The sequence below is a fragment of the Alteromonas sp. KUL150 genome (assembly GCF_009811475.1).
Taxonomy (GTDB): domain Bacteria; phylum Pseudomonadota; class Gammaproteobacteria; order Enterobacterales; family Alteromonadaceae; genus Alteromonas; species Alteromonas gracilis.
On sequence record NZ_BLIJ01000055.1, the window covers coordinates 1 to 57,671 of the forward strand.

The window sequence follows — 57,671 nt, forward strand, 5'->3', positions numbered from 1 at the left end:
ACTGGTATAAGATATTATTTTTGTGCGCGAGACACGTATTCGCCAGAGCGCGTATCTACACGGATAACTTCACCTGTTTGAACAAACAGAGGAACACGTACCACCGCACCGGTAGTAAGCGTTGCTGGCTTACCGCCTGTGCCCGCTGTATCACCTTTTAGGCCAGGATCGGTTTCTGTGATTTCTAGCTCAACAAAGTTTGGCGGCGTTACTGTGATAGGTGACCCATTCCACAGCGTGATAGTACAAACGTCGTTTTCTACTAGCCACTTCTTATTCTCACCTACCGCTTTTTCATCCGCTGCGATTTGTTCGAATGTATCGTTGTTCATAAAGTGGTAGAATTCGCCGTCGGTGTAAAGGTAGGCAAGCTCCGTATCCATTACGTCAGCGCCTTCTACCGATTCACCTGAGCGGAAAGTTTTTTCTAAAACTTTACCTGAAATAAGCTTGCGGATTTTAACGCGGTTAAACGCTTGGCCCTTACCCGGCTTTACGTATTCGTTTTCTAAAATGTTGCAAGGTTCGCCGTCCAGCATGATTTTCAGGCCGCCTTTGAACTCGTTAGTGCTGTAATAAGCCATAATTCCTCTGTCTAAACATAAGGTACAAAAAGTTTCGTGGAACAAATAATACCTAAAAAAGCGATTTCTGTAGAGCATAACTGGCAAAAAGAATTAGCCCTTAGCTTTACCGACCCAGTAAAGCTATTACAACACTTAGGTTTAGACCCAGAAAAATATGCCCAGCACATCAAAGCTCGTCGACTTTTTCCTATGCGTGTTCCGCGTCACTTCGCTGATTTAATGGAAAAAGGAAACCCTAGCGACCCTTTGTTTTTGCAAGTGATGCCGCTAAACGACGAGTTCTTGACCTCGCCAGGCTACAGCGAAGATCCGCTAGAAGAGCATGACACTGCGGGTAAGGGTATTTTGCACAAATATGATTCTCGCGTGTTGTTAATGGTTCGAACTGGATGCGCTGTGAACTGCCGTTACTGTTTCCGCCGCCACTTCCCTTACGCCGACAATGCAGTAAGTAAGCACCAATGGGTTGAGGTTCTCGATTACCTTCGCAGCAACAGTAATATCAACGAAGTAATCTTTTCTGGTGGCGATCCGCTTATGGCAAAAGATGAGCACTTGGCATGGCTAGCCAACGAAATAGCGACAATCAACCACATAAAACGCTTGCGTATTCACAGCCGTTTACCTGTAGTGCTACCAGAAAGAATTAGCGAGGAATTCATTAAATGGTTTACCGCGCTACCACTGCAAAAAGTGTTAGTGCTGCATGCAAACCATGCCAATGAAATGTCAGATTCACTCAAAAAGGGCTTGAATACACTGCGGAAAAACGGGGTAACGTTACTTAATCAATCTGTATTATTGAAAGGGGTCAACGACTCTGGCGACGCGATTAGTGATTTAAGCGAAGCGCTTTTTGATGCAGGCGTGTTGCCATACTACCTTCACGTGCTCGACAAGGTGCAAGGCGCGAGTCACTTCTATGTAAGCGATGACGATGGCCGCAATATTATGGAAGAAGCGATAAAGCGTCTGCCGGGTTTCTTAGTGCCAAAACTGGTAAGAGAAATTGGCGGTCAACCCGGCAAAACGCCTATCGACTTACATTTGCATCCGTAACTTACGCGTAGGTATCGATGTTGGCGCCTAACGCGGGGTTTGAAGATGACGCTTTTGGTACGTCAGCGGCTGATTCCAGCAGCTGAAGCGACGCTTTACCCTCTTGCTCTTGCTGGCTTTTTGCCAACTTAAGAGAGGCCAACTCAAGTGACGCACCGGACGCTCCAGAGGCACTAGTACCTTGTAGATCCATACCATTTTCCTTTGTTGCTTGTAGCAAAGTAAAAAAATGGGCAAAATTGCCCACCCTTACGACATGTTGGGTATTTAGCAATCAGTGGCGTTAGTAAACCTTAACTGGCTTTATTAACTACCGCTGCAAATACAACAACACTTTTTAGGTTATCGACCTTAAAAGATTAAACTTTAACCATTATTTACCGTAAGGCATTATCATGGCTTTAACTAAGGTCATGGGTAGCGTTCAGCTACAGCGAACGTACTTCAAGATGTACACTTACGACACAAAGAAACAAAAGGCGTAACCATGCAACAAAGCCAAGAGATGCAGGCTGTCCATCAACAACTTCAGGAAACACTTCAAACGCTACACCGCAAAGCCGTTGATGCCGACCAAATTTTAGATAATTTGCAGCGCGATCAAAAAGGCAAATTTGCAGCTGTGTTTGCGGATGACAGCGGGTTTACCACGTCAGCTAAACGCTTCGGTCCTTATGTACAAGAAATCGCGAATGACTGGCAATCGATCAAAGAACTCAATGACGATGAAGCTAAACAGGCATTAGCGCCACTCGTGAAAAAAATAGAGCTAGCTCTGGTGACTATCGCTCAATTTCAACAGTCGCTTTCAAAGAACTAAACATAGCACATCAAAAAAAAAGAAAGCCCGCTTTAACAGCGGGCTTTTTTTCAAATATTCATCATTTTATACCATTAATCCGCATAGATAATTTATCGTTGATAAAGGGGCAGCAAATTAATTCTGCGCTTTATTTCTTCTACCTCTTTAAGATAAGCAATGCTGTCTACCCTTTCATACTGTTCTATGAAAGCTTGCTTACTCAACCCTTCTGGAAACCCCTCAATAGCAGGAATTATTTCTAATTCGCTTTGAATCCGCGCCATCGCATTTTGCACATCGACAGCGGTGCTAATCTCGGTTGCCACCTGCGCAAACTCATTACCTGACATATCTGCTGCCAAATCAACAAAACTATAACCTGACCCGCCATTGCCGCGGTCCATAAGCTCTTTGAACTCCCCAATAGCTAACGACATACCTTCTTCAGACAGAAGTTCTAACGCCGCTGAAATAATAAAGTGTCGGGCTAAGTCATTACGGTTGTGAAGTACTGCGCCTCTGCGCGGCTTTAACGCTTTTTCAGCGTTGGGCTGTATATCTCCCACCAAGGTTCCAACGCGATGATGCCCTACGTAAACAGCAAGCGCTAAAATAACCGCTTTGTTGTGTAGTACCGCATCTTGAGGTGTTTCACTTTGCTCTCGCGCTCTCGCCATTCCCTCACGTAAATATTCAATAAGAGAGACAGGTTCGGTTGAGAGCGCGATTTCTCTTCCAGAAAGATAGCGCAAATAGTAGGCGGACAAGCGCTGAAGTTCGCTTTCCTCGTCAACTGACATATTCGATGCCACTACGTTTAACTCGGTCAACAGAGCATCTAATCGCCCCACATCTAGGGTAAGCTCACCGCTTTTCATAGTAACCCTTTCAACACGCGATAACGCGATTGTAGCGATTTCCGAATCGGTATAAGAATTAACGGTACGTTCAAGGAAGCGAAGTAGATAGCGACCCGGTATTGTCAAATCGCCGATTTTTACCTGTTCAATACGCAAACTGTTGCCCGGCAGTACGAGCGCCGAGGCATTCACAAAATAGCCCGTATCCTGAATGGCGTAGGTTAGGTTAATAGTCCCTCCGATAGGGCTAATATTTACCACACCTTTAAAGTCAGGCAACGCACGCTGTAGAACGCCGACTAGACTCTCGACCTGAGTTTCAGTTAGCGTTACCTGATGGCCTTCCTCGCGCCGCGAAAACGCCCGCTGAAGCTGACCTAATAATTCGTTCACACTGTCAGCGCCATCAAGTTGCGTCGTCGCAGTTGATGCCACCAGCGGCGCCTTTTGAACCGCCATAATGGCAACCGCTGTTGCACCCGCGAGAAGCAGGAGGAGAATAACGGCAATGATAATAAAAAGCCATTTTACGCTACGCAAAATCATGATACTGCTGCTTTACCCGTGAAATTATTTAGATAAGCCCTAGTCAAGGCACTGTTTATACTATGTTATCTATTCGCCCGCCACTACGACGTGAGCTTAAGTGGCCTGACAAGTCATAGAGCTTGGTTAGCAATGCGTTAGCGGCCAAATTCCCTTTTTACCCATTCATTTAAGCTAGTGTATTTAACGGTAGCGCTTGTAAAGTCGTGGTGCTTTGATAAAGCAGTTGGGACTACCACACAAGCTAAGCCCGCAGAGACTGCCGCATTCATCCCCGTCTGCGTATCTTCAATAGCAACGCACTCGCTTGGCGACTTGTTTAATTTAGCCATAGCGAGTTCATAGCAGTCAGGAGCAGGTTTGCTATTTTCTACATCTTCCACAGCGACCACACAAGATACATAGCCGCCTAACTCATATTGCGACAGCGTCTTTTCGACAGACTTCTTGCTTCCTCCTGTTACGATGCCGATGGTATAGCCATTTTTGAAGCACGTACTAAGGGTTTCTTTAGCAAAAGGCATGAGGGGAAATGCTTGCCTATCTAAGTAGTCGCTAATACTCTTGTGCTTTTTATCAGCTAACACGGCAGGCGCAACGTCGAGTTGAAAGTGCTCCACCAAATCAACTGCGTTTTGCTTAACAGGGATACCTGCCATTACTTCGCAATAAAAATCTTCACTAAGTTCCACTCTATACTCATGCAAAATGTCCTTCCACAGGTCGTAATGTACGGTCTCCGAATCAATAAGTGTACCGTCGTGATCAAAAAGAAGCGTTGTGGTTTCGTTACCAACTGCCCGATGTAGTGATGATGAAGTAACTGGGTACAATGTCAAAATAATCCTCCTTGCTAATGAATTTGCGCTATTTTCGAAACCTTATTTGAGGGGAAGCAGGTACTGGGCCAATTGGAAATTTGATGGCTTCAAGCTACCCTGAATTCATAGTGCGTTTTCTTCTCGTCTCGCCATCGTTTCGCTGTGATACACTATTCACACTTCAATATTATCAATATCTTAAAGTGGAGCTATCAAAGTGCTTTACCACATCTTGGGTTTTGCGAGTGCTGCGCTATTTTTACTTACGTGGTTAGGGCTGTGGTCACAAATAAAAGCCATTGCACGAAGCCAAATTGTGGTCGATAATGACGCTAATCACAGTCTTTCCCTTAACCAATTTGGTTCTAGCTACTTCGCGTTTTTTTCAATTTTCTTGTTTGGTATCTCTGTTGAGCCTTTCAACCACTATCTCGTGTGGACGCGTTTTGGTGCGCTTATCCTTACACTCATCATTATTTGGAAAATTTGGGAGCACAGGCGTACACGCATTTGTGCCGCTGTTACCGCGCTTGCATTGTTTGCACTTATTGGCGGTACACTATCAATCGCATTTCGCCCCTTTCCGGCGTTGGCACAATTAGGAGCGAATACCCTGATGCTTGCGGTCACCGTTGTTCTGTTTCAAGGCTCACTGCATCAATGGTTGGTTTTACAACGACGACAAAAAGTAGGCTCGCTGTCACTCTCGCTTTTCAAGAATATTCTTATTAAAGACGTTAGCACTTTGTTGTTTGGTCTAACAATGCCACTGAGCCAAAGCTGGCCGCTACTTATCTTAAATGGAACAAGTGTTATTATGCGCGGAAGTATCTTATTGAAGATGTACAAATTAAAACGCCAAGCACTCCCTTTATCAGGATAGTGTCTTGGCGTTTCACTTTTGCTTTATTGCTAGCTAGGCTTTATCTGCAAGTTACGGAAGGCATATGCTAGAGCGGCTTATTACAGCACCACTTCTGCCATATTTCCTTTGCTTTCCAGCCAAATTTTTCGGTCACCAGAACGCTTCTTGGCAAGCAGCATATCCATCAACTCCATCATTTCTTCTGCATCTTCAATGGTAAGCTGAACGAGACGGCGCGTGTTAGGGTCCATTGTCGTTTCACGAAGCTGTAACGGGTTCATCTCGCCCAAGCCTTTAAAACGCTGCACGTTCACTTTACCGCGCTTTTTCTCAGCTTCAATACGATCCAAGATGCCCTGTTTTTCACCTTCATCTAGCGCGTAGTAAACGTCTTTGCCCACGTCTATTCTAAATAGTGGCGGCATAGCAACATACACGTGCCCTGCATCAACCAAAGTTCTAAAATGACGTACAAAAAGCGCACAAAGCAAGGTCGCAATGTGTAGCCCATCGGAGTCAGCATCCGCTAGTATACAAATTTTACCGTAGCGTAAACCCGACAAATCGGTTGAGTCAGGGTCAATGCCCAATGCCACCGAAATGTCGTGAATCTCCTGAGATGCCAATACCTGAGAGGAGTCGACTTCCCAGCTGTTCAATATTTTTCCACGCAGCGGCATAATTGCCTGAAACTCTCTGTCACGAGCCTGTTTGGCCGAGCCACCCGCCGAGTCCCCTTCCACTAAGAAAAGTTCAGAGTAAGAGATGTCTTGCGAAGAGCAATCGGTAAGCTTTCCGGGTAAAGCTGGGCCTTGCGTTACTTTTTTGCGGGCTACTTTTTTGGTTTGGCGCAGACGTCGTTGTGCATTGTTGATACACATATCAGCAAGCGCTTCAGCAATTTCTGTGTGCTGGTTTAGCCAAAGGCTGAAGGCGTCTTTCACCACACCCGATACAAACGCGCTGGCTTGGCGCGAAGATAGGCGTTCTTTGGTTTGCCCGGCAAACTGTGGGTCCTGCATTTTGGTTGATAGAATGTAGGCGCAGCGATCCCAGATGTCGTCGGGAGATAACTTAACACCACGGGGCATGAGGTTTCTGAATTCACAAAACTCCCGCATTGATTCTAATAATCCCTGTCGAAGACCATTAACGTGCGTACCGCCTTGCGCAGTGGGGATAAGGTTCACATAGCTTTCTGTCACCAAATCGCCGCCCTCGGGCAACCACATTACCGCCCAATCTGCCGCTTCTGTGTTACCGCTAAACGTGCCGACAAAAGGTGCATCAGACGGCAGTGTCTCAAACTCTTCTACCGCTTGGTATAAATAGTCTTTTAACCCGTCTTCGTAATACCACTCTTGGCTTTCTTTCGAAATTTTATTGTCAAAACGAATACGAAGACCAGGGCTAAGAACCGCTTTTGCACGTAAATTATGAATTAAGCGGCTAACAGAGAACTTGGCTGAGTCGAAATACTGGGGATCGGGCCAAAAGTGAACCCGGGTTCCCGTATTTCGCTTGCCACAGGTATCAATAACCTGCAAATCTTCTACTTTATCGCCGCTTTCAAACGCAATTTGATATACATTACTATCGCGTCTGATAGTCACTTCAACGCGCGTTGAAAGCGCATTTACAACCGAGATACCCACCCCGTGCAAACCACCAGAAAACGCATAGTTTTTATTTGAAAACTTACCACCTGCATGAAGCTTACAGAGAATAAGCTCTACGCCCGATATTCCCTCTTCAGGGTGGATATCTACAGGCATACCGCGACCGTCATCAATAACTTCTAACGATTGGTCTTCATGCAAAATAACTTTAATGTTAGACGCATGTCCGGCTAACGCTTCATCCACACTGTTATCGATGACTTCCTGACCTAAATGATTCGGTCGGGTGGTGTCGGTATACATACCAGGGCGGCGCTTTACGGGGTCAAGGCCGTTTAAAACCTCGATAGCATCTGAATTGTATTGATTTGACATAGTTATGGTTATTATTTAAGCCAGCGACGAAAAGGAAGTAAACAGCACTGGTATTAACCACAGTACTGCACTGTGTTTGTTTGATGTTAGCAGGGCTCGATGAGCCTGGCAATGCGCTTAGTTTAGCAAAAATTGAGCGATAGCAGGTAAGTGATTTTCGTAGCCTACAAAGCTGTGGTCACCGCCTTGCTCAATGACAAGCTGGCTTTGCGCATACTTTTCTTCAGCAAGACGATAATCAAGAGTTTCATCCTCTGTTTGAAGCAATACTTTGTAGCGCTCTGGCGCGCTCAGTGACGAGGCTTCCAACGCTTTTATCACGTCCATATCACTCGCGACGATTTCAAATTTTTCTTTACTGTATGGGTTTTCATGTTCGCCAATAAAGCTTTGCAGTAATTCATAAGGACGAACAGCCGGGTTTATCAATACCGCTTTGCCACCAAACTTCTCTAACAAAAATGTAGAGAGGTAACCGCCCATGGAACTGCCTATCAGTTTAAGCCCATCTTCTAAGAGGGCGGGAGTACTTTCAATAAGCGCAAGAAGTTGGCTTTCAACCTTGCTTGGAAAGTTAGATAGCTCTGGAATATGCAATGTGACATCAGAATGATGCTTTTCGAAATAAGCTTTCGTGGCCTGCGCTTTAATTGATTTTGGGGAACTCAAAAAGCCGTGAAGGTATAAAATATGCTGCATTGTTGTCTCTTATTTTTCAACCCGTTTAACCGTAACATTCACTGCACCATCATCGCAAAGCTCTATCACCTGATAACCCGGTGCCTCGTCGCTTACACCAAATTCTACCTGCATCTTCCACTGCCAACATGTAGAGGGACTGCCGTAAGAAGGGATATTGTCTGAACCTATTGTTTGGCGTAACGGCGAATGTACATGGCCATGAATTAACGCTTTAATTTGTGAATATTGCTCAGATAGTGCCACAACTTTAGACGCATTATCCAAATAGTGCTTATCCATCCAACTATTTGACGGAAGCACATGGTGATGCAATGCAACAAGATGGTTATTCCTAGGGGCACTCACTAACGCTTGTTCAAGCGCACAAACGTCCTCACTTTTTAATTCTCCTGCCGCTGTATAAATATCACTTGATGAGCGAGTATCCAGGCCGTGAATATGCCAGCGCTGGCAAACTATCGGTTTATCGCTTTTAAGCGTCCGCTCACTCAACACCGCTTCAAAATGTGGATTGTTGTCGTGATTACCCGCCAGTACATACCATTCTATATCTGCATCCACTAAGTAGTGGTCCATTAGCGCAGCAAAGTGCCGATAGCTTTCTAAAGAGTTGTCACCGCTAATGTCGCCAGTAACGAGCATGATTACTTTACGCTCGTTATCTCGTAGAGGCTGACTGACATTCCCATCATCCATACTTCGTTTGATATAAGGACTTACCGCATTTTGAAGCACACGCGCTAGCGAGTGATACGGTGCAATGCCTGCATAACCTGCTTTTTCTTTATCTTTAAGTAAGTGGCAATCACTTAACTGTAAAAGGGTAATCACGCTTCAGAAGTAACGTTTGATGCATGCTGCAAACAAAAATTTAGCCATTCTGCCAAGAAGATATTAACCATGTGCTTTTCGTTGCGCTGACGCATTTTTAAATTTGGATAATCATAAGATGGCTCGAGTGCACCTGTATTTTGGCTGTTTATAACCTCAGCCATACGCGCATCGTGATATAAGCGCACCGTCATGCTGGGCGTTAGGTATGACGGCATATCTTTGGTGGTCTGCTTAATGCTTATCGTACTGGTATAACGAGCAGAATCGACAATGCGAATTTCATAAGACAGACCAACCCCTACCGAAAATTCGTAGCTCAAATCTTCCGTATCGCAGTCAGGCAGAATCCTCAGAACATACGAGTAATTCAGTTCGCAAAGCGCCTGCATAGACGGAAGATTAGGTACATACTTTCGTTGATTGCGTTGAGTCACGATGTCTGCCATTGCTCCAGTAGTTGAGTTTTGTGCATGAAAAACCATTGTAGCGCAATTATTGCCGCCGCGTTGTCAATATGGCCATTTTCCAACCATTCAAGGGCGGTATTCTCTTTAACCCGATGCACCTTAATATCTTCAGACTCGGTATCCAAGCCATGGATACCGTGCGCTTTCGCCGCGTTCGTTTTCGCTATAAAAATATGTAATCTTTCTGTCGTGCCACCAGGACTGGATAAATAGCTGAGCGCTTTAGTGAGGTTATCAAGCTCAATGCCTGCTTCTTCCATTGACTCTCTATGGCACACATTTTCGGGCGTTTCCCCTTCATCTATCATGCCTGCGATAATTTCTATCAGCCAAGGACTTGAAGATGTGGCCAACGCCCCAATCCTTACCTGCTCGATCAGTACGAACTCTTGGAGAATGGGATCGTAAGGTAGTACCCCCACTGCATGACCGCGCTCAAAAATTTCGCGGGTGACGGTGTCGCTCCATTCTCCATTGAAGCACTTGTGTTTAAATTGATATTGATTCATCGTAAAGAAACCACGATACACTGGCTTAATATCGGTGATTTCTACATCATTTGAGGTAAATGAAAGGAATTCCTTGCTCATTTGCTGACACTTATGGTTCAAATAGATTTATCATACATAGTACATTTACACACCAACCATGTATATGCGTTGTAAATGCAATATTTAGGTGTGATCGAATAGCAGAAAAGTCATATTACAAGTCGTCTATTACTATAATAATTGCGTGGGTAGATCACATATTCTGTTACAGTTAAACGAATACTGTTACGAGTTTGTACTTTCGGTTTGTGGTTGAATTTTCATACACTTGGTTTTAATTAGTCGTCTTAACGAAAACACGACGACGCAACTTGAACACAACAGGAAGACGTAAGCATGAAACGAACACTTCTGTCGCTGGTTATCGGAGTATCGATGACAACTAGTGCCTTGGCCGATGACCTAATGCGGGTATATCAACAAGCACTGGCGAACGATCCATTGGTAAACCAAGCGAAAGCGCAACGTGATGCTGCGTTTGAAGGAATTAGTCTTAGCCGTGCAAGCCTGCTCCCCCAAATTTCAGGCTCGGTGGGTTATACCCATGCCGAATCTGAGCGTTTTCAACAGCTAGGTCCAGATACAATTTTCACTACCGACACCACGGTAGACACTAAGGACTATGGCATTTCGCTATCTATGTCACTATACGACCATGCAAACTGGCTAAACTTAGACCGTGCTGAGAAGGTTGCGGAGCAAAGTGACGCTCAGCTTGCCGCAAGCATGCAGGACGTTATTGTAAGAACAGTAACGGCATATTTTGACGTGCTTCGCGCTCGCGATAACGTAGAGTTTGTTGGCTCTGAGAAACGTGCTATCGAGCGTCAATTAGAACAAACTCGTCAGCGCTTTGAAGTTGGTTTAACCGCGATTACTGACGTACACGAAGCACAGGCTAATTTTGATAGAACTGTGGCGCAGGAAATACAGGCTAAAAACGAACTTGAATTTGCTCTTGAGGCACTGCGGGTTATTACTGGTAAGTACCACGATAACTTATATGGCCTTAACAAAGAGAATTTCTCAGCAACCATGCCGGTGCCTGAAACCGTAGAAAGCTGGTTAGAAACCGCTGAAGATAAAAATTTAGCGTTACTTGTTGACCGTTTAGCCATGGACATTGCGAAAGAAGACATTGCAATTGCGCGTTCAGGGCACTTGCCGACGCTGTCTTTATCGGGTAGATACGGTCGCTCAAAAGACGAAGTTGAAGGGGAATTTATTAACGATGCGGGTCAGAGCGCGCCTGTCGCATATGACACGCCTTATCTAGACAGCCAGTCGATAGGTGTTACGCTGAACGTGCCAATTTATCAAGGCGGCAGCGTAAGTGCTCAAACGCAGCGGGCCAAATATAATTACGTTGCGCAAAGCCAAGCTACCGAGCAAACCTATCGTCAAACAGTACAATCTGTTCGCAGCTCGTTTAATAATGTGAAAGCGTCTATCTCAACTATTCGCGCTTTAGAACAATCTGTGGTTTCCGCTGATAGTGCACTTAAAGCCACAGAAGCAGGCTTTGATGTAGGCACACGCACTATTGTTGACGTATTGGACAGCACCCGTAACTTGTTTGACGCACGCCGTAACCTTGCGGGCGCTCGCTACGACTTTATTCAGTCAGTGATTACGCTTAAGCAAGCGGCAGGTACATTGACAGGTGAAGATGTGGCGATGGTTAACCGCGGTCTTAAACCGGTACAAACCGATAGCAATGGATAAAAAATTAGGGTACTAACAAAGCCTTAATGACGATGTAAAGGGTAGCGATGGGCTGCCCTTTTTTATGCGCGTTAATTTCTTAGTCAAATTAGGCTCTTGGTCAAATTAGTCTCTGAGTCAAATTGACTCTTAAACAAAAGCGTTATTTTAGCGATGTGAACTTTTGTAGAGCACCCAACAGCTCGCGGTATTCATGGCAAAGTGCCTGAGCGTTTTGTTTGCTTAAAATGGGTGTAGATAAACGGGTAGACACAGCGCGTAATTTTGCTTGCAATAAACGTAATTCATCATCCATGATTGTGCCCCTTATTTTCACCTACGTTTTTAATGACTATTTTTTATTACATGCACAGGTAACGGTTTTAAAATGCGCGTGTTGCCCCAACATTTATGTCGCATTAAATGTGCAAACTGCAACTTTAGTATAACGCCAAACGGGCTTACAGCAAGCCCGTTGGTTTAGTGATTTTTCCTTGAGTGATAAATAAAAATGCAAGCCTCTGAACTTCAAAATAAATTTGAACGGATCCGCGCCAATAAATGGTTCGAAGCCTTTGTTATAAGCGTTATTGTAATTTCCGCCCTGCTTGTAGGTGCAAAAACCTATGAACTTCCCTCGGCAATGGCTTCGGTAACCTTGTTTCTAGATTGGTTTATCAGCGCTTTCTTTTTAACTGAACTCACCATTCGCTTTTTAGCCGAAAAGCGTAAGCGCTACTTTTTCAAAAGCTTTTGGAACTGGTTTGATACGCTAATCGTTATTATAAGTTTGATACCCGCAGATGATACGGAGCTTGCGTTGATAGCACGCTTAGTGCGTGTCTTCCGTGTGCTGCGTATGATTTCAATCATCCCAGAGCTACGGATTTTATTGGTTTCACTGGTTAAAGCATTGCCTCAGCTAGGCTATGTGATGCTGTTAATGTTTATTATCTTCTACATATACGCCGCAGTGGGCAGCACGCTATTTGAGAACATTAACCCAGTGCTGTGGGGAGACATTACCATCTCGATGCTTACACTCTTTAGGATCATGACCTTCGAAGATTGGACAGATGTTATGTATGAAACCCAAGAAGTATATTCGCTGAGTTGGATTTTCTATCTCACGTTTATCTTCTTCACGGCGTTCGCCTTTCTAAACATGGTGATTGGCATTGTGGTAAACGTAATGGAAAGAGAAAATGAAAAAGCGCGGGCAGAAAAAGAAGCGGCATTGCTAGAAGAGCAAATTGCCCAAGGGCATGTAGAGCCAACACTGCACGATGTAATGAAAGAGCTGCGCGAGCTTAAAATGCAATTGTCGGCGCAGCATTCAAAGCGCGATTAGTTAAGGGCTCTGCGAAAACGGGCGCACTGTAGCATGTCAATCTATACTGCCTTAGCCTTCCTTAAAGAGACAAGCAACACGTGACATCACATTTAACAAAGGCCACGAATGTGGCCTTTGTTTTTTTACGAGTAATGTGAAGAGGAAACCAACCGCTTCGCTCTTCTAAAAGCTTTTAAAGCCCGTGTTGCTGTTTAATATTCTCCGCTCTTTGCTTTGCTGCTTCGGATGAAAATTCTCTGCTTGCTAGACGACGCTTCGCTAATGCCTTTTTATCGAGCGCAAGTAACAAGTCTACATGGTTCAAATAAACCTCATCGCTTGCGATAGGACCTGCGGAAACTTGCTCATAAAGCGCTAACGCTGCCTCTTTATCACCTTTAGCAATATAGATTTGCGCCAATGTATCTACAGCATCTGCGTTTTCACGCTGTAATGACACGGCTTTTTTCGCGAGCTCCTCAGCCCGTTTTAATTCGCCATCTTCAAAAGCTAAATACGCTAAGTTATTCAATACCACAAAGTTGTCCGGTGTTTTGGACAACACCTGTTCATAGGTATCTATGGCCGCCTTTCGGTCTGAGCGAATTTGACGCTCAGCCAGCAGCATGGCGCTTTGCACATCATTATTGTGAGCACCAACATGTTTCTCTAAAAAGCTAAACGCCTGCTCTTTCTTACCAGACATTTCCAGTGCAGCCACTAAAAGCAGCGCATTGTCTGAATTTGCCGTTGCGTCATAGGCCGCTTTAGCGTGTTCTACTGCTTGCTCTGGCGCTTTCTCGATAAGATGCAAACGCGCAATAATGCCTCTCACAAATGGCAATGCTTTTACATCATCGGTCGTGCTATTGATAATATCCCAAGCTGGTTTTGCCTGACCTAGACGACTATGGAAATACGCTTTCAACAGCGTTAATTGTGCATCGGGTCGCTTCGCAAGCACTTTATCGGTAAGGGCTAAGCCTTGCTTAAATTGCTTCTGTGAATCAACAATTAATAGTTTACCTAGAACCGCGTTTTTGTCTTGTGGGTAAAAGGACAGCCAGCGGTCAAAAAAGGCCGTTGCCTCTTTTACATTATTCGTCGCTATAAGCGTTTGGCCTTTTAAGTTCCAAAAAACCTGAGGTGACGATTCGTCACCCTCTACATCCGCTAACAGTGACACTGTGTTATCAAGCTGACCGTTTATCGAGTACATTCTTGCCAGTAGCAGCCTTAACTTAAGATTGCTCTTGTTCTTGCTAAATTGTGTTTGCGTGTGGGCGATAACCGCTTTGCCATCCCCCACTTCCGCTGCCAATGCAAACCATAACGCCAATGCCTGAACATCTGCGGGGTTCTTATCAATAAAAGCGCGAATAAACGCAATAGCATTTTCTTTTTTCCCCTCGGCTACAAGAAGATTAGCGCGTGAGTACGTCACCTCGTTACCCGCGTCGCTTAAACCACTTGCTTTATCGAGGTACTGGGCAGCCTCTTGATAAGCGCCCTCTGCAGTAGCAATGTTACCGAGATAGATAAGCGGGGCCGCCGTCTCTGGCGACTGCTCATGCCATTCTTTTGCGGCAACCTTTGCTTTATCTAGCTGATTCGTTGCAATATAAGCCCGCAGCAAGGTCGCTTGTGATGTCACTGACTCTGGTGCTTTCTCTACAGCCTCTTCAAGGTTCACCAAGCCGTCAATATCGTTCAGTGATAATTGAAGCACGCCAAGACGAGATAAATCTTCAGCAGTAGCGCTGACTGCTTCAGACTTTTCTACCATTTGTTTAGCGCCCACCACATTACCGTCTTTCAGCAACTGGTAGCTGGCTTTTGAGAACAATGCAGCGTCAATACCCTGCTCACCTTCTACCCGAGCCAAAACTTCTAGCGCTTCGTCATTCTCACCAAGCTGAAGCATACTATCTGCCAGCATGCGAAGGCCGGGGTGGTTATCTGGTAAACTTGATGCAACCATGGTCAAGTGTCGCTGAGCAGCCTCGAAGTCTTGAATTTGATAAGCACTAAAACCGGCCACTAGGCGAACAACTTGATCGCTTCTACCGTTTTGTACAGCAATCTCTAAATGTTCTAATGCTTTAGCATAATTTTCATTAGCCGACTCGATAATGCCTTTAAAAGTGTTAAGCAATGGGTGGTTTTCGTTAAGGATCAGCAAGTCATTTACAATAGGCGCTGCTTTTTCTAAATCTCTAATCTCTATTAACAACGCGGCATAGGCGAACTTGCTGGTCACGTCATCTGGAAACTGACTAACATAAACACCGTAAACTTCGGCTGCTTTTTCAGGCTCACCGTTTTGAAGATATATCTTGGCGAGCTGCTGAAGCACATCTTTATTTGTTGGCGCTTGTTCGCGCAAGGCCTCAGTGGCAGCTAAGGCGCCTTCCATATCGTTATCTAAAACGAAGACGTAGCTATCAATAAGCCCTTTGTATACTGAGCTGGTATCCAAGGTAGACAAATCGGCAAGGAGTGTCTGCGCTTCCTCTGTTTTACCTAGCTGCATTAGCGCCTGAAGCTTATAAAACCCCACTTCCGCTGACTCCACCGCTGTCATGCCTTCTGCTCGGTAGTCCACCTCAGAAAGGGCGTTCTCTGCCCCCGACTGTTGATACGCGACAGAAAGAAGCGGAATGACCTGACTCACTGGGTGCCCCAGGTCCATTGCCTTGTTAAGCTCTTTCTCTGCCGCAGCAAAATTATTTTGCTGCAAATACAGCTTACCTAGTTCGAAGCGCGGCTCGGCAGCATTAGGCACTTTTTGAATGGCGTTTTTGTATTCAACGACCGCCGCGTCAAGTTGCTGTTGAGAGGCGTAATTTCTTGCGTCAGCCAGATGGCTCTCCATAGACTTTTCACTACAGCCTGACAAAAGTGCACTGGATAGCATTACTGCTAACGTTGTGCGTTTAATTAATTTATTTGTTTTATACTTTGTCATTGTAATTCCTTGCCCTTCCTCAAATTTTTATTGTCACACCGCTGCACTATTGTAAAAAAGGTCCATCACACTGCTTATTATTTCATCTAATTTGTGCAATTTCGTGGCAACCTGTCCATTATTCGAATATAATACGGGTTTTTGCAACACTGCTGGCAAGCATATCGCGAAATACGCTAAAAATACGCTTCTTAAACTCGCCTGAATGGCCAGTTCATCGCTGTATAGCGTCTTGCGATAATAAACCGCTAAATTTGGTTTAGTCGTATGCCGCACCCTCCTTACTTAATGCACCAGGACCCTTAATGACAACAACTGTCGACATGACATTTAAAGACCTCAATTTACCAGAACCTATCTTACAAGCCCTCGAAAAAGTTGGCTATGAGAAACCGTCACCTATTCAAGCAGAGAGTATACCTCTTCTTCTTAAAGGTCACGATTTACTCGGTCAGGCACAGACAGGGACAGGAAAAACCGCTGCGTTTGCCCTGCCCATGTTGGCAAATATCGATCCTGAGCAAAGTAAGCCGCAATTACTGGTATTGGCCCCAACTCGTGAACTAGCTATTCAGGTTGCAGAGGCGTTTCAGGTTTATGCGAGCTTTAGTCAAAAAATTAGAGTACTTCCAGTATACGGCGGCCAGTCGTACGATAATCAAATTCGTCAGCTAAAACGTGGCGTACAAGTGGTTGTTGGTACACCGGGACGTATTATTGACCATATTAAGCGCAAAACATTAGACTTAAGCGAGCTTAAGTATCTTGTGCTTGACGAAGCTGACGAAATGCTTCGCATGGGTTTTATTGATGACGTAGAGCTTATTCTTAGCCATGCGCCAGAAGAACGCCAAACCGCGTTGTTCTCTGCAACCATGCCTGGCCCAATCAAGAAAATTACCCAGCGTTACTTGAAAGATCCTAAGCACGTAAAAATTGCGTCTAAGGTAAGTACTGCAAGCACTATTCGCCAGCGCTACTGTCAAATCGCGCCACATCACAAACTTGAAGCGTTGACTCGCATCATGGAAGTGGAAGTGTTTGACGGTATGATTATTTTCGTGCGTACGAAAACCGCTACAGTTGAACTGGCAGATAAACTGTCAGCCCGTGGTTACGATGTAGAGCCGCTAAACGGTGATATTCCTCAGGCTGCTCGCGAGCGCACGGTTGAAAAGCTTAAGCAGGGTAATATCGATATTCTTGTTGCTACTGACGTAGTAGCTCGTGGTCTTGACGTTGAGCGTGTGAGCCACGTTATTAACTATGATATCCCGTATGATAGTGAGTCTTACGTTCACCGCATCGGTCGTACTGGTCGTGCTGGACGTCAAGGTGACGCCATCTTATTTATCTCTCATCGCGAAAAGCGCCTGTTGTTCTCTATTGAGAAAACCACTAAGCAGCCTATTGAAGCAATGCCAATTCCTTCAATTAGCGAAATCAACGAAACACGCTTAAGTCGCTTCAAGCAATCGGTTACCGAAGCAACACAAGACGATAGCATTGAATCGTTAATGCCTATCGTTGAGATGATTAAAGCAGAAAACGAAGCGTCTCCTGAAGTGTTAATGGCTGCTTTGCTTAAAATTGCGCAAGGCGACGAACCGTTAATTCTTAAAGAAACTGATCGCCCAGACATCAACAGCAAGCCTCCTCGCGATAGCCGCGAAAGAGGCAGCCGTGATGGTCGTGATGGTCGCGAGAGAAAGCCGAAAGTACCACGCGGAAACCGCAAGCCAGAAGAAGGTATGCAGCGCTTCCGCATCGAAGTAGGCCATGTTCACGGTGCTAAGCCAGGTAACATTGTTGGCGCGATTGCGAATGAAGCGAATATCAACTCTAAGCACATTGGTGCTATCGAGATTTATGATAATTTCAGTACTGTAGACCTTCCAGACGGTATGCCTAAAGAAACACGCGATACCCTTTCGGGCACGCGAGTGGCAGGTCAGCGTCTAAATATCCGCGAATGGTCTGACACGCCTCCACCTAAACGTGAAGGACGTGGCGAACGCCCAAGTCGTGCAGATAAAGCACCTCGTGGTAATCGTGAAGATCGCGGCAGCCGTGAGCGCAAGCGTAAGAACTAAATAGCAAAACTATAAGCCTTTATATAACCATTAGTAATATAAAGGCTGTTTTCGTTGTTTTCTAAATAAAAAGAATTGGCGCAAAATAGTGTCAGTTCTTTTTTTGTATTTGAAGCTTATAAAACCTTTATGGATTATTTTCCGTTATTTCTAGACGCTAGAAAGCTCAATGTGCTTATTGTTGGGGCAGGCGAAGTCGCGGCCCGCAAGCTTGAGCTGATCATGAAGACCCCTGCCACTGTTACTGTGATTGCACCTTGGGTATGCGACACCGTTAAACTGATCGCCCAAAACGAGAAAGTAACCCTTATTGAGCGTGAATTTGAAGATAATGACCTTACTAGCAAGGACATGATTTTCATAGCAACCGATAAACCTGAAGTAAATCAGCACATTCACGACCTTGCTCGTGCGAACAAAGTTTTAGTAAATGTGGTAGATAATACGCCACTCTGCCAGTTTATTACGCCTTCCATTGTTGACCGCTCTCCCATTGTAATTGCGATGAGCAGTGGCGGTGTGGCACCTGTGCTATTGCGCTATTTGCGCCAGAAGCTTGAGACCGTTTTACCAGCAAACTTAAGTAGACTCGGCTCTTTCTCAGAGAAGTTTCGCGACAAAGTAAAACAAGCGCTTAACGGTGTGACTGCGCGCCGCTATTTCTGGGAAGATGTTCTCGACGGTGACATCGCCGAAATGATAGAAAAAGGGCAAGATAAAAAAGCAGATGAAGCCTTCGAGTTAGCATTGCAGGCAGCAGCTGAAGACAAGAAAGTAGAAGGTCAGGTATATCTGGTAGGTGCAGGCCCGGGTGACCCCGACCTCCTGACATTTCGCGCATTGCGACTTATGCAAAAGGCTGATGTTGTCGTGTACGACCGTTTAGTATCACCGCAGATTCTTGAACTTGTGCGTCGTGATGCGGAAAAAATCTATGTGGGTAAAGCCAAAAGTAATCACACCCTCCCGCAAGACGACATTAACCAGTTGATGGTTGATGAGGCCAAAAAAGGCAACCGCGTCGTTCGTTTAAAGGGCGGCGACCCGTTCATATTTGGTCGTGGTGGCGAAGAAATTCAAACCCTTATTAAACATGGCATTGAGTTTCAAGTTGTGCCAGGGATTACCGCCGCAAGCGGCGCATCGAGCTATGCGGGTATTCCGCTTACCCATAGAGACCATGCACAATCTGTGGTGTTCGCCACTGGCCACTTAAGAAATGGCACCATTGATCTTAACTGGCCTGCCCTTGCGCAAAAAAACCAAACGGCGGTGTTTTACATGGGCCTGACCGGGCTTCCCATCATCTGCGAAAAAATGATAGAGCACGGTCTAGATGCCACAACACCAATTGCGCTGGTACAGTCAGCAACCACTGAAAAGCAGCAAGTGCTGACGGGTACTCTGCAAAACATTGTCGCCAAGCAAGAAGAAGCGCAGCTTCAACCACCTACACTCATCATAGTGGGCAGCGTTGTAAGCCTACACAACGAACTCAACTGGTTTCAAGAATAAGCAGGTTGGCGCGTTACCTATACGGTTCCCTTGTTTTTTGCGCTCAGCAACGCATACTCAGTAGTACGAAAGTAATATCGAGTAGGCGTACGCACTGTGGTTTACAAAAACACGCAATCTGGTTCATGCAGCGCTAGAGTGAGTTTAAAAATAAAGTCCTGTTTGCTGATAGCTGGGCTTTTGATTTCTCCTTTGTCACAGAGCAAACAACTTAAATTCGTTAAAAAGCAAACCGAGACGGGCGTCGCGTTAAGTTATGAGTGGCTAGATGGAGACAATACTCTTCAATCTATCGCTTTCGAGATACCGTCTGAGGCGTTAAACGAAGCGCCTACTCAACAACCCAACTACAAGCCAAAGATAGCCCAGCGCTACGTCACAGTTGCCCTTATGGAAGAGGCGAAAAAAATAAACCCTAAAGAGGCTCGCGTAAAAATTTTGCCAAAGCGTGAGTCAATTAATATCGAAGTAAGAGGCGCTAATGAAGAGCTGGTCGAGAAAATACTGAGCGATTTAAAAGCTGTTCAGCAACGAGAATATAACGAATACCTACACGCCCATTATTTTACACGATTTACTACCCTTTTTAATCAACAAGCCATCAAGCCAGACCATGCGAGGTATGCAGTTGAGTCGGTCAAACCTTTGGTAGCTGCGTCTCAGGCGTTCTATGAAAAACTCGAATCTCAGTCAGACTCCAGAGCATATTTTTCACTGCTTCTTGGATGGATACAGAGCATTCCCTATGACACCTTAGAAGATAGGGTTGTCAGCAATGGTTCTGGTTATGCGCCGCCAGTTAGCGTACTTATGCAAAACCTGGGGGACTGCGACAGCAAAGCGGTGCTTACCTCGGCTATGGTTAGAGCGTTTTTGCCCTCTACAAAAATGATAATGGTTTTTCTACCTAATCATGCGTTGCTTGGTATTGCAATAACCCCAATGGTTGACGATAGAACTATTGAGTACGACGGCGACACTTATGTTTTGTATGACCCCACTGGACCTGCTCTCATTCCTTTTGGCCAAGTGTCTGAAGATACTGAACGCCATATTGTTACAGGCCGCTATCAAGTGGAAATTATGGAGTAAGCTGGCTAATTATCTCTCTTGCATTCAAGCAAACCGTAAATGAATCAGTTTATTCTCAGATAAAAAAGCGCCTATAAATACAGGCGCTTTCCTTTTTAAAAACCGAAAGAGCAAAGTGAAAATAAGCTTACAAATTCTCTTCGGCAAAACTCGCAAGTCGACTTCTTACCACTCCGTCTAGATTAATGGTGGCACTGCCTGAGAAGTCTTTAAACTTCTCAACTAAGTAGGTTAAGCCCGAGGTCACCGCACTTAAATAGTTACTGTCTATTTGTGCCAGGTTACCGCCTACAATGAGCTTAGTTCCTTCACCACAACGCGTAATAATAGTTTTGAGCTGTGATGCGGTTAAGTTTTGCGACTCATCCAAAATCACAATAGCATTTTGGATGCTTCGACCACGCATAAAGTTGACCGATTTGTACTGAATGTTGGCTTTTTCCATGATGTAGTTCATAGAGCCTTTGGTATTTTCATCGTGCTTGTGTAGCACCTCTAAAGAATCAGTAATCGCTGCCAGCCAAGGCAACATTTTTTCTTCTTCCGTACCCGGTAAGAAGCCGATGGACTCGGCAATTTCCGGCGTACTTCGCGTCACAATGATTTTGTCATACATGTTGCGCTCAACAACCATTTCAAGGGCTGCCGCTAACGCAAGTAGCGTTTTACCACTACCGGCAGGGCCTGTGAGAATAACCATATCAATGTGTGGGTCTAGCAGTGCATGGAGTGCCATGGCCTGCCCGATATTTTTGGGTGTAATGCCCCAAGCATGACGCCCCATTAAACGCTCATAGCCTAAATCGAGTACTTCTAAATGGTCGTTGGTGATCTCTTCTACAAGCCCCGCAAATTGCTTAGTTTCATCAAGCAAAAACTCGTTGATATACGCTTCTGGCAACATAGACTTGGGGATAGTATGAATGGTGTCGCGACCTTCAGTGCGGCTGTCTACACTTTTCACACTTTCCCAGAAATTACCTTCAAAAGTATGGAAGCCACGGGATAGATACTTGATATCGGTTATAAGTTGGTCCGTGCGATAATCTTCAACATGAGCAAGGCCCGCCCCTTTCGCCTTAAGGCGCATGTTTAAGTCTTTAGTCACCAATACCACTTTTTGCGGCGCGAATGTCTTTTGCAGGTGCAGCGCTACGTTAATAATGCGGTTGTCGTTCTCATTGCTAGTGAAGACCTGCTGGGCCTCAACCATATTGAGATCGGCAAATATAGATAGGCTACCTGTAGGTGCCGTTTGACCCGCTCCCAACCCTTCCATCGAAACACCGGCAAGCATATCTTCTGGTGTTGCGTCATGGAGTAAATCCTCCATTGCTCGAATAGATACCCGTGCATCACGCGCCACGTCTTTTTTACTGTCTTTGATATAGTCGAGCTCTTCCAATACAGTCATTGGAATAACAACATCATGTTCTTTAAAAGAGAGAAAAGCGTGAGGTTCGTGCAGCAGGATATTGGTATCGAGGACGTAAATCTTAGTATCGGTAGAATTTTTTCTTGGCATCCTTTACTCCGGTAAATAAAGCCAGGTTAGGCGTATTGTTCATTTGTGAACGCACTAACAAGCTACAGTTACGGTTGTAGGAGAATGCCGCTCGAAACAGGACTTCTTCCCCTACTCGCGTCGACTGAGAAGCAGTACTTCACTTTCTGCCTCAAAGGTTCGTTTGTTAAACTCGCGAACCCTTAATTCCACCATAATCCAGTTTTTAAGATTTAGCACTGTTTTTTCTTTTTTATTTTTCGTTAGAGCAAGTGAGATGCGAAGAACAGTCCCATCACGTTATATGAGATAGCACAGCGCTCCAGTTCTGAATGAAAGATGAAACTGGCATACTTGGTTCGTAACAAATGCTCACACTTTAACTACAGTTAGCGCAGTTTTAGCTGCGTTTTTAATACCCAAATAGGCTAAGGTGTATTTGATGAAGCGGTGAATTAAGCACGGGTGCTAACCCAATGCCACAACACCTCAATAAAGTGGATGCGTTTAAATTAATAACACTCAGGGAAAGGTCAGCTATGAATTGGCTTAACATCACAAAAATAAAAACGGCCATAAGCATATCGTTAGCACTACTGGCGTGCTTTAACGTTGAAATAGCATGGGCGAATAGCCAAGGACACAATGATTCTTCCTCTTCTAACATTCTAATCAACGTTGAGAAAAGCACGGCTGACACGTCTGAAAAATGGGTAGTTACTTACACATTGACTACGCCAGCCAAAACGCTGGCTTTTGTTAGAAACCCGGATACATCAAGAACAACACGTTGGTTCGCGCAAGATAGCGACATAGAAATCGTCTTTGATGACGCCAAACACCAAGAACTTGTGCGCTCTAAGTCAGGCAAGTCCCTCTCTACCGTGTCATTTTTAATGACGCCCACCTATAAACATTTGGGTAAAGATTACGCACCATTTTCTCCATTTTCTGATGGTGGAAATGCCTTTCACTCTGGGCGATTGTTTGCATGTGCTAATGCCTGTTCTGAAGAAGATAATAAATGGCAGCTGACACTCAATGTTCCCAGTGATGAACACATTGTGTTGAATGGCAAAGTAACGAAAAACAGCGTGTCGTGGACAGATAACAATGACGGAAGAGTTGTGTATGTGGGTAGGCAACAGCCAATTATTACCGATGATGTGGTTGCCCTAATTGACCCCGGGCTTCCTAAAAGTATTAAAGTTTCGCTAGAAGAAGACATACCCAACATGATGGCGTTTTTCTCCCATTCTCTTAATCCGCTTAAGGGCGAAAAGCCTATGTTACTTGCCTCTTACGCAAACATAGATGCTCACTCCACACAAGGCGGCACACTACCTAACCAGATATTTATGCATTGGAACAGACAAGACTTAAATGAGCAGGCCAATAACAGCAGCTTTGTTAACCAAACACTTTGGTTCTTTGCTCACGAAGTCGCACATTTTTATCAGCCTGGCAGTACCGAAGGTGTATCAGAAAACAAGGAGCAGTCTTGGCTGCACGAGGGTAGCGCCGACTACTTTGCGGCAATCGCCATGAACTTCCTCTACGAAGACGCCAATAGCTATGTTGAAAGCCGAATGACCCGCGCTTTCGAGAGCTGTACTGAAGGGCTGGCGCAGACTACGCTGGCTCATGCTTATAAAAACGGACAGTTCAATCTCTATTATTCTTGCGGAATGATAATGCACCGCGCCATTGATAGCGTGGTGCAGCAAAAGACGCTAGGTGAGGAGTCGCTTTTCACCGTATGGAAACGACTGCAAAAAGCGGTGCATAGTGGCATGCCGCCTGGCACAGCGACGTTCTTAACCCTGCTAGAACCGTACAATGCACCTGAACTTATAAAAGCCATCAACAATGCAACGAGCGATGATGCTTTAAAAGCCATTCAAGGGATTGAAACTTTGTACCAATTTCCTGAGTAGGCTACTTAATGAAGTAGCCTATTGCTTTATATTCGCCATCAACTTCCACCATAGAAAGGGTCTCTACTTTCATAGTGGTTTTTGAATCAAAGTCAGTGGTGAAAGACAAAATCAGATAGTTTCCTTTAGGCAATCCCGGCAGTGAAGTTGGCGCTTGTGCTAACGCAATTTCCCTCGATTTGGCTGCTTCCAAAGGCTCCCTGACTCCGTGCCTTAGCATTGCGAAGTTGTATAAGCTTTTGACTGTCTACTTTCATATCCATCTCGCGCTTCCTCCTGTTAGCTGCGCTTCACATAAGTTAAAAACGTAACGCGATTGACAGTAAGAAATATCCATGGTCAGTAATACGACAGTTTTACGCCAACCCTGTGACAAAGCAAGCCTGATGCGCACGTTAACGTTCTTTTTCTACCAGCATTTTCGTTGTGAAGTAATGAAGACCCTCTAGTGCTAATCGTCTTGTTTATGCAGAGGCATCGGTACCCAATTACGCCTCCCACCTGCAACTGTAAATCAAATGAGCTAGTATTAATGACTTATCACAACGCAATGCGTACAATACCGCCCCCCGAAATATAGGTTGGTAATTTATGAGTTCAGATAGTCAATTTTCAGTTGGTCAACGCTGGTTAAGTAATACAGAAATAGAACTGGGGTTAGGAGTCGTGATTGGTAGCGATTTCCGTTCGGTTGAAGTGCTATATCCAGCAACGGGCGAAGCGCGAAAATACACCAAGCAAGATGCGCCGCTAACACGACTGATATTTGAAATTGGCGAAACGGTAAAAAGCCAGGACGGCTGGGAAATGACCATTACCGAAAAAGAAGAAAGTCAGGGGTTATTCGTTTATCACGGGCTTCGCGAAGACACGAAAGCGCAAGCACGTTTACCTGAGACGATGTTAGACAGCCACATTCGCTTAAACCAACCTGAAAAGCGTTTGTTCAGTCAGCAACTAGACAATCCAAAATGGTTTGACTTGCGTGAGCGCGCGCTTGATCACCAATATGATTACCTTCGCTCTAGCACTATCGGCCTTGCCGGTGCACGTATCTCCTTAATTCCCCACCAGCTTCACATCGCCGCAGAAGTAGGCGGTAGGCACGCGCCTCGTGTATTGCTTGCCGATGAAGTAGGCCTAGGTAAAACCATTGAAGCCGCACTGATCATTCATCAGCAACTTAAGACCGGCCGTGCAAGTCGAGTACTTATATTGGTTCCTGACTCACTAGTGCATCAATGGTTAGTGGAAATGCTCCGTCGCGTAAATCTTCCTTTCGCTATTTATGATGAAGATCGCTGTGAAGCAATTGAGGAAAGTGAAGCTTCTGATGATGGCGAGGTAAATCCTTTTGAAAACGACCAGCTTGTGCTTTGTAGTATCGACTTCTTAAGCAAAAATAAAAAGCGTCAGCAGCAAATTCAAGCTGCAACGTGGGATTTAATGGTGGTTGATGAAGCCCACCACCTTGCTTGGTCTAGCGAAGCGCCATCTGAAGAGTATCAGTGTGTAGAAGCGCTTGCTAACCAGACACCTGGTGTGCTGTTACTGACCGCGACGCCTGATCAGCTTGGCCACGAAAGCCACTTTGCTCGCTTGCGCTTATTAGACCCAGCGCGTTTTCACAGCTACGACGCTTTCTTAGAAGAAGAGTCAAAATACAGCCAATTAGCCGACGCAGTAGCGCCTTTACTCTCTGACGCCGAACCCAATGATAAACAACGCAGTAAACTCAATGAATTCGCACCAGATGTAATGGCGCATGCTGGCGATCTAAGCACATCAGAAAGCCGTCATGCGTTACTACATCAACTGATCGATTGCCATGGTACAGGGCGGATGCTGTTTAGAAACCGCCGAGCCAATATTGAAGGGTTTCCGATACGTAAATTAAACGCCTATGAGCTTGCTTTACCCGACGTTTATTCAGACGCGGTTAGTGGCGGTGACCTAACCTATTCACTATACCCAGAACGCATGGCAAGCGTAGTGAACAGCTGGACTAAACTCGACCCTCGCGTTGAATGGCTGCTTGATTTCATGCAAAGCGTTAAGCCAGAAAAAATTCTGCTTATTTGCGCCAGCGCTCGCACTGCACAAGAGCTTGGCGAGGTAATTCGCACCCAAACCGGTATTCGCCATAGCGTATTTCACGAAGGCATGAGCATTGTTGAGCGCGATAAAGCAGCGCATTACTTCGCGGATGAAGAAGACGGTGCACAAATTTTATTATGTAGCGAGATTGGCAGTGAAGGCCGTAATTTCCAGTTTGCTCATCACTTGGTGTTATTTGATTTACCAATAACGCCAGATTTACTTGAACAGCGAATTGGTCGTCTTGATCGCATTGGCCAAACACAAACGGTACAAATCCACGTGCCGTATTTAGCAAAAACCGCACAGCACGTATTACTAGACTGGTATCACGAAGGGCTTAATGCCTTTGAGAAGACCTGCCCTACCGGTTCTGGCGTATTTGATGATGTTAAACCTCTGCTAATTGGCGCGTGTTTACATCCTGACGATATGAGTGCGCGAGATGAGCTGGTGAGCATGAGTATTACGCTAAATAGTCAACTCGTCGCCCAGCTTGAAGCCGGACGGGACCGTCTTCTAGAGCTAAATGCCTCTGGCGAGGGACGTGTAGAGCAACTGCTTGAGGACATTATTGCATTAGATACAGAGCAAGATCTCTCCCGTTTTATGGGCCGTGTATTTGATGCTATTGGCGTACAGCAAGACGAAAAAGGTAACGACTGTTTTATTCTTATGCCAACGGAGTCTATGGTAAGCCAGCTCCCAGGCTTAGATCCAGAAGGCATGACAGTCACCTACAAACGCCGCATTGCCACCACCCTAGAAAACGTTCAGTTTTTAAGCTGGGACCACCCGCTTGTTCATACTGCCATAGATGTCGTACTTACTGATGTACATGGAAAAAGCAGTATGGGCTTTATTGCAGAGCCGTCTCTGCCTAAAGGCGCCTATTGGATAGAAGCGTTATTCGTACTTCAGGCACAAGCCCCCAAAGCATTGCAGCTTGGTCGTTTCTTGCCACAAACGCCAGTGCGCGTATGTTTAGATGCGCAAGGAAATCCTTCAGATCTAAGCTTTGATGTTAAGCGTAAAATTGGTCGCAAAATCTCGGCGCAGCTTTTAAAAGCACTGCAACAGCCCCTAGAATTAGCTATTGAGAAAGCGCGAAAGCTTGCACATCAGCAGGCAAATCAAAAGCAACATGATGCGCTTAACAACATGCACAACACACTAAACGAAGAAATACAGCGATTGCGCGACCTTCAAAAACGTAATCCTGCTGTTCGTGACAGTGAAATTGAATTTATTGAAACGCAAATGAATGCGCTGGATAAAGTTATTCAAGAAGCAGATGTTGAGCTAGACGCGCTGCGCATAGTCGTTAATAACCCATAATATAACGCGTCGCGCTAAACGCCTTAGTGACGCGTCAAGTAATGAGAAAATAATGGCAAACCCGAGCTTTGTTTATAACCCACCTATGACGCCTTATCTTGATATTTTGTATCAGGATGAGGATATGGTGGTAATGCATAAACCGAGTGGACTTTTGAGCGTGCCGGGTAAAGCGTTAGAGCATCGCGATTCGCTTATTAGTCGAGTAAACCGTGTATACCCTACCGCAACTGTGGTCCACAGGCTGGACATGGCGACCTCGGGTATACTGGTATTGGCGCTTACTAAAGAGAGCCATCGTCACATTTCAAAGCAGTTCGAATTAAGGCAAACCAAAAAGCGCTATTTTGCTCGTGTCCACGGCCATATTGAAGCCGATACAGGTGACGTTGATCTGCCGCTTATTTGCGATTGGCCTAATAGGCCAAAGCAAATGGTCGACTTTGAGCGCGGCAAAAAAGCGATGACCCGTTTTGAGGCGGTAGAGCGAACTGTGGATGAAAATGGCTGCCCTTACTCTTTGGTGGCGCTTTATCCTATCACAGGGCGCTCACATCAATTACGAGTACATATGCTTGCCTTAGGGCATCCAATTTTGGGAGACAGGCTTTATGCTCACGACGAGGCACTTGCTATGGCGCCTCGTTTGCAGCTTCATGCGGAAAGCTTAAGTTTCTGTCACCCTACACAGGGCCAATGGCTTCATTTTCAAACACCAATTCCCTTTAGTCAGCATCGTCCCAGTTCGCTTTCAGTTGAAACACAATAGGCTCGTTGTTTGTGAAACACCAAACCGACAACCTAGTTCATTATATTCGGCCCCCTATAGTTTTCATTTTATTTGCCGATAAACTATAGAATTGTAATATCTCGTTGTTTCACAGTATCGAAGATATCATCGTTGAGAGAATGAAAAGGCATAGCACGCTTATATGAACAGGAAATCCATCACCTTATATTTTTTTGTCATGGTGTCTATGTTCCCTGTGATAGCTTACGGCGACTTTTTCAATGATGTGAGCAATGCTTATCTTCCAGGGGAAGTTAAATCAATAATGGTCGGTGAGGCAGAGGCCCCCGTTATTGAGGTAGAGGCAAAAACCCCTTTATCTCTTGGTACTGCGATTATCTTTACCGAGCCTTTTCCCTCAAGCCTTACACTCGCAGAGGGCAACAGCCTTGCCGACTTGCTCGCTGAAAAAGGATGGCACGTAGTAATTAGCCCCGTAAACTTGCCTCTAGCCCCTACGCCTTCAGCAGATGAGGCAGCCGCTAGCACACCAGAAGATGATGCAGCACAAAACAATCAAGCTGACGAAGCAATACATCCAAGAAGTAATCAACTTACTCAATACCTTAATTTCGAAACAGCTACGTCTGCACTAACCTTGCAGGTCAACGCATTGAATAATTATTTACAGAACCGCTCTGGCTATCGCATGGTGATTGCGCAAGGCATGCTTGCCGCGACCTATTTCTCGGCGGCAGAGCTACAACCTAATTTACATCCTGACACCTTCATCGCAATCTCACCATTTTGGCCTGAAGATACGACGAATAACCTGCTTATTAATACCATGGCAAAAGCGGAATATCCGGTTTTAGATTTATCACTTAGCGCGTTTAACGATTGGGAAGCAAGTACAACATTGAAAAGGAAAATAAGAGCAAAAAATGAACTTAAAATACACTACAGACAAATAACGATCCCCAGCAGTTTTTTAGCCTTTAGTATAAAGGAAACTCAAAAAAACCCGCAAATTCAGATAATTGCAAATAACACCATTGGTTGGACACGTCATTTGGGCTGGTAATTCTCTCGTCTTCAGCCTAGTCTAAATATTCACCCAAAACAGACACCTAGGTTAATAAGGCAAATTATCAATTAGCTTAGCGAGTGAAAATTGCGAATTGGACTATACTTTAATTTAGTAAACAAAGGCGGTTGAGTTACTTGTGAGTGTTCAGGAATTTGTAGATAACAAAGCGAAACAGCTATGTTTCTATTTGAGAGCATTTTGGCAAGATGAGCTTCCTATTGAGGAGTTGGAGCTATTTTTTTGGGATAGCATGGAGGAATGGGGTCAAATTGAATTTACGTTAACCCAGCCCTACACTCAAAAGGAACGCGTTTTTTGGCATTTACTGCATCAAGTACATTATTGGAATGAAGATAAGCTTAGACAAGATCGTTTTCTTGTTGACGAGCTTACAAACTGCGTCAATTTCTTGGAAGGTTTAGGGCACTGTCCACTTGACTGTGTGGGTGTTCGTCCTTAACACCGTTCCCGTTGTGGTTTTTCTCAAACCCACAAGATACGTTGCTCTCTACTCATATACCGCTCCCTTTAGCCTGTTATCGCTACGTGTTATTAGGCAAGTATTGTTGCTAAACAATGTGGTTCATGGCTCAATACGCTTTTGAGTTACTTCCCAGGGCTGAAGTTTTGCTAACCGCTTTAAAGACTTTCAATGACAAGCGCTATCTGAATATTTTTCTGTTTGGTATTTCCAGTGGCTTTCCATGGATAATGATTAGCTCAGTACTTTCAGCCTGGTTAAAAGATGAGGGGCTCTCTCGTTCCACCATAGGACTCTTTGGAATTATTTTTGCCACTTACTCTTTTAATTTCTTATGGTCTCCCCTAGTCGACAAGGTTAAGCCGCCTCTTTTAGGTCAACGCAAAGGCTGGATTTTCGCGATGCAGTTATGCATTGTGCTTTTGTGCCTAGGTATGTCTCAACTAACTGCAACTTACGATTTGTACTATGTCGCGTTTGTAGGCTTACTGATCGCTATTGCGTCTGCTACGCAGGACATCGCCATTGACGGCTTCCGTATCGATTGCATAGATAAAGACGACAAGGATGGGTTGTCTGCAGCGTCTTCGATGGCAACGGCTGGGTGGTGGACTGGCTATGGCGGGCTTGGCGCAATTCCATTTTTTCTTGCCGATTTAACCGCCTGGTCTTGGCCTGATATCTACCTGCTGTTAGCGGCAATTATGGCGTTATTAATGTGCGCAACCCTAATAGCCAATGAACCTCTCATTGACAGGGAAGCCTTGCTTCAAAAAATCACTCACAAGACGAATAGCTCTCCCGTTGTTTACTGGGTTAGAACTACACTTGTCACCCCATTTTCGGAATTTTTTACTCGTAATGGCGTTAAGCTCGCAGCATCTTTTTTACTTTTTATTTTTCTATTCAAAATCGGCGAGGCCTTTCTTGGTCGAATGAGTATCGTTTTTTATAAAGAAATTGGCTTCTCTAACAGCGATATCGCGACATATTCAAAACTCCTCAACTGGTGGGTAACGATTATTTTTTCTCTATTAGGTGGCCTTGTTAATATTCGCTATGGCATATACCGAGGGCTCATGACTGCCGGTGTGGCAATGGCGGCGTCAAACCTTCTCTTTGCGCTTATTGCGCAAACAGGTCCCTCTACTTCTCTACTAGCGGTAACTGTAATCGTTGACGGCTTTACGGGCGCGTGGAGCACGGTTGCGATGGTCGCTTTTATATCGCTGTTATGTAACCGGGCTTTTAGCGCTACACAATATGCACTAATGGCATCGCTGAGCGTTGCAGGGCGAACGTTGGTTGCCTCTAGCAGTGGTGTAGTCGTAGACAGTTTGCACGGTGACTGGAGCTTATTTTTTGTTCTAACTACCGCAATGGTAGTCCCAAGCCTCTGCTTTTTGTACGCTATTCGTCACCATATCAACCGGGTTGAAAGAGGATAATTTAATCTTATTGCCTTGCAAGTTCACGAGTGTTATCTACATTTAAAATAAAGGTGTAGTTTTAAAACTAGCTACCAAGGAAGAATATTGAGTGCAGCCAAGGTTGACCATGTAAAGAGCAAACCATTAGTGAAAGTCCTGAAGTTTACTTTACTAAAAGTAAACTTCATCGCAGGGCTTATTGCGCTGATAACCGTTATCTTTTTGATAAGTCTCGTTAACCAAGAGGAGCGCATCGTAGCGAGCCTAACAAAAGGGCACGCTATTGAAGCTGACATTCTTGCTGCTGAGCAGCACATCAACCGCTACAATCTCCGTCACTTCGCTGACTCCCCTACTGCAACGGCATCGTTTAATAATCTTAAACTACCGATAAGCGTAGCCCATCAGAACTTACGTCTTTTCTTTGAGACCGAACTGGGTATCTCCGAAGCAGGCCGTATCTTGGATGAGGATACCTTTTCAACAATATCCCGTAATTTAGGTAATGAACCAAGCGAGCAAAAGGCTGTCGATGTACTCAATCTGGTACACACTCTCGTGAAGAGCCCGCCGAATATAGCAGCACGTTACGACACAAGTGAATTGACCCTACTTCCTCTGATGACGCTCATCCAAGACCGCGAAAGCGCTAACTTCAATGAATTACAAGGCCTTTACAGTCGCTTCTATCTTACCCTCATCGTCGGCGTTCTAGCGCTGTCATTATGGTACTTTGTGGCTTGGTTAATCTACAAAAGACATACACGTAGTGGTAGCCATAAGTTTAGTAAGTCAAAGTTAAGGGTGACCCCAATAAACGATGATTCCGAGATGCAAAATAAAGCATTTTTGCAGCTTATTAGCCATGAGTTTCGCGCACCGATAAGCGCAATAATAAGTGCACTTGAGCTTATTCCGAACATGGAGTCTAAGCGTTCGCATTTAATTCAGCAGGCAGAGCAGTCCAGCTATCGACTACTTAACCTTACGAATAATCTAACTGAGGTTCTTGCGACTAAAGCCGACGATAACCTTCAATTAACCAAAATTGACTTAATAAGCCTGCTTGATGAATGTATTTCACCTTTTTCAGTCCAAGTAAAAGACAAGAAAATCGAATTTAATATGCACTGCAGTCACAGTGTGCCCCAGTATGTAAATACGGATCCTATTGCTATTTCTAAGGTGATAACCAACATACTTGATAACGCAGTGAAGTTTACGACCAATGGGCTAATTGATGTTGCCATTACAACCCAAGTGAAAAAACGAGAAATATTCCTAGTCGTCGTTATAAGCGATACGGGAATAGGCATTGATGATGTCATTCAGAAACGCATGTTTGAGAGGTTCTATCGCGGCGAACATGCCAACGTTCGGCGTTATCCTGGCGCAGGTATTGGGCTATCTATTGCAAGCAAATGCATCGCTAAACTTGGTGGGGATATAGAAGTTTCAAGCACAGTAGGCGTAGGTTCCGAGTTTAAGATTTTTATCCCCCTTAACCCTGTCGAAATTAAACAGCCAGCAGTGGAAAACACGTCTAACGCCAAGTTTGCGGTAGTTGATGATCTCGAAATCTCACGGCTACATTTACAATCTATTATTACCTCTGAGGGTTTTACGGCACGTACTTTTTCATCGGGTGCAAACCTTTTAAACCTTCACGATGAAATATTGCAGTTCTCCGGAATTATTGTCGACCTTTATATGCCTGGGATGAATGGCCTTGAACTGGTAAGAACGTTACGGGCGATATATAGAGAAAGGGTTCCGCCCATAATCGTATTATCAGCCACACCGGATATTGCAAATATCATCGCTACTAGCGAACTCCCAGTCTACCAAGGCTTTGTAAAACCAATCGACCGAAACAGGTTTGTCGATGCGCTTCGTCATCTAACCACAAATAGCAAAAATGCAGTGCCCGATGATAAAAAGGCTCGAATATTAGTTGTTGAAGATGAGCCTATAAATGCTGAATTGGTCGAATACATGCTTCAATGTATGGGGCACGAAGTGACTGTAAGTTACACGGGCGATGATGCTATTAGCAGAGCCAATGAGTCCGCCTTTGACTGTGTTTTACTCGATATTAACCTGCCAGACATTAGCGGTTTGGAGGTTGCGAAAATACTGAAGGAAGGCCGTCCTGACCTTCCTGTCATCGCATTAACAGCAAATGCACATCGCGACGATAAAGAAGCCTCTTTACGTTCGGGTATTCGTTACCATCTTGTAAAACCCATAACCTTTCAAGAGCTTAAAAATACGCTTCGCTTGGCACTTTAACAAAGCTGAGCCGGTTTTACTCGTAAATACAGTATTGGTTTCGGCCGCTTTCTTTTGCTTTATAAAGCGCTTGGTCTGAACATTCTAACCAGGCCATCGCACTTTTAAAGTCTGCAGAGAATTGAGCAAGGCCAAGACTAACAGTGAAACTTATCGACTCTCCTTCGTGCTCAACCGTTAAACGCTGTGCCAGTTGGCGAATTCGCTCTGCAACAGCTCTTGCATCTTCTACAGTGGAATCATTCAATATGATTGCAAACTCTTCCCCGCCATATCGTCCTGCTAAATCGGTTTCCCTTACACAACGCTTTATTAGCGCTGCAAGCATTTGAATGACTTTATCACCGGCTTGATGACCGTAAGTATCGTTAATGCGCTTAAAGTGATCGATATCCAACATAAGCGCTGTACTTGGTTTACCTCTACGAACACACAGCTTATACATCTCGTCAAAGCGTTCTTGCCAATAGCGACGGTTAAAAAGCCCGGTGAGGCCATCGACGCGACTCGCTGTTTTCATCTCTTCGTTAAGGTGCTCCATACCCAACTTGCCTAACGCTTGCTCAGTTACATCGTATACAAGCATACAAAAGCGTTCAACTCGGCCATTATTTTCTACAATAGGAAAAATGGTTACGTTTTGGTACATAAACTCAGCGGCGCATGTAACGGGGCGATTACAGGTAAACTTGAATAAGAAAGGGCGCTGCTCCCATATGATGAAGACAGGGCTTTTCAAATTGAAGACCGGGTCGATTTTCGTTCTCAGCCATGCCTCATCTATCTCAGAAAAATGAGAAAAAATGCTGCCGCCAATGACTGTCTGTGCTTTTTTAGCGCTGTGGTTTTCTAAAAACTTGTTCCACACTTGTACTGTAAAATTACGGTCAAGTACCGCAATTCCGACCTCTATGGAATCAAGTAATTCCAGGGGCACCTGAGAAGCCGTACCTTCCGTGTTCTGGGTCAACGTTCTTGTTGAAGCATTCATAGACTCTCCTTACCACCGTTAGTGTCCATTTCATCACTTAATAAGCGTTCGTAAACGTGATTCATGGCATCTCCGGGAAATAGCAGCAGTAAATCAAACGAGATATCTCTTGCTTTAATAGCATAGCCAATCTCTATGGCCATTAGCTTACCCCACCGATGCACATTATCACTCAACAACGCTGACAAACCTTGATGTTGACCAAGCAACACTGGGTGAGTGTGACTGAATGCTACGCTTAATTGTTCAGACAGGCCGTTCAAGCAGGCACCTATAAGGATATTAGACACGTCCATAAGCGCTTCTAACGCTAACTTGTCAGACGACGCTGACGGCGGGTATTTTAGTAGGTCAACGATATTTTGAGAGTTGGTGTCATTGAAGATCACCAGTGCTTCACCACTTATGCCCTCGCTGATAAATCCCTTAGAAACCGCTGACACGCTTTCGTTTCGATTTATCTCAGCCACCGCCATAGAGAGTTCGTTACTCTCTATGAGGTTTACATTCGGGATAGGTAAATCAATGAATTCCCCCAGTAGCTCAGCGAGGTTTTCCCCTGCTCGCCCCATAGCGATGTTCACCATTTCCCGACATGCGTCTAATTTATCTTCGTTGCTTGTCGGTTCATCTCGTGTATGAGGCGCATCATTTTTTTGCACTGTGTTTAAACGAGCACCTGACGAATGACCTTCACCACTGTAGATACCGTAAGACGATAATATTTGGCTCAGCTTTTCGTTGTCGATGGGCTTTCTGATAAAATCTAATGCACCAAGCGCCAGCATTTTTTCTCGTGCTTGTGCCTGCACATCACCCGACACAACGATTACCAAACACGGTAAGTCGAACTTACGGATAGCTTCCATTGTTTGATAGCCATCCATAACCGGCATATTGAGATCTAAAAAAACTACATCTCCTTTGCCTTCTCGAATAAGCGTTAGCGCCTGTTCGCCATTTTCAGCAAAAGAAACATCTACATCCCAATTATCAGGCAAACTACGCGCCATTTGACGCCTTGCGAAACCCGAGTCGTCGCAAATCAATATTGGAGTACTCATGGTAACTCCTTAAACTGCGACGGGGGCTTTGATGTGTGGATGTGACTGGTAGTTTTTAAGCGTGAAGTCGTCAAAAGAAAACCCAAAGATGTCTTTAACTTCCGGGTTTATTTCCATTGTGGGACGCGCAAACGGCTCGCGGCTAAGCTGCAGCTCCACCTGTTCAAGGTGATTTGAGTACAAGTGCGCATCACCCAGTGTATGTATGAAATCACCCGGCTCCAGATCGCAAACTTGGGCAATCATCATGGTGAGAAGTGCATAACTTGCAATATTAAATGGCACGCCCAAGAAAATGTCGCCGCTGCGTTGATACAGCTGGCAGCTTAGCTTTCCGTCAAGCACGTAGAACTGGAACAGCGTGTGACAAGGGGGCAAAGCCTGTTTACCCATTGCCGCATTTTCTTTTGGAGAATAATTGGTGTCTGGCAAAACCGCTGGATTCCACCCGCTCACGATAAGACGTCGAGAGTCAGGGTTGGTTTTGATTTGCTCTACCACTTCTGCGATTTGATCTACCGATGTGCCATCGCCCCGATCCCAACTGCGCCACTGGTGGCCATAAATAGGGCCAAGTTCACCCTCATCAGTTGCCCACTCATCCCATATTTTCACGCCGTGTTCTTTTAAATAGGCGATATTAGTCTCGCCTTTTAGAAACCAAAGCAGCTCATGAATAATTGATTTAAGGTGGCACTTCTTCGTGGTCACCAACGGAAAACCTTCTTGGAGGTTAAATCGCATCTGATAGCCAAATACACTTAACGTACCCGTACCAGTTCGATCTTCCTTTTTCACACCCGTATCACGTACATGGCGCATTAATGCGAGATATTCTTTCATCGTTATTCTTATACTTATTTACTGTTCAACACGGCCTTTTCCACGCGTATATGCGCGTACTAATAATCCTATTCCTAAAGCAATCATAGGTAAACAAAGAAGTTGTCCTTGGCTTAGGCCCATTTGATATAAGCCAATATGAGCGTCGGGTTCTCTGAAAAACTCAACGATAAAACGGAAACTTCCGTAGCCTAATAAGAATAAACCACTGACTGCCCCTACTGGGCGCTTTTTAGCAGAATAAAGCCATAGAATAATAAAGAGTAAAACCCCCTCTAGCGCAAACTCGTAGAGCTGAGAGGGATGGCGAGGCACATTACCCGCATTCGGAAATATAACCGCCCATGGCACATCGGTACTGCGCCCCCAAAGCTCTGCGTTAAGGAAGTTTCCAATTCGCCCTGCACCTAACCCAATCGGTACAAGTGGCGCAACAAAGTCCCCTAATCTCAGGAAAGTCGTGTTCATACACTTCGCTCGCCAAAACAGCGCCGCCAATACTCCAAGTAATCCACCGTGGAATGACATACCGCCAGCCCAAATCTTAAAAAGATACAGCGGGTCGTCGAGGAACATGCCAAACTGATAAAAGAATACGTAACCGATACGGCCACCTAAAATAACGCCGACAAAGCTCCAGAAAAGTAAATCGCTTAGCTGCTCGCGACTCCAATTCGTTTGTGACAGGCGCTTTTGTGCCAATAGATAGGCGGCGATAAACCCCACAAGGTACATTAGACCGTACCAACGAACACTTAACGGGCCCATACTGAAGATAACGGGGTCGATACTGGGGAATACCAGATAACTGCTCTGTTCCATTACTTTATTCAATTCCTAAAATCATTCTAATACTTACGAGAACCAGCAAGCATGCCAACATCGCTTTCAATATGCGAACGTTCACGCGCTGTCCAAGCTTCGCGCCAATATTTGCGGTGAACATCGAGGTAGCAACAATACCAGCTGTGGCAGGTAAATAAACATAACCCAAACTGTGTTCTGGTACATCTATCGCATTCCACCCTGCAATAACAAAACTAGTGGTTCCAAAAACTGCAATAACTAAGCCGCAAAAAGCGGCGCAGCCGATAGCTGCGCGTACATTAACACGAAACCATACTAGAGCAGGCACCAGCAATGCACCACCACCTATGCCCATCAACGCACTTAGTAAACCAGCGCCACCACCCACGAAGGATAAGGTGCCGTTAGACGCTTCGTTTTCGGACGCTTTTTGTTTCCCGAATATCATTTGCAGTGCAATTAAAATAACTAGTACGGCAAAAATATCCTTTAGGAGCTCACCGGATATATGACTTGCCACCTGTGCGCCTATAATAGCGCCAACGGCAATGCCCAAGCCCGTGTAAAGCACCACTCTACGTTGAATATTACCGAGTTTGTAATGAGCGCGCGCCGAGGACATGCCTGTAAAAATAATGGTTGAAAGCGAAGTAGCAATAGCAACAGGCATGACGGTTTCAGTGGTCATTCCCATAAAGTGAATAAGCAAATACGACAGCGCAGGCACGATAATAAGACCACCGCCAATGCCGAGCATTCCCGCGAGAATGCCAACAACGGAACCTAGAATCAGACAACTGACTATGATAACAACGAGTGGGTCCATTCCTTACGCACCTGCTCGGATAAGGCCTCCAAGGCCCTTTGTTTCAAGATATTTATTCAAGTGCACAAAGACTTCTTCTTGATTCACAGAGGTAAGTGCCAGCGAAAGTAACTGCTTACACTCATCTAACGTGACTTTTCGAATAAGCCAGTTGATCTTCCTCAAGTTAAAACCATTCATACTCAATCGGCGGTATCCCATCCCCATTAACAGTAGTGCGCCAGCAGGCTCACCAGCAATTTCGCCACAAATAGTCACTGGCACCTGATTCTGATTAGCTTTTTGCACCACATCGTAAAGCGCACCTAATACCGCAGGATGATAACTGTTATAGAGACCAGCTACTCGCGTATTGTTTCTATCTACCGCTAGTAAATACTGGGTTAAGTCATTGCTGCCTACCGAGAAAAAGTCGACGTGCTTAGCCAATTGAGGTAATTGATAAAGTACAGAAGGTACTTCAAGCATGATACCTAACTTAGGTTTGTTCAGGGTCTCTCCTGACTCGGCTATTTCATCAGATATCTCGTAAAATGCCTGATTAATAAGTCGCTTTGCCTCTTGCACTTCAGACACGGTGGAAATCATTGGCAACATTATTTGTAGGTTACTTAGCCCAACGCTTGCTCGAAGCATAGCGCGTACTTGAACCAAGAAAATTTCAGGATGATCCAACGTTAGACGAATACCCCGCCACCCCAGAAATGGATTTTCCTCGCTAATTGGAAAATAAGGTAATGGCTTATCACCTCCCACGTCTAAGGTACGCATAGTGATGGGTAATGTGGGCGCAGCCTCTAACACTTGGCGATACAATTCGACCTGCTCTTGTTCTGAGGGGAACCGCTCTCGAAGCATAAAAGGGATTTCAGTTCTATAAAGCCCTACACCAGCACCAATTTGCTCTGCGTTTAATTCAACTTCAGCAGATAGGCCAGCATTAATATAGAGCGACATTCTGCAGCCATCTACGCTTTCACACGGTTTATCAGCCTCTGCATCAATCTTTTCGGCGATCGCCGACTCTTCTTCAATGAGCTGAATAAACTCTGTTTTTATGTTGCGCTCAGGGGAAATAATGACTTCACCAGAGTAGCCATCAAGCAGAATTTCTTTGTCTTCCAAAAGCGCAGGCGTTACATTTTGACAGCCCATCACGGCGGGCACGCCCATAGCTCTTGCTAAAATTGCAGCGTGAGAGTTGTTAGAACCACGAATAGAAATAATGCCGTTGAGCTTGTCTCTTGGAAACTCGGCAAGCATTGGCGCTGAAACCTCATCAGCCACCAAGATACTGGCTTTTGTGATGACCTTCTCTGTAACTTTTTGACCGTTAGCTTCATACAAAATGTTGGCTAATATACGGTCTGACAAGTCAACAATATCAATGGCACGCTCTTGCATGTAAGGGTCGTCCATCGCACGAAAACGAGCAGCATAGCTTTCTATGACCATTTTCAGTGATGATGCCGCATCCCAACCTTCGCGAATTTTTTCCTCAACCTCTCTTCCCAAACTATTTGCATCGAGCAGGTGATGATAGAGCTGAAATATAGACTTAACGTCATCGGGAATGGCTTCATCAAGTCCATTAGACAATGCGTCCACATGGCCTCGCGTTACCTCAACCCCTTTGCGGTATAATTGAATTTGCTCTAACGGAGAATCGGTCCGTTTTACCACCCAGTTTTTCAGGTTAATTGACTTGTCTAGCGACACCCCTTTACCAATCGCTAACCCTGGGGAGCCTGCAATGCCCCGCACATTTTTTTGTCGGGCAGTGTTGTCATTTGAATTTGAGAGTGTCAGCGCACCGCGAATATCGGCATTAGTGATTTCCAACGCTAGCTGCGCGGCCAAAGTAACCAAGAACGCCTCTTCATCTTCGCTGAAGCGTCGCATTTCAGCTTGCTGGAGCGTAATAACGCCAAGCACACGCCTTTGATTGATGATAGGTGTGCCCAAAAAAGCGTTGTACTTTTCTTCTTTTACTTCGGGATAGTGCTTAAACCTGGGGTGGCTAGGTGCATTAACAATATTGAGAGGTTCTTCTCGTTGTCCTACAAGACCAATGAGGCCTTCTGAGAAACCAATGCGAACTTGCTCTACGGCGTCTGGGTGAAGACCGTCGGTAGCTTTTAGTATGAACTCTTGCGCCTCGTAGTCAGCGAGATAGATGGAACAAGAGTCCACATTTAGCGTTTGCTTAACACGCGAGGCAAGCCGAAACAACGCCGTATCGAGAGCAGAAATTTGACTAATTTCCTGCACGATACGTTTTAATGTAGTTAGCATTGCGCCTTGCTGGCTTTGAGGGCTCACCGGTTACTCCTTGTTTACTCGCTGCTTACACCCGCGCATAGCAATCTTCCGCATGTTTAGCCGCGCCTGCGCTTTTTACCACGTTTGTGTGGCACTACGTTTTGGCGTTGTGGTGGACGATGCTGCGCAGACATGACCACAGGCGAGAACTCTTTCATTACTCGTCTGTAAACGTCTCGCTTAAACGATACAACGTTTCTTATCGGATACCAGTAACTTACCCACCTCCAGTCATCAAACTCTGGATGACCCGTTTTGAGTACATTGACATCTCGCTCGTTGCAATCAAGCTGCAACAAGAACCATTTTTGTTTTTGCCCTATACAAACAGGGTTGCTGCCCTGACGAATTAATCGCTTAGGCAATTTATATCTCAGCCAGTTGCGGGTAACACTTAAAATAGTGACATCTTTCGGTGTCAGCCCTACTTCTTCGTGAAGCTCGCGGTACATAGCTTGTTCGGCAGTTTCCCCTTCATCAATTCCGCCTTGAGGGAACTGCCATGAATGTTGACCATAACGTCTTGCCCAAAATATTTGACCCATTTTGTTGCAAATCACTATGCCCACATTCGCACGGAATCCATCGGCATCTATCACATAGACTCCCGGGCACACTATACTGTTATATGTTTTCATTCTTCCATAAACTATGCTCCAATCATAGCTTTAATGTTCGCCATCGCCGCTCAAATAGGAAATAACGACATTTATGCAACCCCCATCATCTCCGCCAACGTCACCAGAAAGCCTTCTACAGCGATGTCATGCTATTGCAGGTTTGTCATTGGGAGAGTTAGCCGAGATGGCAAATATCGCTATTCCAGCTAATCTTCAGCGTCACAAAGGCTGGCCAGGCATGCTCATAGAAAAATGGTTAGGGGCGAGTGCAGGCTCAAAACCTCAGCAAGACTTCCCTGAGCTGGGTATTGAATTGAAAACTATACCCATTGACGCTAATTTTTCGCCATTAGAAACAACATATGTATGTTTTGCACCGCTGCTCATGCCCCCTGGCATTACATGGGAAACTTCAAATGTGCGCAATAAATTACAGCAAGTTTTGTGGTTGCCTATTGAAGGAGATAGAGCCATTCCGCTTGGGCAGAGAAGAGTCGCTACCGGTTTTTATTGGCGACCCAATGTACATGAAGATGCGCTGTTACGAAGCGACTGGGAAGAATTAGTTGAGCAAATTTCTACAGGACAGGTTGAGACGATCACCTCTCGCCAGGGCGTAGCACTGCATATCCGGCCGAAAGCTGCGAACGGCAAAGTACTCACAGATGCGTTAGGACAAGAAGGCCAGCGCATAAAAACACGCCCGCGAGGGTTTTATTTGCGTAAGACATTCACCCACCAGATATTGTCAAACGCCTTTGGCGGTTAGCGGTGGCAGCGGTCGTGCCACCTATTTTAGCGTTGTCGTATCGAGGTGCTTCACCAAATAGTCGCTCAGAAACTTTTCTGAATTCACCCCAATCCGCTTTGCAACCGCTTCAAGCTTGGCGTCACTGCGCAGCAACACGTTTTTTGCGTATTCGAGGCGATAGTGGAAAATAAACCGCCTGAAGTTTTTACGCTCTGTCAGCTGTAAGGCCAATGCTAGCGATGTGGGGTCAATGTCAGCCCCCTTACAAAATTCATCTAGCGTTAAAAATCGCTTTTTGTACGCTTTTGAACCTATGGTGTAGCGCTCGGCCTTAGAGATAACACTACTATTCTCATAAGGTGACGCTTTACCTTCGTCTAACCGTTCATAGTCTAAAGGAGACGGCGACGTGCGTCGTATGAACGTTAGCGAAAACAGCACGACCAATAATGCCGTACCTATCATTAAATGATGAAAGCTTTCCCAAAACGGTACAGGGAAAAAGCCAAACGTAGCGGCGGTAACAAGCAAAATACTCATAAATGCCACTCCCACTAAACTTCCCATCACGCCAGCCAACTTGGGCATTTTTAGGTTTTTAATATCCACAGCCTGCTCTGGAAGATGCCTGTGATACATCTGAATATGCTCAGTAATTAAGATACCTATCAGCAATACACTAAACCCAGTTAACAGCGACGCGATATAGGCAGGCCATAGCAGTAATGGCTGCCCCGTGGGAGAAGCTGCTAGCCACTGCTGTTTGTCTTCAATGGGGATTAAAAGCACGGTGCTCTGAAATACAGCGGTAATAATCACTGGCCACCACAATCGCTTTCTTGATGAGGGGTAAGCCAATAACATGGGCTTAATTGCTCGATAGCAACAGGTGATAGCTATAACTGCAAACACGTCTGATAAGCCATAAACAAAAGCAAATTCGGTAGCTGAAGCTAGGCGCAACCATTCATCTAACATGAAAAGAGGCCAGCAAATAAAAGCAGCGCTCAGCCAGCGCTTATTGCGTAATCCCTCTTTTCGCAAAATTAAACGTGCTAGCCCGAATACATAAATGCCTATCGACGCGTAGAGAATGTAACTAAAAATAGCTGAGGTCATCAGCGCCCTCCGTCCATGAGAATTACACTGCCATCTGGAAACTTACCCATTTAGCCCGGCTACCAGTAAATGTCGCGCTGCATCGCAACAGAACGCGTTCGTTCCATAATGCGAATAAGCGTAGACAGTTTTTCCGCTGTCCATTTACGCACTTCATTGTGAGAATCAACCTCGGCATCATCTATCGACTGCTTCAGCATTAAGAGTGCGTTGAGCTCATCAATACCGGTAAGCAGATCTAACCAGGGAGCACGAAAATTTCCGCGCTCCTCTACAAACAAGTCGCCTAAAAGAAACCCACTCCATAGAGTCTGCCTAAGCACAATTTCCACCGCGCTATAGTTAACAGGTCCCATGGTTTTGCTAAGCGGCATGCTTTGTTGAACTGTCTGCCACCCCTGCGACAACCACCCTTTTGCGTGCTCAAGCACAGGATGGTCGAAGCCTGTCGCCTCACTTTGCCAAGGTTTGTTTTGTATCAGGCTGATGGCCAAGAGTTTGATATCGGTCGCTTCGTTGTCAAAAAACAACTTTTCGGGCTCATGAGCATGCATCAACCCTGCCTGACGCCCTTGAAGATAACTAACCACAGCGGGATGCTTGCTCAATGTTTTACTAAACATGCTTTTCTTAGAGAGAAGATAGCGAAGGCTCTGCAGATCATCTTGCCATCCCCACTTTTCTGCATGAGCCACTAGCTTTTGATGCAGGGTTAATAATTCTGGACATTGCAACACCGGGAGATAAAGCGATACGCTTTGTAGCAGCAGTCGAACGCTTTTCGCAACTTCCCCAAGCATTTTAATGGACCCGCTTTCACAAAACACATGTTCATGATGCTGCCAATGGGCCAATGCGGTTTGTACAGCATGACAAAACGCATCTTCTGTTGTGGTACTTTCTTCTAGTGAGAGAAAGTCCGGTAAATGACGTATTTTTGCATTGAAGCCGTGGAGCAGTTGATACCCTTGTGCTGCTTTAGAGACATCGCTAAGCCTAACTGGCATATTGTTATTTATTAGCGCGGCCAGCGAAAACAGACTGTTTATATCGCCAGACATTAACTCAAGCTCTATCTCGTTAATCGATGAACTGGCCTTTTCTGTTGTCGCCTCGCCACAATCCAGCACGATTTCAACAACGCTATCGCCGATAGTGACCACGTACGCATTTCGCGTGAAATGGGTACTAAATTGCTTTGATAAGCTGGCATTTTTTGCAGCTATATCCCACCCCTGCGGCCACACGTTATTATCGAACAAGGCCAAATCAGGACGTGAGTTTTCCAAGGCAACGTTATATTCCATACGTTTGTGTAAGCCGCCGCTTACTACACCGTTGGTCTTCAAGGTTTGCTCGTACTCACCGTTATTTCCACGAACTCTAAACCCCATTTTATTATTTTGAAAGTCGAGTTTATCCGTGTCGTAGTAGTCATTTTCCAATCGCATTTCGCGATGTGAATTGACGTTTATACTGTGGTTTTCAAAAAGAGGGAGGACCCGTTGAGTAAACGCTTGGTGAGCATCGTCACCTGTTACAAATTTTAATTCTATTTCTGACATGGTTGCGCAAGGCACAGCTTATGATGCTGACACCATACCTCTGTCACATACTTTTCGCAATGCTACAGCGTTTTTCTGGTCTTCTAAATTTAGACAAAAGTGGAACAAACTTGCCTTTATGGCGGTCAACCAATACCATCTTCACGTTTTAAATTCTTAAATTGGACTTCATATGATTCGAAAGTGGTTAGCAGCAGCCCTTATTGCATGCTCTTTTCAAGCATTTTCGCTACAAGATACCGCTGATTTAGAAGCGTCTTCATCACACTATATAAGAGATGATTTGTTTATCTTTATGCATACCGGACCTGGTCGCAATTATCGCATTCTAGGTTCAATTGAAGCCGGGACGCCTATTACTGTTCTAGCAAGAGACAATGACGCTGAGTTTACGCAGGTTACTGATCCTGAGGGTCGTAAAGGCTGGGTAGAAAGTAAATTTGTGTCTAACACAATGTCACAGGCAGAACAGCTACCCATCATTAGCGAAAAGCTTGCTCAAAGCCAAAGTGGTCTGCAGTCGGCACAGTCGGAAAATGCAAAGCTTCGTCAGCAGCTTAACGACGCTCGTCAGCAGGTGTCTAAGCTTACTACTACCAATGACGAACAGGCATCTCAAATTATTCGACTTACCGCACAAGTTGAAAGTGCAAGCAAGGATGAATTGGTGACATGGTTTACCCGTGGTGGCATGGTAGCCGGTATCGGTATTCTACTTGGCGTGTTGATAACCTACCTTCCAAAGCGCAAACGTCGAAATAGCGAATGGATGTAACCTGAACGCATTTTGGCGTCGCCAGGAACAAGATAGCAAAAAAATGGCCAGCATACTGCTGGCCATTTTTATTCGTGAAGCATTATTCCCTTTATTTATTCATCATCTTCAACAAGGGTCATCAGTGAGGTGTTACCACCCGATGCTGTTGTATCGATGCTGATCGTTTTTTCAGTCATCAAACGCTGAATAAGGTTATCGTTATATTCTGCTGTGATAACAGGCAGTATTGCGCCTTTGCGAGATGACAACATAGCCGAGATTCGAGCTGTACGTTCAGTGCTTGAATCTACTACAACACCTGCTAAATCTTCATCCATCAATAACGTATCTAAGTGAGCTAGACGGGCCACTTGGAACAAACCTTTAGGTGCACCCGTCGATTCAAACTTGTTCTGAATTTCTACCGCTTCTTCATAGAAAATCTCAGATACCACTGACACTACTGGGTTGCCGGTTGAAAGTGCTGTTACTACAGACAACAACCAGTATTCAAACGTTACTTCTTTATCGGCAAAACAGACCAGAATACCGCGCGGCTCTAGGTAAAGCTTGTTCGACTCACCTGTTGGCCCTGGCAGAACTTGTGGTTTAGCGAGTTTGCGCTCAACGCTTATTAGCTGCTGACGGGCTGTCGCCAACGTGCGGTTTAAATCATCTGCAAGCTCATCAACGATGTCGACTTTCGCGATTTTCGCCAGAAGCTGACGCACCATCGAAATACGGTCATTCAACGGCGTATGACGCCACTGAACTTCTACTGCTTTGGCTTTATCCATTATCACATGCGCGCGCTCAGCAATCTCTTCATCACCTACTAGCGCTGTATCTGTGCCATCTACATCATCGATATGTGAAGGCTTAGGTGTCGCGCGCTCCATCATCAAACGAGATAAGTAGTTTGGACCACCTGCTTTTGGACCCGTTCCAGATAAACCACGACCACCGAATGGCTGAACGCCAACAATAGCCCCAATAATATCGCGGTTAATATAAACGTTACCTGCACGGCTCTTTGCGGCCAGTTCATTAGCGCGTTCTTCAATGCGCGAATGAATACCCATCGTTAGGCCGTAACCTGTGCCGTTAATTTGCTCTAGCACGTTATCAAGTTCTTTCGACTTGAAGCGCACAATGTGAACCACTGGACCAAATACTTCTTTTTCTAGCACATCGATGTTCTTAATTTCATACAACGTTGGTGGGAAGAAGGTTCCTTTTTTAAACGTCGCAGGCATTTCCGAGCGATAAAGTAATTTCGCCTTATCTTCCATCGCTTGTTGATGGTCGGTCAAACTCTTCAACGCTTTTTCGTCAATAACAGGGCCAACATCGGTAGCAAGCTGTGTTGGGTCACCTACCGTCAGCTCTTTCATCGCGCCAATAAGCATTTCGATAAGATCGTCAGCAATTTCTTCCTGAACGTAAAGCACACGAAGTGCAGAACAGCGCTGGCCGGCGCTCTGGAACCCAGAGCGAATGACATCATCAACCACCTGCTCTGGCAGTGCAGTTGAATCGACAATCATACAGTTTTGACCGCCCGTTTCTGCAATAAGTGGTACCTGTTCGCCGCCGCGCTCTGCCAGCACCTGAGAAATAAGCGTTCCCGTTTGCGTTGAACCTGTGAACATTACCGCTTTAATGCGCTCATCTGGCAGTAAGGTTTCACCCACTTCTTTACCTGGCGATACAATAAGTTTTAATGCATCTTCCGGTAAACCTACCGAGTGCATAATGTCTACTGCGCGCTGGGCGATGATGCTGGTTTGTTCAGCAGGTTTAGCAATAACCGTATTACCCGTTGCTAACGCCGCGGTAACTTGCCCTAGGAATATGGCTAATGGAAAGTTCCATGGACTGATACACAAAACCACGCCGCGAGGTAGCAAACGCTGATCTTCCGCTAGTTCTTCAGCCCGTACTGCGTAATAACGGCAGAAGTCTACCGCTTCACGTACTTCATCTATACTGTCTTGCGCAACTTTACCCGCTTCGCGCATACAAATAGCAATAAGCTCGGCCATATGACGCTCAAGCGCATCCGCCGTGCGATTTAGAATTTCAGCGCGTTCGCTCACATCACGCTTAGACCAAGCTTCAAAACCTGCATCAACGTCATCTAACGCCTTACGCATATCGTCTGGCGTCGCGTAATGGTGATAACCAACAATGTCGCTGTGATCCAGAGGGTTTAATACGGGCGTAGCGCCTTCCGGTATTTCGCCATTGGCTTTGTAGTAGTCCTGCCAACGCTCTAGTTCATGTTTCAAAGCAGTAACAGCATTCGTGTCGGTAAGGTCTAAACCACGCGAGTTATCGCGCTCAGGCGCATACAGCCCACGTGGAGTTTTTATTAACTTGTTATAACGCACCTTCAAGCGCTGCGTTTTTTCTACTGGGTCTTCGAGCAAAGACTCAACCGGTTTTTCGTCGTCAACGATGGCGTTTACAAACGACGAGTTCGCGCCGTTTTCAAGAAGACGACGTACTAGGTAGGCCAATAGATCTTCGTGTTCACCCACAGGCGCGTAAACGCGACATTGAATCTTATCCTGTGTTACCACCTGATCGTAAAGGGTATCGCCCATACCGTGTAGACACTGGAACTCAAAACCTTCTTTGTCATCACCAGCAAGCTCAACAATCACCGATGCGGTGTAAGCATTGTGTGTCGCAAACTGCGGGTAAATAGTATCGCGGTATTCAAGTAAGCGGTTTGCACAGGCGTGGTATGACACGTCGGTTGATGACTTACGAGTAAATACAGGAAACTCTTCAAGACCTGCTTGCTGGGTAAGCTTAATTTCCGTATCCCAGTATGCCCCCTTAACCAGACGCACCATCAATGGGCGACCTACCTCAAGGGTAAGTTCACGTAAGTGCTCTATAACGTGGATTGCGCGTTTTTGGTAGGCCTGTACGGCCAAGCCAAAGCCTGTCCAACCGTTCAGGTCTTCATCGCGAAATACGGCTTCGATGATATCTAAAGAAAGTTCAAGACGATCCGCTTCTTCAGCGTCTACCGTTAAACCAATATCGTATTCTTTCGCCATCATACACAGCGCTTTTAAACGCGGAGGAATTTCTTCCATTGCGCGTTCGCGGTGTGAAAATTCAAAACGTGGATGAATAGCAGAAAGCTTTACTGAAATGCCCGGCGAACGCTTTGGTCCGCGTCCGTTGGCCGCTTTACCAATAACCTTTATCGCCTTCACGTATGCATCGTAGTAACGCTCAGCGTCGCGCATAGTTCGTGCGCCTTCACCAAGCATGTCGTACGAGTACACGTACCCTTTGGTTTCTTTCTCTTTAGCGCGGTCGACTGCATCCTCAATGGTTTCGCCCATAACAAATTGACGACCCATAACGCGCATGGCAATGTTCATTGCACGGCGAATAACAGGTTCACCCAAGCGTCCAAGTGTTTGCTTCAGCAGGCCAAACTGTTCTTTCTTACGCTTGTCGGCATAGTTCACCATATTGCCGGTGAACAACAAGCCCCACGCAGATGCGTTTACAAACAACGACTCTGAATTGCCAAGGTGCGGCGTCCACTGTCCTTGGGAGAGTTTGTCGCGAATAAGTTCATCTTGGGTAGCCTTGTCTGGCACGCGTAGCAAAGCTTCGGCCAAGCACATCAATACCACGCCTTCGGCAGTAGACAACGAGTACTCGTTCAAGAGTGCGTCTACGCCACCGTGCCCTTCTTGTTCGCGGCGAATTTGTAGCACCATCTTTCGCGCTCTCTCCCACGCGCGACTGCGCGCACGAGGATTAACTTCGGCAATAGGAAGAATTTGATCTACAGCCACTGACTCACTAATGCGATAGTAGTCTCTTATGCGCTGGCGTAGGGGTGAAGTTGTATGAAGTGTGTCGTTAATGAGCATCGCAACCCTTTCATAGAAATAGCTGTAATAAAAAGCGTTCCCGCCGTGTATGACTACTCACGGTTACATGGAAGCGTGGAAAAAACAAGCAAAGTCGAAACCCTGCTTTGACGTATCGTTAATCTTTAAACTTTATACTTTTGGATGAAGATCACGACGGCGCCAAATTTGCGCGGATGGTAGCACAGAAAAAAGCCCTGCCAAGCCCCTGTCAACAAAGTTTTTTCAAACCCGTGTCAAGCTGCATAGCCAGTGGGTTAGATGACATTTAATAACATGTCGCAGACACATTTTTTTATCGTTTTTCTTACTGCTTCACGAAGCCTTTAAATTGTAAAAAACATATGATTTTAGACACGTATTTTTAAGCTGTTAGAAAAAAGCATTTAATAAAAAAACGTCTACACTTAGGTAAAACTAGAATTAATAGTTAGGTTTTGCCTTATGTGGTTAAGAAAATTTAGTTTGATACAGCGCCTAGGTATCATCGCAGCGCTCATCACGCTGTTATTTGTTTTACTTACAGCGCTGGTTTTAAACAGGCACTACGAAGCTCTAAAACAAAAGTCATATGATGAAAATCAGCACCTCGTCGAAGTCGTTCACACTATGCTCGCCAGCTTTGCTGAGCAAGAGGGTGTAGCTGAAGACACGGCTAAAAGTCAGGCACTCGCCGCCGTCAAAGCCCTCAGATACGACGGCAGCAACTACTTTTGGATCCAAGATCAAACCCCCTCCATGGTTATGCATCCAATCAAGCCAGCGCTCGACGGGCAGGATCTACGCACTTTCAAAGACGGCAACGGAAAGCCATTTTTTGTTGAAATGGCACAAAGGGTAAAGGCGCAAGGCGACGGTTTCGTTGATTACGTATGGCCACTCCCAGGTGAAGAAGTCCCAACAGATAAAATCTCTTACGTGAAAGAATTTAAACCGTGGGGTTGGACGGTAGGTTCAGGGATTTATCTGACAAATCTTGAAAAAGAATACGCCCATTTGCGTAACGTCATTATTGTATTCTGTGTGGTGAGTATTATTTTAGTGGTTCTGCTTATTTTTGTTATTGGCGGCAGTATTGTAAAACCGGTTCAAGAAGTTACAGAACGGATGAAGGATATCTCGCAAGGTGAAGGTGACCTAACCCGTTCTCTGCCAGAATCAGGGCAAGACGAAATTACGCGATTAGCACGCTACTTTAATGAATATACTGAAAAAATGCGTCAATCCTTATTGGGTATTCGTGAAAACATTAATTCGCTCACTCAGCAGGCAGAGTTAGTAGAGTCGTCCAGTCAAAACAGTAACGCGCAGGCCCAAACACAGAACGAAAATATGCTTCAAGTTGCTGCGGCAATGGAAGAGATGACAACGCAGATAAATGACGTGAGTAGCAATGCCGATTCAGCCGAGAAGAGTACTAGCAGCGCAAGAACAAATGTGCAACAGGGTGCAGCGGTAGTAGATAGCACTGTAGAAGACATTCGCTCATTAACCTCTGATATTGAAAGTGTTAGCCGTGTGGTAACTGAGCTGGCTGCACAAACAGAAAGTATTGGGGCGGTGCTTGATGTAATTCGGGGTATAGCTGAACAAACCAACCTACTGGCTTTAAATGCTGCTATAGAAGCGGCCCGGGCTGGTGAACAAGGTAGAGGTTTTGCTGTCGTCGCCGATGAAGTTCGTACACTAGCCAGTCGCACAGGTCAAAGTACCGATGAAATACAGGCTATGATTGAAAAATTACAAAGCAACGCGAAAAGCGCAGTAGACGCTGTGAAAGTCAGTCAAACAGCCTCTACCAAAACCGTTGATAATGCCATTCAAGCAAATATAAACTTGCAAGAAGCCGACCGCTTAATGACAGAGATTGCTGATATGAGTAGCGAGATAGCAAGAGCCACTGAGCAACAGGCAGAGGCCGCTACCGAGGCCAACATGCGTATTAACGCGCTATCGGGTGCTGCTGATATTAGCCTGCGCACTGCAGACGAATTAGCGGCCGCCAGTCAGGCATTACGCAGCAGTTGTTTATCGATCATGGATATTGCAAACCGCTTTAAATTATAAATCGTGTGATATTAGCGTTCGCTATGGAAGAACGCTTGACCGATGCAGAGTAGATATATTTTTAATAATAAAAGTCTAAAAAGTGGCTGGCCTTTACTTTCGATAAGTAAAGGCTGCCTCACACACCGCTTCCTATGTTAAATAGGCTACCTCAGCGCCAAGTTGTAGGGCAACTTCAAGCATTTCAAATTTGAAAAACGATATGTCGTAATCAAGCTCTACAGTGTTGATTGCAAAATAACCGCTCAATTAAACATTCTGTATGCTCGCTACGTATGGAAGATTGCTGCTGTCTGCATTACACTGATTGGAACCAATGTTAGCGGTCTTTCGCACGCTTTCTGACGATTTCAAGAGCAAGCGCAAAAAATGAAGTGCAAAAGCAAAAGTTGCCAAGTGCTTTAATATCAAGGAGTTGAAATATGAGTAGTGGTTCAAAGGGTAAGCCTATTTTACTGTGGGTTGTTGGTTTTTTTGTGTTGTTGTTCCTTGTGTACTTTTTGTTTGCCAACACCATTATTAAGTCGATTCTTGAGTCGAAATTGGGCGAGTCCTATGGCGCTGAAGTTAATATCGATGAATTCGACCACTCCCTTTTTCCCACAACGGTTACACTTAAGGGTATTGCGTTAACTAACCCTACCAAGCCTTCTCACAATCAAGTGTTCGTAGGCGAGGCTAATGCCGATGTAGAATTAAAGCCTCTGCTTGATGATCAAGTTATCGTAAACAATCTCAACCTGCTAGAGGTACAATTCGATACCGAGCGCCCTTCACAAGGCGAGGTTTATCGCGTCCCACAGCGCTCATTGTCGTTTAACGAAATTAAAGCAAAAGCGAAAGAGGCTGTCCCCACGGTAGATGAGCTACTTGCTAGAAATCCATTAAAAACCACAGCGGCGATTGAAAACGCCAAAGCTGCTTACGCTACTTATGGTGAAGGCCTTAAAGCTGACTACGAATCACTTCCTGATAAAAAACGCATTGAATACTATAAAACTCAGGTCGCACAACTGAAAGAGACCAACTACAAAGACCCGCAAGCATTGGTACAAGCCAAGTCGGCATTCGACAAGTTGAAAGAAGAAATGCAGGCCGATCGCGCGCTTATAAGTAACTTTACTGAAAAAGCCAGCGACGCCAAGAAAGCATTAAGCGAGAGTGTTGAGGCACTTAAAAAAGCCCCGCAAGAAGATTACGCCCTGCTTCAAGGTGTTATAGCTGGCGATCAAGCTGCCCTTTCTCAGGTTACCTATTTTGTATTTGGCGATAAAGCCGCCGAATACACCGAATACTTAATGTCTGCAATGCAAATCGTGATGCCGCTCATTCAAGGGGAAGAAAAAAGCGAAGCACCTACCGAAGTGCCCTCAATTCTTGTAAAAGAAGCGAACGTGTCAGTGCTATGGCAAAACGAATCTATTATCAGTAAGTGGAATAACATTACTAACGTTCACGAAGTCTTTGGCAACCCTACTACCTTTACTATTGAGGCAGCGGGAGACTTATTAAAATCATTTACCTCTAGCGGTGAATTCTGGATTGACGGCAACGGTGTTGATGCCAGCCAAGTGTGGCAATTAGCCGGTGTAAATATGTCTGACATTCCATTCAGCGGCAATGAAACGCTAAATGCTGTGCTGAAGTCTGCCTTGATGAAAACCAATGGCTCGATGAAAGTAACTGATAACATGCTTACTGGTACAGGCGAAGTTGACCTTGAGCAGCTTGTTATGGAAGCAACAGGTACAAGCGACGTTACCAGCGCTATCGCGCAAGCGCTTCAAACTCTCACGAGTTTAAATATGACCATGTTGCTTGATGGCACCCTTTCAGACCCCGACTTTAATATAAAGTCTGACCTTGACAACAAGTTGGCTAAGGCGGCGCTTTCACAGCTAACCGGCAGCCAAAAAGATAAGCTCGATGAACTTAACAACAAACTCAACAGCATGATTAGCAGCGAGCAATCGCTTTTATCTGGTGAACTCGTTGATGTAAACAGTATGCTGAGCGCAGCCCAAGGCGACAGCGCCGCGCTTCAAGAGCTTCTTCAAGCGCAGCTTAGCAATGTTGTAGATCAGCAAAAAAACAAATTACTGGATAAATTAAAAGGGAAATTGGGGCAAGGTGAGTAAAGCACCTTTGACTCAACGCCGCTTCGCGGCATAATAAGACACAGCAGAGGCATCGCGCCTCTGTTTTTTTCCGCTCAACCATATAGTCAGGTGAATCTGTGTTACAAGGTAAATGGCTTCCTATTGTATTGTTAGTACTGTTAGGTTTACTGCAATACAGACTGTGGTTTGGAAAAAACAGTATTCCCGATTATTTCAACCGAAAACAAGAAGTTCAATCGCAAGCGCTTCAAAACGCGAACCTTGCCCAACGCAATGCCTTACTCAAAGCCGATATCAATGATTTAAAGATAGGGTTAGAGGCTATTGAAGAAAGGGCGCGAAACGAACTAGGGCTGATTAAAAAGGGAGAAACCTTTTACCGTATTTTGCCCGCAGATTCTAAGTGAAAAAAATGACATCTCCCCGCGTTGTTGCGGTCATCCCCGCAGCAGGAGTTGGCAGCCGAATGCAAGCTGACCGCCCCAAACAGTATCTCACGTTAAATGGCAAAACGATCCTTGAACACACGATTGACGCATTATTGGCGCATCCGCAGATTGACGACGTTGTCGTTGCAATAAGTCCAGGCGACGTCTACTTCGATAGTTATAAATTACGCGATAAGCCTATTCGCGTTGTTGAGGGCGGAAAAGAACGTGCAGATAGTGTGCTTAACGGCATCATGATGCTAAGTGAGAACGACTGGGCTTTGGTACACGATGCCGCAAGACCCTGTGTGGAAGATACCGACATTACTTCTCTTATCGCATTAATGGACAGCAAAGACGTTGCTGGCGGTATTTTAGCTACACCAGTTAGAGACACCATGAAACGTGTTGCCTCTTCAGGCAATGTGATTTCTCATACTGAAGATAGGGATGGCTTGTGGCATGCTCTCACACCGCAGTTTTTTCCTGCAAAATGGCTAAAGGCTGCTCTTTTAGATGGATTAGCGCGCGGCGCTAATATTACTGACGAAGCATCAGCGATGGAGCTTGCGGGTTACAAGGTGGCATTGGTAAACGCGAGCCCGGCGAATATCAAAATTACGCACCCGGCAGATCTCCCTTTGGCAGAATTTTATCTTAAGCAAAAATTTAGCGCACACAGCTTTACAGAAAAAAGTGATAGCGCGAGAAATCAAAAGGCACAATCATAATGCGAATTGGACACGGTTTTGATGTACACAAATTTGGTGGCGATGGCCCCATCACAATTGGTGGAGTGAGCATTGATTATGAACAGGGACTCGTTGCGCACTCTGATGGTGACGTACTTCTACATGCGCTTTGCGACGCCATGTTAGGTGCCGCAGCACTAGGAGATATTGGCAAGCACTTCCCGGATACTGACGAAGCATACGCTGGTGCAGATAGTCGCGTTCTGCTCCGTCATGTCGTTAATGTAGTCAGTGAAAAGGGCTACAGACTCAGCAATGCAGATATGACAATTGTCGCCCAAGCGCCTAAAATGGCGCCACATATAAGCCATATGCGTGAAATTATCGCAAAGGACTGTAACGTAAACCTTGACGATATCAATGTTAAAGCCACCACTACTGAGAAGCTAGGCTACACTGGGCGCAAAGAAGGCATAGCCGCCCATGCTGTAGTACTACTGGAAAAACTATGAAGCCGCTACACACTGACCACTGGCAGTATTATTACGCAAAACCTGTATCAACGGGCATTTTCAAATTTCAAGCTGACGACTTTCAAGTTGTAGAAGACCTTGGCTATATGCCGTGCGGTGAAGGCGAACATCAATTCGTATTTGTTGAAAAAACGAATACCAATACCGCTTTTGTTGCTGAGCAACTGGCTCGCTTCGTAAATCTTCCTTTGCGCCAAATAACCTACGCTGGTCGCAAAGACAAATATGCGGTTACTCAGCAGTGGTTCGGTATTCACGCACCGGGCAAACCGGATTTTGACTTTAGCAACTTTGAGTTAGAAGGCGTTAAAGTACTAAAACAAATACGCCACAATAAAAAACTACGTACAGGTCAATTAAAAGGTAACCACTTTACCATTACGTTACGTCAGGTGCTGCATCCTGAAGCGATTGAGGAGCGCCTGCGAGAAATTGAAAAGCACGGCGTCCCCAATTACTATGGTGAACAGCGTTTCGGCGTTATGCGTTTAAATGATATGGGTGAGGTTCAACGAGGTGGTAATCTTGTCATGGCCGAACGCATGGTAAATGGCGAAACCATCAGGCACCGCAATAAACGCTCTATGGCACTTTCTGCGCTGCGTAGTTGGTTATTCAACGAGATGTTGTCTGCCCGTTTAGAACAAGGTCTGTTTGACAGCGTGCTCCAAGGTGATGCTTTAGTTCTTAGCGGTTCAAATAGCTTTTTTATAAATAATGGGCCGACAGGCTCGCAAGAGCAACAAGACGCGCAGGCTCGTTTTGACGCGAAAGACGTGTGCCCCTCTGCACCGCTTTGGGGTAAAGGTGCGCTCGTTAGTCAAACAGACGCATTAACCCTCGAGCACTCGGTAGCTGAACAAAATAGTGAAGTTATCGACTTTTTGAGCCAATGCGGCGTTGAGCAAGAACGTCGAGCAATAAAAATTTGGCCTTCACAGCTTGAATGGCAGAGTAAGGGTGATACATTTACTATCTCCTTTGCGCTTCCTAGCGGCTGTTTTGCAACGTCAGTCCTTAGGGAATGTGTGGAAACCTTATCCCCCATTAATAGGGTTTAAAAAACGAGTAAGCGTGGCGCGCAACCATTCATATCTCGCGTAGCTGTTAATAAGAATAAAGGAAAGTACGCAACATCATGAGAGCTTCTAGAAAAGGAGACGCGTTAGCACAACTGCTTTATAACGAGGGAATACGTTCGCAGGCAGTGCTAAACGCCATTGCTGGCACGCCGCGGGAGAGCTTTCTTCCCGATGCGCTTAAACACAAGGCCTATCAAAATACCGCGTTACCGATAGGCCAAGGTCAAACTATTTCGCAGCCTTATATTGTTGCGAAAATGACCGAGCTACTGCTTGATAGCCCCAACAAACCTGAAAAAGTGCTAGAAATAGGTACGGGGTCGGGATATCAAACGGCTATCCTTGCGCAGCTTTTTGCTAAAGTGTTTAGCGTTGAACGTATAAAGTCTCTTCAATTTCATGCGAAACGTCGAATGAATCAACTCGACCTTCACAATATTGCAATGAAACATGGTGATGGTTGGAAGGGCTGGGAATCGAAAGGGCCTTATGATGCCATTATTGTAACTGCAGCAGCAGCTAGTCTTCCGCAAGATTTGTGTGATCAGCTAAAAGAAGGTGGGCGATTAATTATACCCGTAGGTAACGAACAGCAATCGTTGCTTTGTATTGACAGGATTGAGGGTGAACTAAAAACATCGACCATAGAATCGGTTCGATTTGTTCCTCTTATAGCAGGAGAGCTAATGTGAAGCTTTTTGAGCCATGTTATGACATGGCATTGCGCTGGGCGCGACATCGTCACGCAACCAAGTATTTAGGTGGGTTAAGCTTCTCGGAATCCGTATTTTTTCCTATTCCACCGGATGTGATGCTTGCACCAATGGCGCTTTCCCAGCCAAATAAGGCTTGGCAATTTGCCTTTATTACTACCATTGCATCTATCTTGGGTGGCATTGCCGGTTATTGGCTAGGTTATTTCGCGTTTGACGCATGGCTTTCGCCGCTAATTAAGAACTGGGGTTATACGCACAAAATCGATACCGCCATGCAGTGGTTTAAAGATTATGGCGTTTGGGTCGTCTTTCTTGCCGGCTTCTCTCCTATTCCTTATAAAATTTTTACGGTAAGTGCAGGCTTTTTGCAAATGGCGTTCTTGCCCTTTGTCATTGCTTCAGCTGTGGGGCGAGGAGCCCGTTTTTTCCTTGTCGCAGCGCTGATGCGATGGGGTGGCGCAGCCATGGAACAAAAGCTACGACAATATGTTGAGGTGCTTGGCTGGATTGTCGTTGCGCTTGCAATCACCGCTTATCTACTACTGCGATGACATGCACAGGCAACTGCTATATTTAGGGTTGGCATTATTCGTTAGCACATGGGTAGCTGGCTGTGCAGGGCGCACAGCACCTGCCCCTGTAGTTCTTTTAAATAGTCAAGTTCCCGATGGCAGCGAAGAGTACATCAAACCCACCTATAAAGTTAAACGGGGAGACACCCTGTTTGCCGTTGCTTGGTATACGGGTAATGACTACCGCGACATC

Annotated in this window: 49 protein-coding genes (1 of these 49 running past the window's edge); 26 read left to right on the forward strand and 23 right to left on the reverse strand. The window is 45.3% G+C overall.

The window, feature by feature from the left end; genetic code table 11:
- Positions 1-14 precede the first annotated feature (14 nt).
- The gene (gene efp, locus GVO62_RS12830; RefSeq protein ID WP_159119582.1) at positions 15-584 is read right to left on the reverse strand and encodes an elongation factor P; all 570 of its coding nucleotides are present in this window, start codon (positions 582-584) and stop codon (positions 15-17) included.
- Positions 585-620: 36 nt separating this feature from the next.
- Here efp and epmB point away from each other — a divergent pair, with 36 nt between their 5' ends.
- Positions 621-1,646: an EF-P beta-lysylation protein EpmB gene (gene epmB, locus GVO62_RS12835; RefSeq protein ID WP_159119583.1), complete on the forward strand. Its 1,026-nt coding sequence runs from the start codon at positions 621-623 to the stop codon at positions 1,644-1,646.
- A 1-nt stretch (position 1,647) separates the two neighbouring features.
- Here the strand turns inward: epmB and GVO62_RS12840 are convergent, their stop codons facing one another.
- Positions 1,648-1,839: a hypothetical protein gene (locus GVO62_RS12840; protein WP_105930787.1), complete on the reverse strand. Its 192-nt coding sequence runs from the start codon at positions 1,837-1,839 to the stop codon at positions 1,648-1,650.
- A gap of 294 nt (positions 1,840-2,133) precedes the next feature.
- Here GVO62_RS12840 and GVO62_RS12845 point away from each other — a divergent pair, with 294 nt between their 5' ends.
- A complete protein-coding gene (locus GVO62_RS12845; protein WP_159119584.1) occupies positions 2,134-2,466 on the forward strand; it encodes a hypothetical protein in 333 nt (110 codons plus the stop codon).
- A gap of 92 nt (positions 2,467-2,558) precedes the next feature.
- Here GVO62_RS12845 and GVO62_RS12850 read toward each other — a convergent pair whose 3' ends face one another.
- Positions 2,559-3,854: a hypothetical protein gene (locus GVO62_RS12850; RefSeq protein ID WP_159119585.1), complete on the reverse strand. Its 1,296-nt coding sequence runs from the start codon at positions 3,852-3,854 to the stop codon at positions 2,559-2,561.
- A gap of 137 nt (positions 3,855-3,991) precedes the next feature.
- Positions 3,992-4,693, reverse strand: a complete 702-nt coding sequence (locus GVO62_RS12855) for an HAD family hydrolase (RefSeq protein ID WP_159119586.1) — start codon at positions 4,691-4,693, stop codon at positions 3,992-3,994.
- A gap of 199 nt (positions 4,694-4,892) precedes the next feature.
- Between GVO62_RS12855 and GVO62_RS12860 the strand changes: the two genes are divergently transcribed.
- A complete protein-coding gene (locus GVO62_RS12860; RefSeq protein WP_159119587.1) occupies positions 4,893-5,558 on the forward strand; it encodes a hypothetical protein in 666 nt (221 codons plus the stop codon).
- Between the two features lie 80 nt (positions 5,559-5,638).
- Here the strand turns inward: GVO62_RS12860 and parE are convergent, their stop codons facing one another.
- The 5 genes from parE to nudF form a co-directional block, all read right to left on the reverse strand.
- Positions 5,639-7,534 (reverse strand): DNA topoisomerase IV subunit B, encoded by a 1,896-nt coding sequence (gene parE / locus GVO62_RS12865; protein ID WP_159119588.1) that lies wholly within the window; start codon positions 7,532-7,534, stop codon positions 5,639-5,641.
- Positions 7,535-7,651: 117 nt separating this feature from the next.
- Entirely contained in the window at positions 7,652-8,233 is a 582-nt protein-coding gene (locus GVO62_RS12870; protein ID WP_159119589.1) for a YqiA/YcfP family alpha/beta fold hydrolase, read from the reverse strand.
- 9 nt (positions 8,234-8,242) lie between these two features.
- A complete protein-coding gene (locus GVO62_RS12875) occupies positions 8,243-9,067 on the reverse strand; it encodes a metallophosphoesterase family protein (protein WP_159119590.1) in 825 nt (274 codons plus the stop codon).
- Positions 9,064-9,504, reverse strand: a complete 441-nt coding sequence (locus tag GVO62_RS12880) for a DUF1249 domain-containing protein (RefSeq protein WP_159119591.1) — start codon at positions 9,502-9,504, stop codon at positions 9,064-9,066. The genes GVO62_RS12875 and GVO62_RS12880 overlap by 4 nt, the downstream gene beginning before the upstream one ends.
- Positions 9,501-10,127: an ADP-ribose diphosphatase gene (gene nudF / locus GVO62_RS12885; RefSeq protein WP_159119592.1), complete on the reverse strand. Its 627-nt coding sequence runs from the start codon at positions 10,125-10,127 to the stop codon at positions 9,501-9,503. Before nudF ends, GVO62_RS12880 begins: the two co-directional genes overlap by 4 nt.
- 297 nt (positions 10,128-10,424) lie before the next feature.
- On the opposite strand from nudF, the gene tolC reads away from it, so the two are divergent.
- Positions 10,425-11,813: an outer membrane channel protein TolC gene (tolC, locus tag GVO62_RS12890; RefSeq protein ID WP_159119593.1), complete on the forward strand. Its 1,389-nt coding sequence runs from the start codon at positions 10,425-10,427 to the stop codon at positions 11,811-11,813.
- A gap of 142 nt (positions 11,814-11,955) precedes the next feature.
- On the opposite strand, the gene GVO62_RS19360 is transcribed toward tolC, so the two are convergent.
- Entirely contained in the window at positions 11,956-12,108 is a 153-nt protein-coding gene (locus GVO62_RS19360) for a hypothetical protein (RefSeq protein WP_167390637.1), read from the reverse strand.
- A 195-nt stretch (positions 12,109-12,303) separates the two neighbouring features.
- On the opposite strand from GVO62_RS19360, the gene GVO62_RS12895 reads away from it, so the two are divergent.
- Positions 12,304-13,143, forward strand: coding sequence for an ion transporter (locus tag GVO62_RS12895; protein WP_159119594.1), 840 nt, complete (start codon positions 12,304-12,306; stop codon positions 13,141-13,143).
- Between the two features lie 175 nt (positions 13,144-13,318).
- On the opposite strand, the gene prsT is transcribed toward GVO62_RS12895, so the two are convergent.
- The gene (gene prsT, locus GVO62_RS12900; protein ID WP_159119595.1) at positions 13,319-16,093 is read right to left on the reverse strand and encodes an XrtA/PEP-CTERM system TPR-repeat protein PrsT; all 2,775 of its coding nucleotides are present in this window, start codon (positions 16,091-16,093) and stop codon (positions 13,319-13,321) included.
- A 305-nt stretch (positions 16,094-16,398) separates the two neighbouring features.
- Here prsT and GVO62_RS12905 point away from each other — a divergent pair, with 305 nt between their 5' ends.
- The 3 genes from GVO62_RS12905 (at position 16,399) to GVO62_RS12915 (ending at position 20,793) form a co-directional block, all read left to right on the forward strand.
- Entirely contained in the window at positions 16,399-18,186 is a 1,788-nt protein-coding gene (locus tag GVO62_RS12905) for a DEAD/DEAH box helicase (RefSeq protein WP_159119596.1), read from the forward strand.
- Positions 18,187-18,315: 129 nt separating this feature from the next.
- Positions 18,316-19,701, forward strand: coding sequence for a siroheme synthase CysG (gene cysG, locus GVO62_RS12910; protein ID WP_159119597.1), 1,386 nt, complete (start codon positions 18,316-18,318; stop codon positions 19,699-19,701).
- Positions 19,702-19,797: 96 nt separating this feature from the next.
- The gene (locus tag GVO62_RS12915) at positions 19,798-20,793 is read left to right on the forward strand and encodes a hypothetical protein (protein ID WP_236547152.1); all 996 of its coding nucleotides are present in this window, start codon (positions 19,798-19,800) and stop codon (positions 20,791-20,793) included.
- Positions 20,794-20,920: 127 nt separating this feature from the next.
- Here GVO62_RS12915 and GVO62_RS12920 read toward each other — a convergent pair whose 3' ends face one another.
- Complete coding sequence (locus GVO62_RS12920; RefSeq protein WP_159119598.1) at positions 20,921-22,318, reverse strand: PhoH family protein; 1,398 nt, start codon at positions 22,316-22,318, stop codon at positions 20,921-20,923.
- 518 nt (positions 22,319-22,836) lie between these two features.
- Between GVO62_RS12920 and GVO62_RS12925 the strand changes: the two genes are divergently transcribed.
- Positions 22,837-24,234, forward strand: a complete 1,398-nt coding sequence (locus GVO62_RS12925; RefSeq protein WP_159119599.1) for a hypothetical protein — start codon at positions 22,837-22,839, stop codon at positions 24,232-24,234.
- Position 24,235: 1 nt separating this feature from the next.
- Here the strand turns inward: GVO62_RS12925 and GVO62_RS12930 are convergent, their stop codons facing one another.
- Positions 24,236-24,454 carry a DUF4019 domain-containing protein gene (locus GVO62_RS12930; protein ID WP_268891147.1) on the reverse strand — a complete coding sequence of 73 codons (219 nt, stop codon included), beginning with the start codon at positions 24,452-24,454 and terminating at the stop codon, positions 24,236-24,238.
- A 371-nt stretch (positions 24,455-24,825) separates the two neighbouring features.
- On the opposite strand from GVO62_RS12930, the gene rapA reads away from it, so the two are divergent.
- From rapA to GVO62_RS12960, 6 genes are all read left to right on the forward strand, one after another.
- Positions 24,826-27,669 (forward strand): RNA polymerase-associated protein RapA, encoded by a 2,844-nt coding sequence (gene rapA / locus GVO62_RS12935; protein ID WP_159119600.1) that lies wholly within the window; start codon positions 24,826-24,828, stop codon positions 27,667-27,669.
- Positions 27,670-27,721: 52 nt separating this feature from the next.
- Positions 27,722-28,438 carry a bifunctional tRNA pseudouridine(32) synthase/23S rRNA pseudouridine(746) synthase RluA gene (gene rluA, locus GVO62_RS12940; protein ID WP_159119601.1) on the forward strand — a complete coding sequence of 239 codons (717 nt, stop codon included), beginning with the start codon at positions 27,722-27,724 and terminating at the stop codon, positions 28,436-28,438.
- A 163-nt stretch (positions 28,439-28,601) separates the two neighbouring features.
- Positions 28,602-29,483, forward strand: coding sequence for a DUF3530 family protein (locus tag GVO62_RS12945; protein ID WP_159119602.1), 882 nt, complete (start codon positions 28,602-28,604; stop codon positions 29,481-29,483).
- A gap of 142 nt (positions 29,484-29,625) precedes the next feature.
- Positions 29,626-29,949, forward strand: coding sequence for a hypothetical protein (locus tag GVO62_RS12950; protein ID WP_159119603.1), 324 nt, complete (start codon positions 29,626-29,628; stop codon positions 29,947-29,949).
- 125 nt (positions 29,950-30,074) lie between these two features.
- Positions 30,075-31,418 (forward strand): AmpG family muropeptide MFS transporter, encoded by a 1,344-nt coding sequence (locus tag GVO62_RS12955; RefSeq protein WP_159119604.1) that lies wholly within the window; start codon positions 30,075-30,077, stop codon positions 31,416-31,418.
- Positions 31,419-31,505: 87 nt separating this feature from the next.
- A complete protein-coding gene (locus GVO62_RS12960; RefSeq protein WP_159119605.1) occupies positions 31,506-33,692 on the forward strand; it encodes a response regulator in 2,187 nt (728 codons plus the stop codon).
- Positions 33,693-33,708: 16 nt separating this feature from the next.
- Here GVO62_RS12960 and GVO62_RS12965 read toward each other — a convergent pair whose 3' ends face one another.
- The 7 genes from GVO62_RS12965 to rppH all read right to left on the reverse strand — a co-directional run bounded on the left by GVO62_RS12965 (position 33,709) and on the right by rppH (position 41,144).
- Positions 33,709-34,683 carry a GGDEF domain-containing protein gene (locus GVO62_RS12965; RefSeq protein WP_159119606.1) on the reverse strand — a complete coding sequence of 325 codons (975 nt, stop codon included), beginning with the start codon at positions 34,681-34,683 and terminating at the stop codon, positions 33,709-33,711.
- A complete protein-coding gene (locus GVO62_RS12970; RefSeq protein ID WP_159119607.1) occupies positions 34,680-35,747 on the reverse strand; it encodes a response regulator in 1,068 nt (355 codons plus the stop codon). The genes GVO62_RS12965 and GVO62_RS12970 overlap by 4 nt, the downstream gene beginning before the upstream one ends.
- A 9-nt stretch (positions 35,748-35,756) precedes the next feature.
- Positions 35,757-36,590 carry a thymidylate synthase gene (locus tag GVO62_RS12975; RefSeq protein ID WP_120960985.1) on the reverse strand — a complete coding sequence of 278 codons (834 nt, stop codon included), beginning with the start codon at positions 36,588-36,590 and terminating at the stop codon, positions 35,757-35,759.
- An 18-nt stretch (positions 36,591-36,608) separates the two neighbouring features.
- The gene (gene lgt / locus GVO62_RS12980; RefSeq protein WP_159119608.1) at positions 36,609-37,412 is read right to left on the reverse strand and encodes a prolipoprotein diacylglyceryl transferase; all 804 of its coding nucleotides are present in this window, start codon (positions 37,410-37,412) and stop codon (positions 36,609-36,611) included.
- A gap of 4 nt (positions 37,413-37,416) precedes the next feature.
- The gene (locus GVO62_RS12985; protein WP_159119609.1) at positions 37,417-38,223 is read right to left on the reverse strand and encodes a sulfite exporter TauE/SafE family protein; all 807 of its coding nucleotides are present in this window, start codon (positions 38,221-38,223) and stop codon (positions 37,417-37,419) included.
- 3 nt (positions 38,224-38,226) lie between these two features.
- A complete protein-coding gene (ptsP, locus tag GVO62_RS12990) occupies positions 38,227-40,518 on the reverse strand; it encodes a phosphoenolpyruvate--protein phosphotransferase (protein WP_159119627.1) in 2,292 nt (763 codons plus the stop codon).
- A gap of 83 nt (positions 40,519-40,601) precedes the next feature.
- Complete coding sequence (rppH, locus tag GVO62_RS12995) at positions 40,602-41,144, reverse strand: RNA pyrophosphohydrolase (RefSeq protein WP_159119628.1); 543 nt, start codon at positions 41,142-41,144, stop codon at positions 40,602-40,604.
- Between the two features lie 112 nt (positions 41,145-41,256).
- Here rppH and mutH point away from each other — a divergent pair, with 112 nt between their 5' ends.
- Positions 41,257-41,934, forward strand: a complete 678-nt coding sequence (mutH, locus tag GVO62_RS13000) for a DNA mismatch repair endonuclease MutH (protein ID WP_159119610.1) — start codon at positions 41,257-41,259, stop codon at positions 41,932-41,934.
- Positions 41,935-41,955: 21 nt separating this feature from the next.
- On the opposite strand, the gene GVO62_RS13005 is transcribed toward mutH, so the two are convergent.
- Positions 41,956-43,035, reverse strand: a complete 1,080-nt coding sequence (locus tag GVO62_RS13005; RefSeq protein ID WP_159119611.1) for a DNA mismatch repair protein — start codon at positions 43,033-43,035, stop codon at positions 41,956-41,958.
- A gap of 59 nt (positions 43,036-43,094) precedes the next feature.
- Positions 43,095-44,600 (reverse strand): CYTH domain-containing protein, encoded by a 1,506-nt coding sequence (locus GVO62_RS13010; RefSeq protein WP_159119612.1) that lies wholly within the window; start codon positions 44,598-44,600, stop codon positions 43,095-43,097.
- A gap of 172 nt (positions 44,601-44,772) precedes the next feature.
- Between GVO62_RS13010 and GVO62_RS13015 the strand changes: the two genes are divergently transcribed.
- Positions 44,773-45,375 carry a TIGR04211 family SH3 domain-containing protein gene (locus GVO62_RS13015; protein ID WP_236547154.1) on the forward strand — a complete coding sequence of 201 codons (603 nt, stop codon included), beginning with the start codon at positions 44,773-44,775 and terminating at the stop codon, positions 45,373-45,375.
- Positions 45,376-45,470: 95 nt separating this feature from the next.
- On the opposite strand, the gene putA is transcribed toward GVO62_RS13015, so the two are convergent.
- Positions 45,471-49,268, reverse strand: a complete 3,798-nt coding sequence (gene putA, locus GVO62_RS13020; RefSeq protein ID WP_159119613.1) for a bifunctional proline dehydrogenase/L-glutamate gamma-semialdehyde dehydrogenase PutA — start codon at positions 49,266-49,268, stop codon at positions 45,471-45,473.
- A gap of 444 nt (positions 49,269-49,712) precedes the next feature.
- On the opposite strand from putA, the gene GVO62_RS13025 reads away from it, so the two are divergent.
- The 9 genes from GVO62_RS13025 to GVO62_RS13065 form a co-directional block, all read left to right on the forward strand.
- Complete coding sequence (locus tag GVO62_RS13025; RefSeq protein WP_159119614.1) at positions 49,713-51,335, forward strand: methyl-accepting chemotaxis protein; 1,623 nt, start codon at positions 49,713-49,715, stop codon at positions 51,333-51,335.
- 422 nt (positions 51,336-51,757) lie between these two features.
- Positions 51,758-53,473 (forward strand): TIGR03545 family protein, encoded by a 1,716-nt coding sequence (locus GVO62_RS13030; RefSeq protein WP_159119615.1) that lies wholly within the window; start codon positions 51,758-51,760, stop codon positions 53,471-53,473.
- Between the two features lie 98 nt (positions 53,474-53,571).
- Positions 53,572-53,862, forward strand: a complete 291-nt coding sequence (gene ftsB / locus GVO62_RS13035) for a cell division protein FtsB (protein ID WP_105930820.1) — start codon at positions 53,572-53,574, stop codon at positions 53,860-53,862.
- A gap of 5 nt (positions 53,863-53,867) precedes the next feature.
- Complete coding sequence (ispD, locus tag GVO62_RS13040) at positions 53,868-54,614, forward strand: 2-C-methyl-D-erythritol 4-phosphate cytidylyltransferase (protein ID WP_159119616.1); 747 nt, start codon at positions 53,868-53,870, stop codon at positions 54,612-54,614.
- The gene (ispF, locus tag GVO62_RS13045) at positions 54,614-55,087 is read left to right on the forward strand and encodes a 2-C-methyl-D-erythritol 2,4-cyclodiphosphate synthase (RefSeq protein ID WP_105930821.1); all 474 of its coding nucleotides are present in this window, start codon (positions 54,614-54,616) and stop codon (positions 55,085-55,087) included. Before ispD ends, ispF begins: the two co-directional genes overlap by 1 nt.
- Positions 55,084-56,169, forward strand: a complete 1,086-nt coding sequence (gene truD / locus GVO62_RS13050) for a tRNA pseudouridine(13) synthase TruD (RefSeq protein ID WP_159119617.1) — start codon at positions 55,084-55,086, stop codon at positions 56,167-56,169. The genes ispF and truD overlap by 4 nt, the downstream gene beginning before the upstream one ends.
- Positions 56,170-56,246: 77 nt before the next feature.
- Positions 56,247-56,882, forward strand: coding sequence for a protein-L-isoaspartate(D-aspartate) O-methyltransferase (locus tag GVO62_RS13055; RefSeq protein WP_159119618.1), 636 nt, complete (start codon positions 56,247-56,249; stop codon positions 56,880-56,882).
- Positions 56,879-57,457, forward strand: a complete 579-nt coding sequence (locus GVO62_RS13060; RefSeq protein WP_159119619.1) for a YqaA family protein — start codon at positions 56,879-56,881, stop codon at positions 57,455-57,457. Before GVO62_RS13055 ends, GVO62_RS13060 begins: the two co-directional genes overlap by 4 nt.
- 1 nt (position 57,458) lies before the next feature.
- A protein-coding gene (locus tag GVO62_RS13065) for a peptidoglycan DD-metalloendopeptidase family protein (protein ID WP_159119629.1) crosses the window boundary here: on the forward strand, positions 57,459-57,671 show its 5' end (the start). It continues 657 nt past the right edge of the window; only the first 213 of its 870 coding nucleotides appear in the window; its start codon is at positions 57,459-57,461; its stop codon lies off the right edge, out of view.

Excerpts from the sequence above, each read along its gene's own strand:
- GVO62_RS13030 (WP_159119615.1), top strand. The coding sequence starts at position 51,758 with ATGAGTAGTGGTTCAAAGGGTAAGCCTATTTTACTGTGGGTTGTTGGT.
- GVO62_RS13005 (WP_159119611.1), bottom strand. The coding sequence starts at position 43,035 with ATGACCTCAGCTATTTTTAGTTACATTCTCTACGCGTCGATAGGCATT.
- ispF (WP_105930821.1), top strand. The coding sequence starts at position 54,614 with ATGCGAATTGGACACGGTTTTGATGTACACAAATTTGGTGGCGATGGC.
- rluA (WP_159119601.1), top strand. The coding sequence starts at position 27,722 with ATGGCAAACCCGAGCTTTGTTTATAACCCACCTATGACGCCTTATCTT.
- GVO62_RS12895 (WP_159119594.1), top strand. The coding sequence starts at position 12,304 with ATGCAAGCCTCTGAACTTCAAAATAAATTTGAACGGATCCGCGCCAAT.
- GVO62_RS12840 (WP_105930787.1), bottom strand. The coding sequence starts at position 1,839 with ATGGATCTACAAGGTACTAGTGCCTCTGGAGCGTCCGGTGCGTCACTT.
- GVO62_RS12925 (WP_159119599.1), top strand. The coding sequence starts at position 22,837 with ATGAATTGGCTTAACATCACAAAAATAAAAACGGCCATAAGCATATCG.
- rapA (WP_159119600.1), top strand. The coding sequence starts at position 24,826 with ATGAGTTCAGATAGTCAATTTTCAGTTGGTCAACGCTGGTTAAGTAAT.
- GVO62_RS12970 (WP_159119607.1), bottom strand. The coding sequence starts at position 35,747 with ATGAGTACTCCAATATTGATTTGCGACGACTCGGGTTTCGCAAGGCGT.
- efp (WP_159119582.1), bottom strand. The coding sequence starts at position 584 with ATGGCTTATTACAGCACTAACGAGTTCAAAGGCGGCCTGAAAATCATG.
- GVO62_RS13015 (WP_236547154.1), top strand. The coding sequence starts at position 44,773 with ATGATTCGAAAGTGGTTAGCAGCAGCCCTTATTGCATGCTCTTTTCAA.
- nudF (WP_159119592.1), bottom strand. The coding sequence starts at position 10,127 with ATGAGCAAGGAATTCCTTTCATTTACCTCAAATGATGTAGAAATCACC.
- GVO62_RS12845 (WP_159119584.1), top strand. The coding sequence starts at position 2,134 with ATGCAACAAAGCCAAGAGATGCAGGCTGTCCATCAACAACTTCAGGAA.
- GVO62_RS12920 (WP_159119598.1), bottom strand. The coding sequence starts at position 22,318 with ATGCCAAGAAAAAATTCTACCGATACTAAGATTTACGTCCTCGATACC.
- ispD (WP_159119616.1), top strand. The coding sequence starts at position 53,868 with ATGACATCTCCCCGCGTTGTTGCGGTCATCCCCGCAGCAGGAGTTGGC.
- GVO62_RS12945 (WP_159119602.1), top strand. The coding sequence starts at position 28,602 with ATGAACAGGAAATCCATCACCTTATATTTTTTTGTCATGGTGTCTATG.
- ptsP (WP_159119627.1), bottom strand. The coding sequence starts at position 40,518 with ATGCTAACTACATTAAAACGTATCGTGCAGGAAATTAGTCAAATTTCT.
- GVO62_RS12905 (WP_159119596.1), top strand. The coding sequence starts at position 16,399 with ATGACAACAACTGTCGACATGACATTTAAAGACCTCAATTTACCAGAA.
- GVO62_RS12985 (WP_159119609.1), bottom strand. The coding sequence starts at position 38,223 with ATGGACCCACTCGTTGTTATCATAGTCAGTTGTCTGATTCTAGGTTCC.
- GVO62_RS12965 (WP_159119606.1), bottom strand. The coding sequence starts at position 34,683 with ATGAATGCTTCAACAAGAACGTTGACCCAGAACACGGAAGGTACGGCT.
- mutH (WP_159119610.1), top strand. The coding sequence starts at position 41,257 with ATGCAACCCCCATCATCTCCGCCAACGTCACCAGAAAGCCTTCTACAG.
- GVO62_RS12850 (WP_159119585.1), bottom strand. The coding sequence starts at position 3,854 with ATGATTTTGCGTAGCGTAAAATGGCTTTTTATTATCATTGCCGTTATT.
- GVO62_RS12870 (WP_159119589.1), bottom strand. The coding sequence starts at position 8,233 with ATGCAGCATATTTTATACCTTCACGGCTTTTTGAGTTCCCCAAAATCA.
- prsT (WP_159119595.1), bottom strand. The coding sequence starts at position 16,093 with ATGACAAAGTATAAAACAAATAAATTAATTAAACGCACAACGTTAGCA.
- GVO62_RS13010 (WP_159119612.1), bottom strand. The coding sequence starts at position 44,600 with ATGTCAGAAATAGAATTAAAATTTGTAACAGGTGACGATGCTCACCAA.
- cysG (WP_159119597.1), top strand. The coding sequence starts at position 18,316 with ATGGATTATTTTCCGTTATTTCTAGACGCTAGAAAGCTCAATGTGCTT.
- tolC (WP_159119593.1), top strand. The coding sequence starts at position 10,425 with ATGAAACGAACACTTCTGTCGCTGGTTATCGGAGTATCGATGACAACT.
- parE (WP_159119588.1), bottom strand. The coding sequence starts at position 7,534 with ATGTCAAATCAATACAATTCAGATGCTATCGAGGTTTTAAACGGCCTT.
- GVO62_RS12955 (WP_159119604.1), top strand. The coding sequence starts at position 30,075 with ATGGCTCAATACGCTTTTGAGTTACTTCCCAGGGCTGAAGTTTTGCTA.
- putA (WP_159119613.1), bottom strand. The coding sequence starts at position 49,268 with ATGCTCATTAACGACACACTTCATACAACTTCACCCCTACGCCAGCGC.
- lgt (WP_159119608.1), bottom strand. The coding sequence starts at position 37,412 with ATGGAACAGAGCAGTTATCTGGTATTCCCCAGTATCGACCCCGTTATC.
- GVO62_RS19360 (WP_167390637.1), bottom strand. The coding sequence starts at position 12,108 with ATGGATGATGAATTACGTTTATTGCAAGCAAAATTACGCGCTGTGTCT.
- GVO62_RS13055 (WP_159119618.1), top strand. The coding sequence starts at position 56,247 with ATGAGAGCTTCTAGAAAAGGAGACGCGTTAGCACAACTGCTTTATAAC.
- GVO62_RS13025 (WP_159119614.1), top strand. The coding sequence starts at position 49,713 with ATGTGGTTAAGAAAATTTAGTTTGATACAGCGCCTAGGTATCATCGCA.
- GVO62_RS12975 (WP_120960985.1), bottom strand. The coding sequence starts at position 36,590 with ATGAAAGAATATCTCGCATTAATGCGCCATGTACGTGATACGGGTGTG.
- truD (WP_159119617.1), top strand. The coding sequence starts at position 55,084 with ATGAAGCCGCTACACACTGACCACTGGCAGTATTATTACGCAAAACCT.
- GVO62_RS12930 (WP_268891147.1), bottom strand. The coding sequence starts at position 24,454 with ATGCTAAGGCACGGAGTCAGGGAGCCTTTGGAAGCAGCCAAATCGAGG.